The sequence below is a fragment of the Staphylococcus sp. HMSC061G12 genome, assembly GCF_001838465.1.
Taxonomy (GTDB): Bacteria; Bacillota; Bacilli; order Staphylococcales; family Staphylococcaceae; genus Staphylococcus; species Staphylococcus simulans.
Map to the genome: position 1 here is coordinate 1 of NZ_KV837036.1, position 47,367 is coordinate 47,367.

The following is a 47,367-nucleotide window of genomic DNA, read 5'->3' on the forward strand; positions in this document are numbered from 1 at the left end:
TATCTCATCAACCGAATTTATTATAGAGCCAAAATATAAAAAGATGCCTTCTATGCGAAGACATCTTTATCATAATTTTATCTATTCATTTATCTTTTATAGATATGCACATTTTGTTTTTTATCATCTTTACCTTTTGTGATTAAAGCACGTGCTTGGTTACCATCTTTAATATGAATTTCATAGGCATCAATATTGCTGAAGTATTTGTCAGCTTGTTGTGCAATAAATTGTGTAATACCAGTTAATTCAGCTTTGCCATAGTAATCAATCGGTACTTCAATAATAAGGTTTTTCGGTTTTTTGCCATCAAATTTCGTTTTACCTACTGCTTGTGTAAAGTTAGGGAAATATGACTGCAAATTATCATTGAACTGTTTGAAGTTATTGTTTAAATTCTCATTCAAATCAGCTGCTTCTGATGAAGGTAACAACACTGATTTCTCATTAATATCTTTCCAACTGTTGATACGTGTTTGACCATCATCTGCCGTTGCACCTGAAACAAATTCTCCTGGAATAATATCATTTTCTCCAGATTGAATATAAATCGCAAAGTGAATTGGAATGTTTTTCAATGCTTTATGTTCACGTAAACGTTGCAACATTTCATCGGCCATTTTTTTACCTTCTTTTTCGACTTTCGCACGGTCTAATTTCTTACTGAAGGTTGGTCCGTCTTTTTCTTTTTGGTAATAATATTCACTGTTCATCGCAAGACCAATAGTCATGCCTTTAATTTTTTTACCTTTGGTGTCACTATTGCCGTAGAAATCTTGTTCTAAGATGTTAGAAAGATAAGCAGGTGAATTTTCTGCGATTTTTTCTTCATCCTTTTCGCCATGACGAGATGGATTTAAACCAAGATTTTCATTCGCATTTTTCTCTTCTTTTTCATCTTTATCCATTTTTTCGATTTCAGATTTTGTGTATTTAGGTCCAAGATAAGCATTAATTGTTTTTTTATCTAAAAACTGACCATCTTGGTATAAGTATTCGTCAGTGGGAAAAACTTTCTTACTTTGTTCTAATAAACCATCTTCAAAGTCATCACCGTTATAGCCATTCGCCATCGTTTGCTGCAACATACCTCTTGCTTGACTTTCTTTAAATGGAAGAATCGTTCTATAGTCATCACCTTGAACATTCTTATCTGTCGCAATGTGCTTAACAGTACTTGAATCTGATTGACTTTCTTGTTCTTTTGTTGATTTTTGTTGCTCATCCTTATTGCCACACGCCGTGAGAATCAATAAGAGAGAGATGAGTAATACACTTGTTTTCTTCATGCCCTATCTCCTCTATTGTTTATTGGTCAACTTCATTTTGTTTTTGGATAAAGTCTGCTTCAGACCAAATTTCTGTGCCTAGTTTTTCTGCTTTCGTCAATTTAGATCCAGCATCTTCACCAGCGATGACTAAATCCGTATTCTTAGTCACACTGCTTGTCGTTTTTGCACCTTGTGCTTCCAACCATTTAGATGCTTCTGTACGTGTCATATTGTGCAGTTTACCTGTTAATACAACAGTCAGACCATTAAATTCTGAATCAGATTCTATCTCTGAAGTTCTGATACCTTTATACTTCATATTAACATTTTTTGCACGAAGTTTATCAATTAAAGTAATGATATCTTCATTATTTAAATAAGTAATTAATGAAGTCGCTAGCTTATCTCCGATATCATGGATTTCAAGCAATTCCTCTTCCGTTACTTCAAACAAACGCTCCATGTTGTCAAAACGTTCTGCGATTACTTGACTGGCTTTAACACCTAAATGTCTGATGCCTAAACCGAATAATAAATGTTCAAATGAATTTTCTTTTGACGCTTCAATCGCATTTAAAAGATTATCTGCTTTTTTCTCACCCATACGTTCTAACGGCAACAAATCATCTTTTGTAAGGTAATATAAATCTGCTACATCTTTAATAATTTCATTATCGTACAACTGCATAATCAGTTTCGTACCTAAACCATCGATATTCATCGCTTGGCGTGATACGAAGTGAATCATACCTTCGACAAGTTGTGCTGGGCATTTAGGATTAATACAACGTAATGCGACTTCTCCATCTAAACGAACTAATTCATGACCGCAACTTGGACAATGTGTCGGCATATGATAAGTTTCAGTTCCTTCTGGTCTGCGATCAGGTAAACTGCGCACAACTTCCGGAATAATATCGCCTGCTTTTTTAATCACTACACTGTCCCCGATACGAATATCTTTTTCATGAATTAAATCTTCATTGTGCAGCGAAGCACGAGAAACAGTCGTTCCAGCAACACGAACAGGTTCTAATACTGCTGTCGGTGTGACTACACCCGTACGTCCGACACTTAACTCGATATCATGTAAAGTCGTTACTACTTCTTCAGCTGGAAATTTATAGGCAATTGCCCATCTTGGTGATTTTTGTGTATACCCTAGCTCATCTTGCTCTTCAAGATCATTGACCTTAATCACAATACCATCAATATCATAGGATAAGTCTTGGCGTTTTTCAGTCCAATACTTGATGTATTCCAATACGCCTTCAATATCTGACTCACGTTTACGGTTTTGATTGGTTTTAAAACCTAACTCATCTAATTCATCTAAAGCTTCACTTTGTGATGTCGCATGGAAGTTTGTAAAGTCATTGACGCTGTATAAGAAAATACTTAAACGGCGTTTTGCAGCTAATTTTGAATCTAATTGACGTAATGAGCCAGCCGCTGCGTTTCGTGGGTTCGCAAAAGCTTGTTCGCCCGCTTCTTCCTTCTCTTTATTCAAACGCTCAAAAGAAGCTTTCGGCATAAACGCTTCCCCACGCACCTCAAAAGTTAACGGCTTTTTAATTTTTAATGGAATCGCTCGAATTGTACGCAAGTTCTCTGTAATATCCTCACCAATCGTTCCGTCACCACGCGTCAACCCTTGCACAAATCTGCCGTTTTCATATTTTAAAGATACCGCTAAACCATCAATTTTCAATTCACACATGTACTCAACTTTTCCCGCATGTTCACGTACACGGGCATCAAAACGACGTAAATCTTCTTCATTGAAAGCATTAGCTAAACTTAACATCGGTGTATCATGGCGCACTTTATTAAAAGTAGCTTGTGCTTCGCCGCCTACACGTACCGTCGGAGAATCTTCTGTTTTAAATTCAGGATGTTCTTCTTCGATATGAATCAATTCATGGAGTAATTTATCATACTCACTATCTGGTACAGATGGATTATCCATCACATAATATTCATGATTATATTGATTCAATAAGCGATGCAGTGTTTCAACTCTATTGGCTAAATCGTTCATCCCTTAGTCCTCCTTCTTTTTAATCGGCGCAAAGTTCGCAAGTAAACGTTTCGGTCCTTGAGATTTAAAGATAATATCGAGTTCAACCGTACCGTTTTTCTCATTCACATTGCTGACCATACCTTCTCCCCATGCTTTGTGAACCACTTTATCACCGACGTTCCATGTTCCAGATGCCACTTCTGAACGTTTCGTTGTACGTCTGCTTGGACCGCGTTTAACAGGTCTTTGACTGCTGGCAGCTCCTGCATAACGGCTTTCTGTTCTTGCAGGCTTATTCAATAAATCTTCAGGAATTTCTTTTAAGAATCTTGAAGCTGAGTTAGATTGTGTTTTACCAAATAACGTTCTGCTCGTCGCATGTGTTAAATACAACTCTTCTTCCGCACGTGTAATCGCCACATAACAAATTCTGCGTTCTTCTTCCATTTCGTGATCATCGTCACTCAAAATAGAACGGATATGAGGGAAGATTGATTCTTCCATACCCATAATAAAGACTACCGGGAATTCCAAACCTTTCGCAGAGTGCATCGTCATCAATGTCACACCGTTTTCAATATCCGCTTCATCGATATCTGCGACTAATGATAAATCTGTTAGGAAATTGATTAATGATTGTTCTTCAAGCGGTGTGTTTTTCTCATAATCCATAGGAACAGACATAAACTCTTCGATGTTTTCTAAACGGCTGCGTGCTTCTAAAGTCTGGTCACGTTCCAACATTTCTTTATACCCTGATTTATTTAAGACTTCTTCTACAATTTCACTGACTTCTAAGAATTCTTGTTCTTGGATTAAATTTGAAATCAATGTATAGAAATCTATCGCTTGTTTAGTCACTTTTTTGGTTAAACCGATAAAATCTGCTTCAGCTAAGGCATCAAACATACTTAAATCATTTTGTCTGGCATACGCTTGAATTTTTTCAACAGAAGATGGTCCGATACCACGTTTTGGTACGTTAATAATACGTTGTAAACTGATATCATCATTACTATTTGCGATTAAACGTAAATAACTTAATAAGTCCTTGATCTCTTTACGGTCATAGAACTTGTGACCGCCGACCATTGTATATGGAATATTCGATTTCATAAATGTTTCTTCAAGCACACGAGATTGTGCATTCGTACGATATAAAATCGCAATATCATTGAAGGATTTATTGTTTTCACGTTGCTGACGCATAATTTCTTTTACGACATATTGTGCTTCATCACTTTCGCTTTGTGCTTGGTAATAATTAATTTTTTTACCTTCTTGGTTCGCAGTCCATAGCCCTTTCGGCTTACGTTCTGTATTATTTTTAATTACTTCATTGGCCGCATTTAAAATGACTTTCGTTGAACGATAGTTTTGTTCAAGGAAAATCGTTCTCGCATTCGGATAATCTTCCTCGAATGACAAGATGTTTTGAATATCAGCACCACGCCAACCATAAATGGATTGGTCAGAGTCACCTACGACACATAAATTTTTAAATTTATCCGCTAATAGTTTCACAAGCGTATATTGTGCTCTGTTAGTATCTTGATACTCATCCACGTGGATATATTGGAATTTATTTTGATAGTATTCTAAAACGTCTGGTACTCGTTTAAAGAGATTGATTGTAGTCATAATCAAATCATCGAAATCGAGCGCTTCATTTCGAGAAAGCTGACGTTGATAACCTGCATACACACGTGCCACCATATCAGACATAAAGTCTGTTGCTTCAATTTCAGCGTCTTCAACTGTTTTAAGTTCATTTTTCATATTACTGATGGCAGATAAGAACATACGCGGATCATAACGTTTACTGTCGATATTTTCTGTTTTCAACACATCTTTAATGACTGACTTTTGATCTGTCGGATCTAAAATCGTAAAGTTACGCTCAATGCCGATACGATCTGCGTCTCTTCTTAAAATACGTACACACATAGAGTGGAACGTTGACATCCAAATAACTTGTGCTTCTTCTCCTACTAATTTTTCAACACGTTCTTTCATTTCTCGTGCTGCTTTGTTTGTGAAAGTAATTGCTAAGACGTTATAAGGAGAAACGCCTTTTTCATCTAATAAGTACGCGATACGATGCGTTAGAACACGCGTTTTCCCTGAGCCTGCTCCGGCCATAATCAGCAGTGGTCCTTCAGTTGTACGGACTGCTTCGCTTTGTTCAGTATTCATATTGTCTAATAACGCATTCATCTTAAGATAACTCCTTTATTTTAACTGTTTTCAATGCTTGTTTGATATCGGTATAGACTAAATTGCCGACGACAATCGTATCTGCTTCTTTCGCCACAACTTGCGCATCGCTTAATGAGCGGATACCGCCGCCATAAAACACATGTGCTTGTTCAACATTTTGTTTTGCGGTACGAACCATTTCCATATCTCCGAACGTGCCGCTATATTCTATGTACATGATTGGAAATTGATAGACTTTATCCGTCATCAATGCGTAAGCTTCAATATCTGATTCATCTAAATCTGTTTTGGCTTGTGTTTTCACCGCTGCTTTAGAATCAGGATTTAATATGATGTACCCTTGGAATTTGATTTCATCAAAATCCATCATATGACCGTAGTCTTTAAGTGCTTCTAGCAATAAGCCATTTTGGTATTGTACATCCGGGCTGTTTAAGACCATCGGGACAAAGTAGAAGTCAAAACCAGGCATGATGCTTTCTAAGTTGGAAATTTCAAGGACGAGTGGAAGCGGATAACGACGGACACGACTCATCAATTGAATGACATTGTCTTCAGTCACATTATCAGTTCCGCCAATCACAATTGCATCTGTATTTGACATACAGATTTTATCTAAATCTTCATCATTGATTGTCTTTGCAGGATCTAATTTAAATACATGTTGCCACTTTTTTATGTCGTACATTTTACCGTTTCCCTTCTTTTAAACATACATTTGATTATATCATTTTTACCACTTAGATTCTAAACGGATATGTCTAAACAAAGAAAAACAGAACCTCTCACATCATAAGATGTGCAGGCTCTGTTTTGAACTAGTCATTTGTTTCGATATTCATGCGATCTAATACGACAGTATAAGCGTCGTTACCCCATTGTAAGGAGCGTTTTACTCTGGAAATTGTCGCTGTAGAAGCACCTGTTTCTTTTTCAATCGTTGCATACGTATAGCCTTGTTTAATCATTTTAGCAACTTGAAGTCTTTGTGATAACGATTGAATTTCATTTACAGTACATAAGTCATCAAAAAACTGGTAACACTCTTCTCTATTTTCAAGCGTTAGAATCGCATCAAACAGCTCATCTAATGCTTTACCGCGTAACTTCTCAATTTGCATATCAAACAACTCCTGTTCTTTGTGTTCATCTTTATCCTATTTTAACGTACTAATACATTAAAGTGTAGTCATGACCCTTAAGAAATTGTTGCGATATACAAATTTATGGTAAACATTAGTCAGCTAAACCAGCACGTTCGAAAATTGTATCCACTTGATTTAAGTGGTGTTTTGGATCGAAGGCTTTGTCTAAGTCTTCTTTACTTAATACATCTGTAATTTGTGAATCTTGTTCAAGCAATTCTCTGAATGGTGTTTTAGTTTCCCAAGACTCCATCGCTTTTGGTTGAACTAAGTCATAAGCTTGTTCACGTACCATACCTTTGTTAATTAATGATAATAACACACGTTGTGAATAAATTAAACCGAATGTTTTGTCGATGTTAGCCATCATATTATCTTCAAAGACTGTTAAACGGTCGATGATGTTTGTGAAACGATTTAATGCATAATCTAATGCGATTGTCACATCTGGTAACATAATACGTTCTGCAGATGAGTGTGAAATATCACGTTCATGCCATAATGGAACGTTTTCGTATGCTGTTGTAATGTAACCACGGATGACACGTGAAATACCTGTAATATTTTCTGAACCGATCGGGTTACGTTTATGCGGCATTGCTGAAGAACCTTTTTGGCCTTTCGCGAATGCTTCTTCTACTTCTCGTGTTTCTGTTTTTTGCAAGTTACGTACTTCAACTGCAAATTTCTCCATAGAAGTTGCGATTAAAGCTAATGTTGCGATGTAATACGCATGACGGTCACGTTGTAATGTTTGTGTTGATACAGGTGCAAAATCAAGACCTAAGTGTTTTGTAACGTATGCTTCGATTTCAGGTGGGATATTTGCGAATGTTCCGACTGCACCACTCATTTTACCTACTTCGATTTCTTTACGTACTTCTTTAAAACGTTTAAAGTTACGTACCATTTCTTGATACCATAATGCCATTTTCACGCCGAATGTTGTCGGTTCAGCATGCACACCATGTGTACGACCCATCATTAATGTATATTTATATTTTTTCGCTTTCGCAGCTAATACTTCGATAAAACGTTCAATGTCTTTTTCCAAAATATCGTTTGCTTGTTTGATTTGGTAGCTTAACGCTGTATCTACAACGTCTGTTGAAGTTAAACCATAGTGCACCCACTTACGTTCTTCTCCTAAAGTTTCAGAAACTTGACGTGTGAAAGCAACAACGTCATGACGAGTTTCTAATTCAATTTCTTTCGCACGGTCTACATCTACACGTGCATTTTCACGGATTTTTTTAACGTCTTCTTTCGGGATAAAACCTAATTCACTCCAAGCTTCACATGCTAGGATTTCAACCTCCAACCATGCTTCATAACGATTTTGGTCTGTCCAGATTTGTGACATTTCTTCACGAGAATAACGTTCAATCATTTCATAAACTCCTATCTTAAAGTTTGATTTTAAATGTGGACGCTCACAGAACATGTACGTTCTTCAAAATATCCTGCAAAACGTTCGACTTTTTACTCTTATACTCTCTATTTTAACAGAATTTTTTCAAATGTATAAGGCTTTCCAAACTTTTATCTAAAAAGCCCAACTCGTATTTCATTTCAAAATACAAATTGGGCTTTCTGCACATTTATTGAATTTTCTTACCGACAAATTGTATATGTTGACGCTCAACTTCTATACTGCCGTCTTTATTTTCACGATAGACTGGTTTCTCAAACCGCTTCACTGGCATATAGCCCGCTTCACGCATACGTGCTAAACATTCATGAATCGTTTCGTTTTCTGCTACTTCAAATTTCATCTGTATCATACGCCTTCAATCGTTTACTTCTAATACCTTTTACCCAGAAGCCGCCATGTAATGTTCGTGCTTCATAGGCAATGACGAATGCTTTGTCATCAAGTTGTTTGATCGTATCCATCAACTTAAGTTCAAAGCGTCTTGGTGTCAGAATTTGCATGACTAAACGTTCGCCGTCTCGACCATAAGCTGGGAAGTGTGTGACACCGTAACCTAAATTTCTAAGTTGTGTCGGTAAATCTAATTCGTAATTGGCTGTTGTCACATTGACTACAGAATAACCTAATGCAAGTTTCTCTTCAATTTTCATACCGACAATAATGCCGACAGAGAAACCAAACGCATAAGCTACAATATTTTGGAATTTATCCAAGTTAGCCATCACTAAGCCTAATCCGATAATATAGATTAACACTTCAAGGAAACTAACCGCTGCTGCGACATAACGGTAACCTTTTAAGGTAAGAATCGTACGAACTGTGAGACATGTCACATAAGCAACGTTAATGATAAAAATTGAGAGCAGCATCAGCCATGGGTTTGCTGAAATTACTGACAAAATATATTACCTCTTTTCAAATTGAAATCTAGCTTATTTTATCAGTCGACTGATTATTTGTCACTCTTTTTCTTTCGATGATTCTGATTTTGGCCAAGTGTAGCGCGTGTATGCTAATTCTCGCTTATGCGCATTTCTTAAGTAGTGGCCTTCAATTACTTTTTGATCTTTTTCAGACACAGGTTTGCCTTCTAAATAATCATCAATCGCATCATAAGTCACGCCTAACGCTTCTTCATCTGGAAGTTGCGGTTTGTCATCTTCTAAATCAGCAGTCGGCACTTTTTCATAAAGATGTTTCGGTGCATTTAAGTATGCCAATAATTGACGCCCTTGTCGCTTATTTAAGCCGAATAAAGGCGCTATATCTGCAGCACCATCGCCATATTTTGTGAAGAAGCCTGTAATATTTTCTGCAGAATGATCAGTTCCGATGACAATACCGCTTTGGTTTGCCGCAATCGCAAATTGAACTTTCATACGTTCACGTGCTTTTTCATTACCGCGTTGAAAGTCTGTTAATTCAAATCCAGCTTCATTCAATGCATTAACACTTTGATCAACTGCCGGTTTAATATTAACCGTGACAGTTTCATCTGGTTGAATGAACTTCAAAGCATCTTCAACTTCATCTGCGTCTTTTTGTACACCATATGGTAACTTAACTGCGATAAAGCGTACATTTCTGCCTTCTTCTCGTAGCTGTTCTACCGCAATTTGACACAAACGACCAGCAAGTGTTGAATCTTGGCCGCCTGAAATCCCCAATACTAACGATTGGATAAAACCATGACTTTGAACATAGTGTTTAATAAAGTGAATGAGTTCATGGACTTCACTTTCACTATCGATGGATGGTTTAACTTTCATTTCTTTAACAATAATATCCTGCAATTCACTACTCATGTCGTTCCTCCATTTCTTTGACATCTTCTGCGACTTCAAAGATTTTTTGTTGTTTGTTATCCCAACATGCTTTACTTAAATCAACAGGGTACTCTTGAGGGTTCAAGAAACGTTTGTTTTCTTCCCATAGATGTTCTAAATTTGTTTTTAAGAAGGCTTGGGCTGTTTTTTCGTGTGGTAATTCATAAACTAATTTACCTTCAGTATAGATATCTTTATGCAAATCAATCGCTTCGAATGATTTTACTTTCTTACTTTTATACGTATGCACTGGGTGGAACAATTTCAATGGTTGTTCTGCATATGGATCTTCATGTGCAAGGGTAATATAATCCCCTTCTGCTTTTCCTGTTGCTTTATTAATAATACGATAAACATTTTTCTTACCAGGTGTTGTTACTTTCTCCGCATTGTTTGATAGTTTAATACGGTCTTGATACTCACCTGATTCATCTTCTACAGCAACAAGTTTATAAACTGCTCCTAATGCTGGTTGATCATAACCTGTGATTAACTTAGTACCTACACCCCATGAATCGACTTTCGCACCTTGTGCTTTCAAACTCATGATTGTTTCTTCGTCTAAATCGTTAGATGCAATGATTTTCGCATCAGTGAAACCTGCTTCATCTAACATTTTACGTGCTTCTTTAGATAAGTAAGCAATATCACCTGAATCTAAACGTATACCGATAAAGTTGATTTTATCGCCTAATTCTTGTGCCACTTTAATCGCTGTCGGCACACCTGATTTTAACGTATGGAAGGTATCTACTAAAAAGACACAGTCTTTATGACGCTCTGCATATTTTTTAAATGCAACATATTCATCACCATAAGTTTGTACAAAAGCATGCGCATGTGTACCAGATACAGGAATACCAAATAATTTACCCGCTCTGACATTACTTGTAGAATCAAAACCGCCGATAATAGCTGCTCTTGCTCCCCATAATGCTGCGTCTTCTTCTTGTGCACGTCTTGTACCAAATTCCATTAATAAGTCGTTAGGTGCGACTTGTTTAATTCTGCTTGCTTTTGTCGCAATCAACGTATGGAAGTTAACGATATTTAATAAAATCGTTTCAATTAATTGTGCTTGAATTAATGATGCCTCTACCCTTACTAAAGGCTCATTATTAAAACATACTTCGCCCTCTTCCATTGCTCGAATGTTTCCAGTAAAGCGCAAGTCTTTCAAATAATCTAAAAAGTCATCTTGGTAACCAATAGATTTTAAATATGTTAAATCCGTTTCAGTAAAATGGAAATTTTCGATAAATTGAATAATTCTGCGTAATCCATTAAATACAGCATAACCGCTGTCGAATGGCATCTTGCGGAAATATAAATCAAAGACCGCCTTTCTTTCATGAACATTATCATACCAATAACTTTCAGCCATATTAATTTGGTATAAGTCATTATGAAGCATTAAGCTGTCATCTCTAAATTGATACATAACTTTCTCCCCAATCAACCTTTTTTGTTTAGTTTATCACATTCTTATAGGCTTTTATACATTCCCCGTTAGGGGGTATGTCATTCTTCGTACAATTGTACCGAAATTGAAATTAAATCAATTAATTTTGTAAATACTTTTTTATTAATGTAATAATTTTGTCAGATTTAGTTGGATTTCTATATTTTGTGTGACATCTTTACTAGGGGTTTTCCCTTATTACTCCTATAATAAAGATGAGGTGAAGAAAATGTTATTAGAGAAAGCGACTGAACTTATTCACACAATGTATCGAGAGTTGAATTATGACGAAAATGTTATTCAAGAGAGATTAGAAGCAATCGAAAAGGAAATTAACGAAACTGGCACGTATCACCATACGACGGAAGAACTAACATATGGTGCACGTATGGCCTGGCGTAATTCCAATCGTTGTATCGGACGATTATTTTGGGAAACGTTAATCGTTCAAGATGCACGTGACGTCAAAGACAATGATGCCTTTATCGAATCTATCCACAAACATTTAGACGAAGCGACAAACGGTGGAAAAATTCAATCTTACATTACGATTTATGCGCAAGAAGAAGATCATCCGCCTATCATCTATAATAATCAATTAATTCGCTATGCAGGTTATGAAGATGCCGGGGATCCTGCGGAACGCGAGATGACTAAAACTGCACAACACTTAGGTTGGCAAGGTGCAGGTACAGATTTTGATGTCTTACCATTGATTTATAAATTGCCTGGTGAGCGCTTCCCGCGCCTGCATGATTTACCTGAAGAACTGGTCCTAGAAGTTCCAATCGAACACCGCCATTACCCTAAACTCGCTGACTTAGGATTGAAATGGTATGCGGTACCGATTATTTCTAGTATGGATTTAAAAATCGGCGGTATTACTTATCCAACAGTACCATTTAATGGCTGGTATATGGTAAATGAAATTGCTGTACGTAATTTTACTGACACATACCGCTATAATTTAATAGAAAAAGTTGCAGAAGCGTTTGAATTTGATACACTTAAAAATACTTCATTCAATAAAGATCGTATTATGGTAGAACTGAATGATGCAGTGTATCATTCGTTTAAAAAAGTAGGTGCATCGATTGTCGATCACCTAACAGCTGCTAAACAATTCGAACACTTTGAATCCAATGAAGCAAAAGCCAATCGTGAAGTTACTGGAAAATGGTCTTGGCTCGTACCATCACTGTCACCTACTCTGGTTTCGAACTATCATCATGGGTATAAAAATGTGATGAAAGAACCAAATTTCTTTTATAAGAAACCAGCAGAAACAACTGGGTGCCCTTTCCATTAACTGTGCGTCACATCAAAGGGGAAATGCAAAAATGAATTTATATTATTTAGGTCCAAGGGGTACATTTTCATATCTTGCTTCTAAAAAGTATCTAACAGAAACAGAAGCTGACTATCATCCAAAATCCAACTTATATGAAGTCGTTCAAGCAGTTCAAAATGACTCAGACAGCATTGGTATTGTACCGATTGAGAATTCAATTGAAGGCACAATCAACATCATCGCAGATGGCTTAGCACATCAAAATATATACGCTATTGGTGAAATCCATTTAAATATCCAATTCGGATTATATGCTTTAGCTGGTACACCAATCGAAGCGATTGATACAGTGTATTCTATCGCACCTGCAATCAGTCAAACTAACCAATTTATCCAGCGTCATCAATTTCAAATCGGCTATTCAGAAAGTACCGTTCAAAGTTTAGATTTTATTGATGAACATACGGGCGCGATTGCACCGCTAGGTATCAATGAAGATCATCGTCTAGAAGCAATTGAACAAAATATTGAAGATTTTCCACATAATGTGACCCGCTTCTTAATCATAGGTAATCACTTAACTATCGCTGAAGATGCGACAGACACTGTATTAATGATTACACCAGAACAAGATAGAGCCGGGTTGCTTGCGAATATTTTAAATACATTCGCAATTTTCAATATCAACTTATCTTGGATTGAATCACGTCCGCTTAAAACACAATTAGGCAGATATCGCTTCTTTGTCCAAGCCGATGCTACGCTTAATTCTGAATTAGACAAAGTGATTAAAATACTTGAAACCTTAGATTATCAAGTGAAAATCATCGGTTCTTTCAAGAAACAAACTAAATAAGATATATTCTAAATAAACTGGGTCGAACCTTGCTTTCAAAGTTCGACCCAGTTTTATTATTGTTATTCTACTTCAATCAGATAGTTCATTTTACTATTTGAATAAGTTTTTAATATAAGAGAATTTCCCTTTGTAAGGCGGGAATATTATTCCAGATTCTAAGCGTGTAGTTTTATAAATATATGATTTCTCGTGTGTGAATGTATAGAACGAATACTTACCATGATACTTACCGAAACCAGAAGCGCCTACACCGCCGAATGGCAGATTTGGATTCGCTAACTGCATTAACGTATCATTGATAGCACCGCCGCCAAAGGATAGTTCATTTAAGACACGATCCGTATTATTTTCATCTTCACTGAACAAATAGAGTGATAACGGACGTGTTCGTGCTTGAATAAATTCGACCGCTTCATCAAATGTTTGATACGTCAACAACGGTAAAATCGGTCCAAAGATTTCTTCTTCCATCACTGAATCTTGTGGAGTCACGTTATCTAATACCGTTGGCGCAATATAACGTGAAGGTTCATGTGTTTCACCGCCGATAACCACTTTATCTTGATTGTCATGAATCAATGCTTGTAAACGCTCAAAATGCTTATCATTCACAATGCGTCCGAAATCTTCACTTTTATCCGGTTCTTTGCCATAGAACTCTTTAATAGTACCTTGCAAGGCTTTGATCAAGTCTGCTTTGACCGACTCATGGACCAAGATATAGTCAGGAGCTACACATGTTTGACCCGCATTGATAAATTTTCCAAACGCAATACGTTCACTTGCGACTTTCAAATTCGCTGTCTCATCTACAATAACCGGTGACTTGCCGCCAAGTTCTAACGTCACAGGTGTCAAATGACGACTTGCTGCTTCATATACAATACGTCCGACACGTTCACTGCCTGTAAAGAAAATATAATCAAATGGTTGTTCTAACAAGACTTGTGTCTCTTCAACACCGCCTTCAACTGAAGTAATATAAGCTGATTCAAATGCTTCTTCAATGACTTTTGTAATCACAGAAGCTACATTCGGTGTCAGCTCTGAAGGTTTGATAATTGCTGTATTACCAGCTGCGATCGCACCAATTAAAGGTTCAAATACAAGTTGAACTGGATAGTTGAAAGGTCCGATAATCAAAACTGTGCCTAATGGTTCTTTTTTAATATAACTTTTACTCGGGAACAAATAGAGCGGCGTGTTCACTTGTTTCGTTTTCGCCCATTTATGTATATCTTTACGAGCGGCACTGATACTTTTTAATACGACACCGATTTCGGTCGCATACGCTTCTACTTTATTTTTTCCTAAGTCTAAATGCAATGCGGCTAAAAGTTGATTTTCATATTTATTAATCGCATGTTTCAAAGCTTTAAGTTGTTTTCTACGGTATTTAATATCTTTAGTAATATGCGTTTTAAAATACCCTTGGCAGTCTTTAAATTTTTCCTCGATTGATTTCAAAGGTTCTCTAACTCCTTTCGTACAATTATCCTTGTTACTCAATTTTACCCTAATTTTAATCTTTTATAATGATTTTATTACTTTTACCAACACTTCAATTACCAAAATTTATAATAAAAAACTGGAAAAAGCAAGATGACACAATGAATGCTTGTTTGTTTATCATCTTAGCCCATTCCAGTTTAATCTATATTCATGTATAAACAGCGTCTAACTGCTTATGATAATGTTTCAGTGATTGGCGGTACGATTTGTTTCTTACGAGATACTACACCTGGTAAGAATGCTGTGTTGTTATCTAACTCAACACCAAATGCTTGCGCAATTTTATCTTTGTCTTCACCTAATACTAAGATAGCTGAATCACTATTTAAAATATCTGTCGCAACTAATACGAAGATATCATATTCAGCATTATTTAATGTTTCAGTGATAGCTTGTTCTAACTCAGCTTGACGGCCTAAAATTTCATTTAAGTCTACTGTGTTAACTTGGCCGATACGTACTGTGTAATCACCCATGTTGAATGATTTTGCATCTGCATTGATTAATTCAACTGCTGTTTTATTCAATGTAGAAGCACCTGCTTTTAACATTTCTAAACCGTATTCTTGTGCATCTACACCAGCAATTTTTTCTAATGCTTTTGCTGCGTCTTTATCTTGCTCAGTGCAAGTTGGTGATTTGAATAATAAGCTGTCTGAAATGATGGCAGATAACATTAAACCAGCGATTTCCGGTTTGATATCAAAGCCTTTTTCATTGAACATTTTGTATAAAATTGTTGCTGTGCAACCTAGTGGTTCTGCACGGTAGCATAACGGACCAGCTGTGTGGAAGTTAGCGATTCTGTGGTGATCCACAACGTGGCGGATATTGGCACCTTCAATTGAATCTGCACTTTGTTGGAATTCGTTATGGTCTACTAAAATAACGTCTTTACCTGTTAAATCATCTGATAATAATTCTGGTGCTTCTACTTTAAAGTAATCTAAAGCATATTGCGTTTCAGGGCCCACTTCACCTAAGCGATATGCTTTCGCAGAAGTATTGCCGTTTAATTGTTCAAATTCAGCCATAATGATGGCAGAGTTAATTGCGTCTGTATCTGGACTTTTATGCCCGAAAATATAAGTACTTTCCATGTCCTGAGACACTCCTTGTCATTAATTATTGTAATTCATACCTATTTAATCCTATTTTATCACGAGTCTATTCTGTTATTCTACCTTCGCACCTAAGACATTTTTAAAATGTTCTAACGCAAAGTTATGACCTTCTGGATTAAACGATGCAACACCTTTTGTCGGTATAGTGATTGCATACCCTTTATTATAACCGGAAATAGCTGTATGCAGTACACAAATATCTGTACATACACCAACAATTTCGATTTCAGTAATACCGCGTTCACGTAATAAACTATCTAAAGGTGTACCAAAGAAAGAATCGTAGCGGCGTTTATCTAAATAATGCACATGTTCATGTGATTCAATTTTTTCATAAACATCTTTAACTTTACCGTATAAATCTCTTCCTGAAGTGCCTTCGATATTATGCGGCGGGAATAATTTACTTTCTGGATGATACGGATCGTTTTCATAATGCAGATCCATCATGACAAAGATTGCTTCCCCTTCTTTATCATACGCTTCCATACGTTCTGCGATAAAATTGTCTAGCGCCTGACCAGGTTCTCCACAAGTCAACTTGCCGTCCGGTGCGACAAAATCATATGAATAATCTACAACAATTAAAGCTTTTTTTGCCATAATGCGTTACCCCCAATTTTGTGATATCTTGTTAATTAATAGGATAACCTAAATTTGACAAATTATCGAGTTTACCCCGTTTTATACAAAGAATGAAATAAAGAAAGCAGGTCAAAACCATGTTGATATACCCAACTGAATTCGGATTAACAGGTCAAAATAAACATAAGGATACAAAAGCATTACAGCATGCATTAAATCTCGCAAAACAACATCCAGGCAGTATGATTTTTGTGCCGAAAGGAGAATTTCATGTCAAACGTGCCTTAACGATTTATGAAGGCACGACACTATTCTTACATGAAGAAGCAATTATTAAGCGTCAAGGCAAAGATGCATTACTTAAAAATGGGATGCGAAATGGACTTTATCATGGCTATACCGGCAATAGCCATATCACAATTATCGGCGGTACATTCGATATGAACGGAAGTCGTATTCCAGACAACAACACTGCGATGTGCTTAGGTCACGCACAAAGTATTGTATTATATAATATCCGCTTCAAAGACATCGTCGGCGGTCACGCAATTGATGCATGCGGTGTTGAAGATACGCTGATCACACACTGCAGTTTTGAAGGCTTTTTAGATATTGATGGTGATCGCAGCTTTTCTGAAGCAATACAACTTGATATTCAAGTACCAGGTGCTTTCCCTAAATTCGGAACGCGAGATGGTACAATTACTAGAAACACTATGGTTTCTGAATGCTATTTCGGTCCTTCAGAAACACCAGGCTTCAAGAGTTGGAATCGCGCAATCGGTTCACATGCAACACGTCACAATCAGTTTTATCACGATATTTTTATCTATCGCAACACGTTCCATCAAACACAAGATTTTGCGTTGACACCTTTTAAAGCACACAGCTTATATATCATGGACAATCATTTCTTAAATTGTGCTGGCGGCGTGCGTTTTTTAGGCACGAAAGATGATAAAAACACTGCAGATGTACTGACTGGACAACGTATGGGAGCTCAAGGCGGTCGTGAACTTTATATTATTAATAACCAGTTTGAAGGGCCTATGACCAAAGACGCGATTCATATTCGCGGTTACTATAATACGCAGCACAAAGATGTATTAATTGCTGAGAATCAGTTTGATACATCACAAACTTTAACATTGCATGATATTGATGGTCTGTATTTAGATCAACCACAACTAAAACCTGCACAAATCAAACGTCGCAACCTTTCACACATCTATCAATCACCAGCACTTAAATCATAATTAAAATCAACATAAAAGAAGGAGATAGGTTTAAAGTACAATACTTTAGCCTATCTCCTTTATTATTATTTAAGTGGTTTTAATGGTTCGCTAATATCTATTCCTAATGCATATGGCATTAAGAAATAAACTACTAATATAATGAGAACTGCACTGATTAAGTTGACCCAGAAGCCGACACTTGCCATTTTCTTAATAGAAATCAAACCTGTCCCGAAGACAATAGCGTTCGGTGGTGTACCGACTGGCATCATGTAAGCACAGTTTGAAGCCATTGCGGCTGGCACCATTAATAATAATGGGTGCACGCCGATTGCGACAGATAGTGTTGCTAAAATTGGTAAAATCATAGTCGCAGTCGCTGTATTGGATGTAACTTCTGTTAAGAATAACACAAACATAGTGATTACAATCACGATGAGTAAAGGACTGACACCATTTAATGCTGTCAATTGTGCACCTAACCATTTCGCTAAGCCGCTCTCTGAAATACCTTTTGCTAGAGCTAAACCGCCTCCGAATAAGATCAGTACGCCCCATGGCAATTCTTTCGCAACTTCCCAGTCAATAATGCGTTTGTATTTTTTATTATTTTTAGCTGGAATAATGAATAATAAAATTGATACGAACATCGCAATCGTACCATCTTGAACAAGTGAGGTCGGTCCCCATTGTTTGAGTAAAAACTCTCTGATAATCCATAAAATACTTGCTGTGGTAAAGACAGTGAAAACAACTTTCTCTTCAAATGTGACTTTGCCTAATTCTTTCAACTTGGTTTTGATTAAATCATCACCGCCAGGCAAATGTTTCAATTCTTGTTTAAAGGCAACAAAACGTAAGTAAACCCAAGCCAAGAATAATAAGATAATAACTGTCGGAATACCAATCAACATCCATTTCGCAAAGCTGATTTCTTCACCGAATGCTGTATGGTATTGCCCTTTCAAAATAATTAAAGGCGGTGTTCCAATCAATGTTCCCATACCGCCAATCGTTCCTGCATAACCGATCGCAAGGACTAATGACTTTTCAAATTTAGATAAATTGTGTTTATGATGTTCTTTATCGTTCAAAGCTTTCGCTTCTGCGATAATCGCTAAGCCGATTGGAATCATAATCATTACTGCTGCTGTATTAGATACAAACATTGATAAGCCGCCAGTTGCTAACATAAAGCCTAATAAAATTTTCCCAGTACTTGTTCCGATACTATTGATAATAATTAAAGCTACGCGTGTATGTAAGTTCCATCTTTCCATCGCAATCGCAAGCACGAAGCCGCCTAAGAATAAGAAAATAATATCATTACCATATTCAGAAGTAACTTGTGCAGGATCCATGACATGACCTATCGGCATCAGCACTAATGGCATTAAGCTGGTTGCCGGAATAGGAATCGCTTCTGTAATCCACCACACCGCAATCCATGCAGTACTTGCTAAAACGAAAACCCCTTGATGTGATAAACCTTCAGGATGTACAAACATTAAAATCAACGCAAAGAGTACAGGTCCTAAAATCAAACCTATTAATTGGCCTAAGTTATAAGATTTTTGTTTCTTTGGTTGAGAAAAGAATGTCAGACGTCCCGGTATGCGAAAAGTTGTTTGATGTGAATGACGCATAACCAATCCCCCCTTGAATTCAACATGTTTTACTTTAAATCAATCGAAAATTAAATCTGATACTGATTTAAAGCACCCCTGTACATGTTGTTTTTTTAATTTTATCACAAAAATCCGTATATTTAACCAAAATAATGCAAACGGTTACATAACCTTTTATAATTCATATGATAAATAATTCTTATAACATTTCCATAAAAAAACCAGCACCTATCAAAAGATGCTGGTTACTCTATAGCATTTACAACTGTTTTACTTTAATCAAAAATGACACAGACACCTTCTGCAGCATGTTGTTTGTCATCTGTTAATGTCAGTTGGCCTGTTTCTTTATTACGTTTTAAAACAGTCACTGGAGAATCCCCTTCTTGATGTGCACATACAATATATTGATCATCATCTGAAATATTGAAGTCACGTGGGAATTCACCGCCAGTTTTCACGATTTCAACTAATTTTAATGCGTCACCTTTGTCGCTGACTTCGAATACTGCAATACTGTCGTGACCACGGTTGCTGACATATAAGAAACGTTGGTCATGAGATAAATGTACTGCAGCTAGTTTCGTCGCTTCTCTGAAGTCATCTGGAATCGTTACATAAACGCCTACTTCTTCAAAATGGCCGTCATCATATTTAGTAACACTCACTTTATTTGAAAGTTCATGTACAACATATGCATAAGGTTGATTTTCATGGAATGCGATATGGCGTGGGCCATAACCTGCAGTAAATTCAGATACCGCTGCTTCATGATAGCCTTCTTCATCATATGTGTAGCTGACTACTCTGTCTGTACCTAAATCGCATGCAGCAACATATTTTTTATCTGGAGTTTGTTGCACATAATGGACATGTGCATGTTCTTGACGTTCATGCGGGCCTGTCGGATATTTATGTTCCAACTCTTCAATCAAACGTACAACTTCACCTGTTGCTGCATCTAATTCGTATAAACGTAAAAGTCCTGCACCATAGACCGCTTCAAATAAATAATTGCCATCTTCTGATACAGAAATATAACATCCTGTGCCTTCGACAGAGTCTAAGCATTTATTAAGTAAAGTCAATGTGCCGTCATTTTCAACTCTGAAACTTGCGACACCGCAGCGTTCGCCTTCTTTCGTAATCGCATATAAAAATTGATTGTGGCGTGCAATAAAAGTAGAAGCCTCAATTTCATAGGCAGTCGCAACTTCAGTGACTGCTGCTTTGTCTTCGTCTAGTACGAAGCGGTAAATCCCTTTACCCTCTTTCTTTGTGTAAGATCCAATATAACCTGATTTCGTCATATTATTACCTCCTCATCTTACCTCCTATTGTACGGGATTATTCTGAAAAATGATAATAGTTCAATTCTGAAACGGTTTTCTTCTGCTAAACTATTAATTACAGTTGAAAACACGAACAAGTGTTCGTATAATGAAATTATCAACTCTTACTCAAGCAGGTGATAGTGATGGAAACGTCTAAAGAAGAAACAGATTATCGAAAAATTCCACGGGAGGAGCTCGATGCGAATATCCCGATGGGCAGAGGCATGGTGAAATGGGCACCTTTTGCGACATTGCCCGAACAGTTTGAACGTCTGCATCAATATGCGGTAGATCAAACTAAGATAGAACGCCCTATTTTATCTGAAGATCAAATTCATGAATTGAACCAACAGATTCATATCGCATTTCAAGAACAATGTCCCATTCGTGTGCGCTACTTTAAAGGAGGTTGGATACAAACTATCAAAATGATGCCAGACAAAATCAATTACTTAGATCAAGTCTTAATCGGTATCAATCTGAAACAACAGCAGCAAATTAAACTTTCTTTGCTTGATATTGTCCAAATCACATTATGTCGTAACGCTTCTTAGCCTTTTAGGCTCATGAAAAAAGCACTTGCTGAATTCAACTCAGCAAGTGCTTTTACATTAATTCTATTACAATTAATTACTGTTGCCTGATTCAATATCAGCAACGATTTCTTTTGTTCTTCTTTCGATATCTTCAAAGTCTTTCTTGAAGATGAAAGCAAATACAGCCACACCTACGCCAACTACAACTGACACGATAAGTGCTAAACTGAAGAAGAATTTAAAAAAGCCTTTAATAAAGTCTAACATTTTGATTTCACCTCTATAAAAATAATCGCCTGCATGCTCTAATAATAGCATACTTAAATTGGTCATTAAAACATATACCCTATATTAAAAAAGCTAAAGCATGTCTAAAGCCATTATACTAAAAAGAGGCTAACCGAAAAAGGTTAACCTCTTAAAATCACAAGAATTACGAATTACGCGCCTCTCCACCATCTGTAAACAGCGGCATATGCTTTATTATAATAATCTTGTACCATATGAATCACCTCTAAACGTAATCTATCTTCGTTTCAAGTGACATTTACAAACCGTATTTACAGTTTTTTCTCTACAAATATATTATAATATGGTTTGATTTCCCAAGTCTATTAATAAATAATTACATTCTTGTAACATTATCAAGAGAAACATTAAGGGGTTATTTTGAATGCAAAAAGTACACTCAGATATTATGACATTTCGAGGATCACATTATGATTTAGGTGTTGAAACAGGCAAGTGGATGAAAACAACTAAACTCATGCAAAATAGAGAAAAAGAATGGAAGAAACGCTTACCACGCTTTGATATCGATGTTAATGAAACACATGCAATCTTCCAACAATATGCACCGCAAATTTGGGAAGAATTAATGGGTATGCGTGAAGTGCTTGAGTTACCGATTAGACAAATTGTTTTTAATTTTGCACACTATCGCTTTACACCTATTAAGAAAGACAGTGGCTGTACAGTCTTTCTTGGCGACAATTATTTAGTGCGCAATTATGACTATCACCCTGCCACATATGATGGTCGCTATTTATTATATGAACCAAATGACGGTGGATTAGCCCAAATTGGTCCTACTTCTCGCGTCACAGGCAGAATGGATGGGCTTAATTCTGCGGGTCTCGCTATGGGCTATAATTTTATGCATCGTAAACATCCACAAGACGGGTTTGTTTGTTATATGATTGGACGCTTAATTTTAGAACTTTGTCGTGATACAGATGAAGCCATTCGTTTATTAAAAGAAATTCCTCATCGTAGTTCATTCAGTTATATTATGATGGATAAACATAATCAACACGCGATTGTAGAAGTGACACCTAGAGGTCTAGATGTACGTTATGATCGTACGTGCACTAACCATTTCAAGTTGCTGACGCATGAAAATCGTAACTACACCAAAGAATCTAAAGCACGATTAGCTAAAACTTTAAAACAAACAGATATCCATATGGATAAAATGAAAGCTTTTGAAGTTTTTAATGATCCGCAATATGAAATTTACAGTAAGCTCTTCAGCAGCTGGTCTGGTACTATTCATACATCTATGTATCAACCAGAAACAATGAAAGCTTGGATCAGTTTAGGCGAAAATCAAACACCTGTATGTATTGATTTTAATCAATGGCTTAACCACAACGAACTAGACATTACCTCTCTTCATGGCGAAATCGATACAGACATTGCCTTCGCATCTGAATAATAGATTAAAAGCGGAAAGACACTGTGCTAAAGTCTTTTCGCTTTTATTTTTATCTGCTCTATTAGAAAAAGCAAGACTTTACTTGATTTAATAATATATTGAAATTCTTTATCCCAATCTAAATTAACTCCCAACTCACTTCTTTTATTAAAAGTATTCGCAAAAAAGTTTGATACATTTTGCTTTATTTTTCATATTTGAGTTATATAAGTTATAATTGATTAATTAAGTTGATAGTCTTCAATCATAATCAACTCAACATTCAAAATTAAATACTCGAGAGGAGTTCTCCTATGTTTTTAGCTTGGAACGAGATGAAACGAAATAAATTAAAATTCGGATTAATCATCGGTGTGCTGATTATGATCAGTTACCTGCTCTTTTTACTTTCAGGCCTTGCAAGCGGTTTAATCAATATGAACCGTGAAGGTATAGATAAATGGCATGCAGATGCGATTGTCTTAAATAAAGATGCGAATCAAACTGTCGCTCAATCTGTCTTCGATACAAAAGAAACAAAAAATACATTTAAAGAATCCGCATTACTCAAACAATCTGCCGTTATTGTTTCTAATGGTCAAAAAGAAGAAAATGCCCTCTTATTCGGCGTATCCAAACAATCATTCTTAATTCCTAAATTACTAGAAGGACATAAATTTAATAAAGATAATGAGGTCATCGCAGATGAAACTTTAAAAGATAAAGGCTTTAAAATCGGCGATAAATTATCTTTATCCCAATCAGATGAAAAGCTGAAAATTGTTGGATTTACGGAAAGCGCAAAATATAACGCATCACCTGTATTATTCGGTAATTATAATACAATTCAAAGTATCAATCCGAAATTAACCAAAGATAAAACGAATGCTGTTGTGGTTCGTGACAAAGATTGGAAAGATAAATCACTCAATTCTGATTTAGAAGCGGTCAGCATTGAAAACTTCGTTGAAAATTTACCTGGTTACACTGCACAAAATCTGACACTTAACTTTATGATTACTTTCTTATTTATTATTTCAGCAACAGTCATCGGTATTTTCTTATATGTCATTACACTTCAAAAAACAAACTTATTCGGTGTATTGAAAGCACAAGGTTTCACAAATGGTTACTTAGCTAAAGTCGTTTTAGCACAAACCTTTATGATTTCTTTAATCGGTACATTAATCGGGTTAGCACTGACACTAATCACAGGTGCCTTTTTACCGAATGCTGTGCCTGTCGCATTTAATCCTGTGACATTAATCATCTATGGACTTGTCTTGATTGTTGTATCACTCATTGGAAGTCTGTTCTCTATTTTAACGATCCGTAAAGTAGACCCATTAAAAGCCATTGGATAAAAAGGAGTGAAAATACTAATGTTAGAGTTTAAAGACGTCACGAAGCGTTTTAAAGATGGTAATAAAATTATCGAAGCTGTTAAACCAACGACAGTACAATTTAATAAGACCGAACTCGTCGGCATCATCGGCCCCTCTGGATCAGGAAAAAGTACGTTCTTGACGATGGCCGGAGCATTACAAACACCGACTGAAGGTGAAATTTATGTGAATGGCCAAGTCATTACACATCTTTCTCAAAAGCAATTAGCACATACGCGTATGAACGAAATCGGCTTTATCTTGCAAGCCACAAACTTGGTTCCTTTCTTAACAGTCAAACAGCAATTTACCTTGTTGAAAAAACAAAAGAAAGATGTGCTAAGTGATGAAGCATTGACTAACTTATTAGAACGATTAGGTTTAAGTGAAGTTCAAAATAAGCTGCCAAGCGAAATTTCTGGCGGCCAGAAACAACGTGTTGCGATTGTCAAAGCATTGTATACAAATCCATCTATTATCTTAGCCGATGAACCTACCGCTTCACTAGATACTGAAAATGCGATGGAAGTCATGAACATCTTAAAGAAAGAAACCAAGGAATTAAATAAAACCTGTCTTGTCGTAACACACGATGAACGTTTAATGAAATTCTGCGATAAAGTATACCAAATGGAAGACGGCGTTTTAGAACAACAACAAACAGAATCCAGCACATTATAATTGAATAGAAATATAGACAAAGAAAAACGATTTTCATCTAACATTTGATGAAAATCGTTTTTTTGTTGAAACGTTCATTATTCGATTGTGATATTACCTTTATTCGTATAGAATTCTAAAACATTTTCACCCTTACCGACTTTATCATTTTTAAAGTGAGGATTTTTTACCAACTTCTTACCTTCAGCAGGGTTTAATCTTAACAGTGTATCTTTCGGCGGGTGTAAATAGCTTAACGTAATATTGCCACTTTTCGTTGAGGCTTTAATATCACAAGAATTCGCCATCTTTGAGAAATTGATATGACCCGTACCTAATATAAAAATACTTTCTTTTACTAATGAATGATCTCCACTGATACCGCCAGAATGAATTTTGAAATTGCCGTTTTTTAACGTACTATTTTCAAATGCCAACTTACTGCTCTCTGATTTCATATCTACACTTTCCAACTTGGAATCTTTAATATGTACATCTGAAATGTTATTCCAAATTGTGGTTGTCGCAGCTTGTACACCATCCAATTTAATTGCGCCGATATCTGTTGAAATATTAATATCATTTAATTGTTTCTTTGGTACCTCGACAATCATTTCTTGTTTCGTTCTTTTGTATGGATTAATATTAGGCGCTATTTCATCCTTTTTATCTTCAGAAATTTTAAGGATATGATTATGTTCTGAGAAATTAATAGGACGTTGTCCTTTATATTTAAGCTTCAATTCCTTACCTTGTACAATTTTGATGTCTGCACGATTGCCGCTGATTGAAATATCTTGAATGTCTTTATTATGAAATGTTTTTTCAACACGCTCCTCTGGCAAATTACTTTGATCATGAACAAACCAGACTAAAGTGCCGAGTGAGAAGAAAGCAACAAACGTGATCATGCCAATTAATAAAAGTTTTCTCATGCGCTTATGCTCCCTCTAATCAATTTCAAATTCCAACGTAAATACTTCAGAATTAATTTATAAATCACTTCAACCAATTTGAAGATAAAGACAATAAAGATAATTCCAAGACCTGTGTAACTAAAGGCAAATAAGAAATCGCTGAAAACAAATTGTGAAAATCCGCTCATCACATTCGCTACAAATAAAATGATTGGAGATAATAAAAGTACGAGCGAAGCAAGCAATAATATAATCATAAATATAACCACAAAGAATAATGGAATCAATATGATAATTAAAGATAAAATGCCTAGACCTAACGTAGCGAGAACAGCTTTGGTGACATTTTGTGCGTTCGGCGCATATTCAGCATTCTTGATAGCTTTTTGCGCATAAATTTCTTTTGCTATTTTTTTCGGGCTTTCCATTTCATTTAGAATATCGTGTTCTGAGCGCCCTTCTCTTTCACCTTCGTAGAACACATCTTCGTATTCATACATAATTTTATCTTTTTCGTCTCTAGGCAACCATCTTAATTCACTTTCTAAATCATTTAAAAATGTAATTTTATTCACAATGGCCACCTCCAAAATCTACTTGAATTATACTTTAACTTGCAAAGCTTTTAAAATGTTTCCCCTTTGGCCTAAAGAAAATATTATCTTATGTAAAAAGATGGCCGCTTAAATTGCCTTTCAAGTACGCCATCTTTAATTAGAATTCTCATTTGAAATATTCAATTCGTTTAATTTCATCATCTTGATATAAGACTTTAAGTTTTAAATGATTTTCTTTATCAACATAATTCAACGTTTTATAACCATTCTTACCTTCTGTTAATTGGTAACTGCTGCCTAGTGCTTGAATGACATCGCTGATATCATCTCCTACTTTAAAGCCCATGTTCGTTTCAATTTGTTTATCCTTAATAACAACCATTCCATTAATTTTATGATGTGCCTTATCAACTTTCACCACAAAATTAGGATGCTTATCATTGTAATAAAACGCAAAGCGGTCGACTTGAATATTATGATTTTCATTAAAACCCTTTGGATTAAATGATTGATTCATCTTCATGTTGTTAATTGTCATTTCTGATAAATCAACTGATTTTGTACTACTCATATACCCTGAAATCAATAAAGTTATTACACTTATCGTTGAAAACATAAGTACTGCGACTAATTTATACTTCAAAAGAATCACTCCTTTTTACTGCTCTTTCGTATGTATTTTTCGCACATATTTATCATACTACTATTTTTAGAAATTGCACGGTGCTATTTCACTTATATATTACTTTTTCTTCAAAATATATTAACTACATTTGCAACACTATATAATCTTTAGAATTTTCACAACCTTTCCTTTTAATTCTGAATCATTTGTTGATATAATATTATCAATTAACAAAGGGGGTTTTATCGATGACAAAATTAGAAACATATTTTCAAAATGCTCAAGATTTAGATACGTATATCTCTGAGATGAAAGAAAATCAAGAAGGTCTGCTTAAGATTTATGAAAGTTTTACAGTACCTGAAGATGATTCACGTATCGAACAAGTCAAGCAAAAGTCATATCGTAAAGTACTCGCAATTTCTGAAGATTGGTGTGGGGATGCCATGATGAATATTGCGATCTTAAAACACATCAGCGAATTGTTAGACCTCGAAGTACGCGTCTTTCATAGAGACCAAGACACAGACTTGATTGATCAATATTTAACGAATGGTAAAGCACGTGCAATTCCAATTTTCGTATTCTTAAATGATCAATACGAACAAGAAAATGTATGGGGCCCACGCGCAAAAGCTGCACAAGTCTTCGTTGAAGAAACTAGAAAAAAATTACTTCCAGATAAAGATGATGAAAATTATGATGAAGCCGTACAACAAACTCATGTTGTCATCAGCAACCGCTTCAAAACAGATTCAAATCTTTGGAAAGAAGTTTACAACTCTATCATGAACAAATTACTGAACCCATAATAAAACTGCCGGAAGCTAGAGTACATGAACTAGCATTCCGGCTTTTTTGATTAAATATCTTTTTTTGTAATGTATAGCGTATTAGTAACAAATAAGACAACAATCGAAGCCGCTGAAATAAACCATTGCCAATTACTGAATTTGAAGTCCCCTGTCGTTGTTTTGTTCGTTAAATAACTGAACGGAATATACTTCAATGCTTTTTGGATATCATCTCCAATTTTCGGAATCATAGGTAGAAATGGTTCCGCAAATGGCACAATCAAGACTAAGAATATACCTAACGCATAAATCAATGCTGGTTTTGGCACGATTAACGCTACCAAGAATAACAACAGACCAAAGAATAATAAGAAAATAAAGTAGAACCATAAAATCTGCAACATCTTCTCATCTTTCACATCAGGTCCTTTTGTAACGGCTTGAATAATTAAAACAAGCACATCTAAAAGCACTGTGATTAAAATCGCGATAAATGCGATAGATAAGACTTTCGCAATGAAATACTTTATACGATTGCTCGTTTTGTTTAAATACAATTGAATCGTACCTTGAGAAATATCTCTTGTGATTGTTTTAATCATAAACAGTAATCCAACTATAGAGAAGAACCAGCTGCCCATGGCCATAATAATATCTCCATCTACTTTATGCATTTGTTGATTAATCAATGCTGTCATCCCGATAATTGGAAGTAATGTTAAAATAAGTGCTAAATACGTTAATGGACTTCTTAAGATACTGATAATGTCATGTTTTACGAGTTGGAATAGATTCACTTTTTCTCACCTCTTTGATTAATATTGAAGTACGTATCACGTAATGATTGTTTACGTGTTTCAATGTATTCTGGGAAGACGTCTAATCCTGCAAGTCCTTTTAATAATTCTTTGTAATCTTTGATTGATTTTAATGAAATTTCACCAGAATCTTTATGACTTTGTAAGATACTGAAATGAATCGTCAAATAATCTAAAACCTCTTTAAATTTCTCATCTGATAAGTCTTTTCCTAATTCCAAGACTGTCACATCTGTCGGTGTCCCTTTCGCCATATCCACATCTTGTACAAAATGGCCATCTCTTAAGAACACTGCACGGTCACAAATTAATTCAATGTCTTCTAATTTATGACTCGAAATCAAAATTTTCATATCTAACTCTTTAACTAATCGCTGAATGGTCTCAAGCACATCAATTGAACCATCTGGATCCATACCGTTTGTCGGTTCATCTAAAATTAAATATTTCGGTTTATTCATCAATGACACTGCAATCGCAAGTTTTTGTTTCATACCCATAGAGTATTTTTTGACTTTCTTTTTGATATAAGGCGCCATGCCGAATGCATCAATAATACTTTGTGCATAAGCTTTGTCGTAGCCTTTACCTAAGACTTGCGCAAAGATTTTCAAATTATATAAGCCTGATTTATTATCATAAAGTTTAGGGTGCTCAATTAAATAACCGACGCGTTCATCAGGACCTAAATTTACCTTTCCTGAGTAATTAATAATGTTGCCGTTCATGACTTTCATTAATGTCGTTTTACCTACACCGTTTTTCCCAATCAAACCGACAATGCGGCTTTGTTCAAATTTAAAATCAATATTATCTAATACCTTGTTAGAACCGTATTGTTTTGTAATATGTTCAAGTTTCATCAAAAGACCTCCTTTTAAATGACTATTGATTTGAATTAATTTTTTTAAGCTGATAAAAATATGTTCCCACAAAAATTACGATACATAATAAGCCAGACCAAAGCACAAACCTATTGATATAAACTTCCACCATTTTGTCTGACATCATATCAAAACGTTCTGTCACAACTGCGATCAACAAGAAACCAATTGCGATTAAAATCGGTACAACAATATTCGCAACAACGATATAGCCCCAATAAGGAATAAAATCCCTTCTGACTTCAGAACTTTTGGGGAAAGCGAGTGCGTGACCCAAAAGGTTAATTGCGATAAATGTCAAAGGCGTCATCAGTTCAATACTATTAATCTCTGCACCTTGCGGCACGTCATTATACACAATCAACACGATTGCACCTGCTAATGCTAACAATAGTGTTGTTAAATAATGTGTATTTAACTGCTGACGTGCTGAAAAAGGTAAGCTGTGATTGAAGTAATAAGCTTTATTACCGCCTAATTTAAATTGCAATCTGAAGACTTGTCCGCTATCAAAAATAATGATAAACATAACAAGCGCCGCAAAGATATTTTTAATAATAAAACTCCATACCGAATCACCTTTAATCAATGGCAATACAACTGGCGCAAGTATAATCATCAATGCATAAACAATTAAAGTATATTTTCTTAATAGTAAGTTTCTTTTGAGCAATGTCTTCATAACACTTCACCAAGCTTTGCTTCATCTAAGCCACCCTTTTCTACATTAACCATCAATTCTTCAATGGTCGGTTTAGAAATTTCTACTCGGTCACCAAAGATTTCTTTGAAAGCATCCGCTTCTTTCGTTAATCCTACATAACCCGTTTGTTTAATTTTCAAATTGATAATGTAACTTTTTAATTCCTCATCCAAATCTTCGACACTACCACGTATTAATTGGTAATCATCCAACAATACATATTTCGGTTCATTGAAGATAATTTGCCCATCTTTAAGATAAACAAGATGATCTGCGATTTTCTCAATATCTGAAATTATATGTGTTGAAAAGAAAACTGAAACATCTTCATTAATGAGTTCTTCTTGGATAATTTCTAGTACTTCATTTCTTGCGATAGGGTCTAATCCTGCTGTCGGTTCATCTAAAATGAACAACTTCGCATGATGACTGAATGCAATCGCAAAGGAAAGTTTCATCTTCATTCCTGTTGAAAACGTCTTAATCTTCTTCTTAAGCGGAAGTTTAAATCGTTCTATGTAGTGGTGAAAAATATCATGATTCCAATTGCGATACATCGGTCCAATACATCGCTCTACTTTTTCGATTGTCCATTTTTCATTCAAGTATAATTCCGAATAAATAAAACCGATTTGTTCTTTGATTTCTCTTTCTTGTTTCGGCATTTCATGTCCAAGCATTTCAATATATCCAGATTCTCGATGAATCAAGTTCATCAATAAACGAATAATGGTTGTTTTACCTGCACCATTAGCGCCAATGAAACCTGTCACATAACCTTTTGGAACATGAAATGAAATATCTTTAAGCTCGAAGTTTTTATGATGATACGAAAGTGACTGTACATCGATAGCTTTTTCTATCATTCATTTTCCTCCTCATAGATTAATGCTAAGATTTCATTCAACTCTTCAAGCGGCATACCGATTGTTTTTGCTTCTTTTACTAATGATTTCGTTAAATCTTCGATGACTATAAATTGCTTTTCTTTCAATATCGCATTGTCTTGCTCTTTAACGTAAGTACCCTTTCCCCTGATTGTGGTCACAAACCCATCTTTCTCCAAATCTTCATAAGCACGTTTGGTCGTAATTAAACTTACGCGTAAGTCTTTCGCAAGTTCTCTCATAGAGGGAAGATGATCACCGGGAGAAATATAACCTTTGAGTATATTTTCTTTAATCTGCTGCTTGATTTGTTCATATATCGGATATTCACTATTATTCTTAAGCAGTATTTTCATCTAACTTCCTCCCTAACTGTATATACACAGTATACACAGATATAACAGTTATGTCTATGATTTTTACGTAATCTTTACATAATCACTCAAAAATAAGTCTTTTCTGTATATATTGTATATACACAGAAGCAATAAAAAAGTAACTGCACAATGCACTTGTACAGTTACTTTTTACGTTTATACTGTTCTCTTTTCTTCCGATCATTATTACGACTGATAAAAGCACAAATCATGAACATGATGGCCGCTAAAAACATTTTAATACTTGCGCCTTCATCTTCAATAAATTGAAAATAAGCACCAGCTAAAAACGCTAGAATTGCGATAATCACAAAAATTTTAGTCAAATGTTTCAATATTTTCACCTCAAATATAATCAGTATATCAAATAATTATTGGGTATTCATGGTTAGTTTTTCTATTTTTAAGGATACATTTAGAATAATCGACCATATTTTCTGAAAATCGTCGTTCTCTACTTTCTATTTAAGCTCATTCAAGATAATATAGTAATGTATGAAGACTTTAAAAAGTGAGGCGGAATTATTATGAATCCATTAGCGCTTGATTTAAATGAGCAACTTACACAATCTAACCCTGTGATATTGGACATGCTGTCTGACTTAGGTAAACACATGTTTTATCCTAAAGGCATTTTATCTCAATCAGCAGAAGCTAAAGCAACAAAGTATAACGCAACAATTGGTATGGCGACAGATGATAATGGAAAATTATACTCTGATACAATCTACGGTTTATACCAACATCTAGATCCAGATGAAATTTTCCCTTATGCGCCACCGCAAGGATTAGAAACATTACGTGCGTTATGGGAAGAAAAAATTCTAAAAGAAAATCCTGATCTAGAACAAAAACAAATTTCTAGACCTATCGTGACAAACGCATTAACACATGGCTTATCTATTTTAGCTGACTTATTTGTTAATGCTGGTGATACGTTATTATTACCTGTACAGAACTGGGGCAACTATAAATTAATTTTTAATACGCGTCATGGTGCTGATATTCAAACATATTCTATCTTTGATGAACAAAATCGCTACACAACTGATGGTTTTGTTGAAGCTTTAGAAAATTATGATCAAGACAAAGTCATCTTATTGTTGAATTACCCAAATAACCCAACAGGCTATACACCAACTGCAGATCAAGTTGATGTTATCGCTAAAGCAATTAAAGACTTAGCTGATCGCGGTACTAAAGTAATTACAATTGTTGATGATGCGTATTATGGTCTATTCTATGAAGATGTTTATACGCAATCATTATTCTCAGCATTAACACAGCTTGAATCAGAAAATATCTTACCGGTGAGATTAGACGGTGCAACTAAAGAATTCTTTGCTTGGGGCTTACGTGTCGGCTTTATTACTTTCGGTATTAATGATGAAATTACTAAAGCTGTCTTAGAAGCTAAAGTTAAAGGTTTAATCCGTAGTAATATCTCAAGTGGTCCTATGCCTTCACAAAGTGCAGTTCAATATGTATTGCAACCTGAACATCGTGAAGCGTTTGAAGCGGATGTGCAACGTCACATCGATACTTTACGCGAACGTTATGAAGTCACAAAATCAGTGGTATATGATGAGCAATTTAAAGCTTACTGGACACCTTATGATTTCAACTCTGGTTATTTCATGGCAATTCAAGTTAAAGATGTTGATGCGGAAGCATTACGTAAACACTTAATCGAAGCATATTCTATCGGTACAATTGCTTTGAACAAAACTGATATCCGTGTTGCTTTCAGCTGTATCGAAAAAGACGATATCCCTCATGTGTTCGAATCTATCGCAAAAGGTATCGCTGACTTACAACAATAATAAATAATTAGTTAAACTCTGATCGACCGCTTAGTCCATCAGAGTTTTTTTATGTATGATCACTTAAAAAAGCGTCTGTTTTACTACCATAATATGAATTGTCAAAAAATCGCTATAATTTATATAACTCCTCTATTTTACAGTATTAACAGCCAAAGCTTTGCAAGATTAAAATATAAAAGTATTATCTTGTAGTTGACACAATCAACTAACCGCATTATTATTAAAACATTCTCTAACTGTATAAGACTTTTGAAAAGATGTGATTTTGGTACATTAGTTCTTGAATTCTAAATAATGTTTTCAGAATATTGGTACTACTTATGCCTCTTTTGCTTTGCAGCTAGAATTGCATTATAAAAAATACTATGAATTGGAGGAAGGACCCATGATATCTTTTGAAAATGACTATCTAGAAGGTGCACATGAAAAAGTTTTAGAAAAATTAGTTCAAACTAATTACGTACAGGAGTCTGGATACGGCAATGATACATTTACTTCTGATGCAATTAGTAAAATCAGACAAGCTATCGATATGCCAGAAGCTGCTATTTATTTTCTAGTCGGTGGAACACAAACGAATCAAGTTGTAATTAACGCAATGCTAAACAAATACGAAGGTGTCATTGCCGGGGACACTGGTCACATCAGTGTACATGAATCCGGTGCGATTGAATTCAGTGGTCATAAAGTATTAACGGTACCTTCTGACAATGGTAAAATCACTGCTGATCAAGTAAAAAATTATATTGATGACTTCTATGAAGACTCAAACTATAAACATATGGTTTATCCAGGTATGGTTTATATTTCTTATCCTACTGAATACGGAACCTTATACACAAAATCAGAATTAGAAAGCATCTCAAACATGTGTAAAACATATGAGATCCCATTATACATTGATGGTGCGCGTTTAGGTTATGGTTTAGTCAGTGATGAAGCTGATTTAGATATTAAGGATATTGCCAAATATGCAGATGTCTTTTACATAGGTGGTACTAAAATCGGAGCTTTATGTGGTGAAGCTATTGTCTTCACAAGCAACAATGAGCCGAGGCACTTTACATCTATTGTTAAACAACACGGTGCCTTACTTGCGAAAAGCCGCTTAATCGGTGTTCAGTTTGCTGAATTATTTACAAATAACTTATATTTAGATATCAGTCGACATGCAGTGGATATGGCAATGCAATTAAAACAAGCATTTGTTGAAAAAGGCTACCAACTCTATTTAGATTCACCAACCAATCAGCAATTCTTTATTATGAACAATGAAACAATTGAAAGATTGAGTGAATATATAAAATTCACTTGTTGGGAGAAGTATAACGAGACGCATAAAATCGTACGCTTTGCGACCAGCTGGGCAACACGTGAAGAACATATCGCCTACCTTAAAGCACATATTTAAGTAAAATTTATCAAAAAAGACGCTTCATTAGCTATACATACTAATGAAGCGCCTTTTCTATTGATAGCAGTTTATGAATTAAACTGCTTTATTTATGATATCTCTTACATCATGCCTGGCATGCCCATTCCTGGGTTGCCTGCATCATTATTTTCTTCAGGAATTTTAGCTACTACAGCTTCTGTTGTTAAGAACATTGCTGCTACACTTGCAGCATTTTGTAATGCTGAACGTGTTACTTTTGTAGGGTCTACGATACCTGCATCTAACATATTCACCCATTCACCAGTAGCTGCGTTGTAACCAACACCTGGATCTGCATGTTTTAATTTTTCAACGATAATTGAACCTTCTAAACCAGCATTTTCAGCAATTTGACGTACAGGTGCTTCTAATGCTTTTAAGACGATATTAATACCTGTTTCAACATCACCTTCAGCTTCAATTTCGCTGACACGTTTGTATACATTCACTAATGCAGTACCGCCACCAGCAACAATACCTTCTTCTACTGCTGCACGTGTAGAGTTCAATGCGTCTTCGATACGCAATTTACGTTCTTTTAATTCTGTTTCACTTGCAGCACCGACTTTAATTACTGCTACGCCGCCAGTTAATTTAGCTAAACGTTCTTGTAATTTTTCACGGTCGAAATCTGAGTTAGTTTCTTCAATTTGTGATTTGATTTGTGATACACGTGCATCGATAGAATTTTTATCTCCGTCACCGTTAACAATTGTTGTATTGTCTTTAGTAACTTCCACTTTATTCGCTGTACCTAACATATCAATAGATGCATCTTTCAAGTCATAACCTAAGTCATCAGTGATGAACTGTGCACCTGTTAAAATTGAAATGTCTTCTAACATTGATTTACGACGATCACCGAAACCTGGTGCTTTAACTGCGACTGCAGTAAATGTTCCACGCATACGGTTTAATACGATGTTTGTTAAAGCATCACCTTCTACTTCGTCAGCAATGATTAAAATCGGGCGATTAGATTGAACAATTTGTTCTAATAATGGAAGGATATCTTGGAATGAGCTGATTTTTTTATCAGTCACTAAGATATATGGACGTTCTAATACAGCTTCCATTTTTTCAGAGTCAGTTACCATATATGGAGATTGGTAACCTCTATCAAATTGCATACCTTCAACTACGTCTAATTCTGTGTTGAAGCCGTTTGATTCTTCAATACTGATAACACCGTCATTACCAACTTTATCCATTGCTTCTGAAATGTATCGGCCGATTTCTTCATCAGCTGCTGAAATAGCACCAACTTGTGCAATTTCATTTTTATTTTCAACTTTTTGAGATTGATCATGTAAAGCTTGTACCGCTTCGCCTACTGCTAAATCAATACCTTTACGTAAACCAACAGGGTTCGCACCGCTTGTTACGTTTTTTAATCCTTCTTGAATCATTGCTTGTGCAAGTACTGTAGCTGTTGTTGTACCGTCCCCAGCAATTTCATTTGTTTTATTCGCAACTTCTTGCACTAATTTTGCACCCATATTTTCATATGGATCTTCAAGTTCAATTTCTTTCGCAATCGTTACCCCGTCATTTGTAATTAAAGGTGCAGTAAATTCTTTGTCTAGCACCACGTTACGACCTTTAGGTCCGATTGTTACTTTGACTGCATTCGCAAGTTGATCTACACCGCGAAGCATTGATTGACGTGCATCTTCAGAAAATTTTATTTCTTTAGCCATATGTTTATAGCCTCCTGTTATTTGTTATGATTGATGTATTATTGTACGATAGCTAGAATTTCCTCTTCACTGATAACAAGGTATTTGTCTTCACCGACTTGTACTTCACTTCCGGCATATTGTTCAAATACCACAGTGTCGCCTTCTTTAACTTCAGGCGTAATAACAGTACCATTATCTAAAGTTCTGCCTGGTCCGACTGCGATAACTTTACCTTCATTAGATTTTTCTTTCGCTTTATCAGTTAATACAATTCCGCTCTTAGTTGTTTGTTCACTTTCAACTCTTTGAATTATCACGCGATTCCCTAATGGTTTAAGCATGGTCGTTCCTCCTCTAATCTGTTGCAATTGTTTATTTCATATTTGATTTATTTACATATCAAGTTTTGTTTAGCACTCTCATATCCTGAGTGCTAATCCACTTTCTATATTAATCAAAATTGGTCAATACATCAAGCAATTAGAATTTTATTTTCCTCGCACAAACTTTTAGTTTAAAATGAATATAGCAACTAGATAGTATGGAGGAGTTACATTATGTCACGACTATGGTTTTCAATCCTAACCTTGATCGTTTATGGACTTGCATTGTTCGGTCCACAGATGTTGTATCGTGCTGGTTTGTTTGATCATTTTAAAGGCAAACAACTTATGCTTACGACATCATACACACAAGTCATTTTAATGATTTTAGCAGCATTGGTAATTTTGTGGATGAATTATAAAATCAAAAACAAAACACGTTTAGAATTACAACCGAAAGTCCAAAAACGTTATGTCATTCTTTGGGCCATTGTAGGGCTCATTGTCGTACTGTTATATCAAATTATTGCTTCTCTATTAAATCATTTTGTATTTAAAATCGATCAGCCAAGCCCGAATACAACCGGCATTATGAAAATTATTCAAGAAGCACCTATTTTTATTGTACTCGTGGCAATTGCTGGACCTTTCTTAGAAGAATTCGTATTCAGAAAGGTTATCTTCGGTGAGATTTTCAATATTCTTAGAGGTAATAAAGTCATACGTTTTATCATTGCTGGCACAGTCAGCTCAGCATTATTCGCTATGGCACATAACGACCCAAACTTTATTTTAATTTATTTTGGTATGGGCTTTATTTTAGCTGGTTTTTATATTTACACCAAGCGTATTGCCGTACCCATTTTAATTCATATCTTCATGAATAGTTACGTGGTCGTCATTCAATTATTATTCGCAGACGATCTTAAAAAAATGCAAGAATCTGTATCATTTATTTTTCATATGATTGGATATTAAAAAATCACGCAACAGGTTACTCTCGAACTTGTTGCGTGATTTTTTTGAATTAGGTTCTATTAATATAGTTACTAATCTAAATACTATATTATTGCTTCTTTCGTTTCATAATCATTAATACAATAAACCAGATAAATGCAACCCCGAATACAATTAACAAAGTGTTGAGTAAGCGTGGGTATTTCTGATTATCAGTTGTTTTTTCTTCTTGTTTCTTCTTCGCTTTATCTGCATTTTGTTTTGTATCTTCTGAAGGTTTAGTTGTCTGTTTAGCTTCAGCATGCTTATCTCGTTTTACTTCTTTTAAATCTGGCATTGAGCCTAAGTCACTTGTTACTAATCCTAAAATTTGCAAGTCTAGATTTGCATAATATTGTTGCGCTCTCATAGGACTGAAATACTGATATTTGAAGTAGCCCGTACTTTGCTGTAAATTATTTAAATTACTATTATTACTAAAATTTTGCGGTTGCAACACTGCATGAACATCATCTTCAGTAGACTGCGTATCATCACTAATCATACCTACTTGATGCACGATGAATGGATTATATCTAAATGATCCTGTAATCAAATGTCCATAACGGTCACCAATTAAACCTAAATTTGAAAAAGGCATTACTTCATCCGAAGCTTGCTGTTCATTTAAGCCTCCATTTAAAGAAGGTGTTGCCGAAGCGAAATTAGAACTGTTCGGTATATAGTCAGCTGATGGATGATAGCTTGAAGTTGGCGTGACTTGTTGATTCGGTTGATATGAATTTTGTCCAGATTTATTGTTGCTTGGTAAATTATTGTCTGATGGACCTTGTTCTGGTGTTTCTGGTGTAGTGGGTCCATCTGGCATTGATGGTTCTCCTGGTTCAGGCTCCTCTGGTGTTGGTTCGTCTGGCACAGGTTTTTCAGGTGATGGTTCAACTGGATGTGAACCGCCCTCTCCTCTTTGTGGAATCGTACCGCCACCTTGTCCTTTATCATTTTCACTATTATCTTCAGGTTTTTCTGTATTATCGCCTGAAGATGGTTTTTCTTCTGGATTTGTTTCTTCAGGTTTTGGTTCCTCTGGATTTGGTTCTTCTGGATTTGTAGGTTCGGGTTGGGTTTCAGTATTATTACTGCTGTCATTTGGGTTGTCCGAACTTTCTGCACCTGTTGAACTGCCTCCAGGTTGATCGTTTGGTTGAGGTTTTGTCGTATCTTGTGAAGTGTCTTCTTGTGTTGTATTTGTCTCCTCATTTGTCGATGTATTATTTGATTGTGTTGTTGTTTGGTCTTCTTTTTGTGTTGTAGTATCACTCTGTTGGTTTGGCTGAACACTAGATGAAGTACTTTCATTTGAAGTGTCACTCGGACTTTGAGTTAACGTTTCTTCTTCAGGCGCGCTTTGATTATTTAAACCATCTGATTGTGTTTTAGTTGTTTCTGTTTGTTTTGAAACAGGTATTTGTTGATTATTTTGTGCTTGTTCTGCGGCATGTGTTACTGTACTTGGTAATAGCAGCCCAGTTGCAGCGATGGTCAATGTTAATTTTTTGTATACTTTCTTTTTCATTTTAACGCACCTCCTTTTATCAAATATAGCAATCAACTTAAGTATATAAGAACTTATCTTTAAATTCTATATGTATATTAGAATGAAAAGAAGTGTTAATATACTTAATAATTTGTAATAATCCAAATAAAGCACTTAAATATCAGATTATTATCAATATTGGAAATTCATAACGTACTTTAGTACAGTAATATTAATAAAAGAATGGAGAGGATTATCAATGAAAGTTCAACTATTTCAATTCAATCTTGCGCATGGGAACGCGAAGGCCAACCAAGATAAGATTGAATCACTATTTTCAAAACACCTTGAACCTGATACAGACGTCGCTGTTTTACCTGAAATGTGGAATAACAGTTACGCACTAGAACAATTATCTACTTTATCAGATGATGATTTAAAAGAGAGTCTATCATTCATTCAAAAGCTAAGCCGTGCTTATAACGTTACAATTGTTGCTGGATCAGTTTCTAATAAGAAAAAAGGCAATACTTTCAATACTGCATTCACAGTTAACGCACAAGGCGAATTGATTTATCAATATGATAAAGTACATCTCGTTCCTATGTTAGATGAGCATTTATACTTAACTGGCGGTGAAACTGTTCCTTATGTCTTTAACCTCAATGAACAAGTGCGTGCGTCACAAATCATTTGCTATGACTTACGATTCCCTGAAATTGCACGACACCCTTCTATTGAAGGTGCAGATATTTTATTCTATGTAGCTGAATGGCCAATGGCACGTTTAAATCATTGGCGTACTTTGCTCCAAAGCCGAGCGATTGAAAATGATATCTTCGTTATAGCTTGTAATACTTGCGGTTTTGAAAAAGATGGTGGCACAGAATACGCTGGTCATTCTCTTGTGATTAATCCGAATGGAGAAATCTTAGCTGAAGCAGGAACTGAAGAAGAAGTCTTAACTGTAGATATTAATCTTGATGAAGTTAAGCAGCAACGACAAAATATTCCTGTCTTTGATAATAGACGTCCTCATCTTTATAAATATGATCAATAAAAATAACCCATGAGTTTGGGAGGAACTCATGGGTTTTACTTATTATTAAGGGAATGTTTACAGTTATTTTCTATCTATTTTTGGGGATGTTATTAATTATGAAAAAAATTTAGTGAATTTACCGATATTTGATAAATTTAATGTTACTCACGATAATTTAACTACAATGATATGCATACCGAACGCTTCATTTCCGATATGCATATATGAGAGATGCAGGAATCAATGCAAGGACAAACACCAATTCCTGCTTTAAGGATTAAACAATTTAGTGCTTATACTCAAAGGACAATAAATAAGGAATTATTTTTGAGTGAATTTTTGAACTGTTTCGATGATTAATTTTACGAATTCACCGATAGTGCCTACGATATCGCCTGCCATGTGTATTGCCTCCTTTCTTTTCAATATAGGATGATCAGTTAGTCTAAGGCATGTTAGACCTACGAAGAATATTAACGATGCCATAAACCAATTTCTTTGAAATATTAAGATGAAGTAAGGTAACCACATTGACTTCAAACACGATATGTTTATGTAATGTGTTACCTGAATTCTTATCACATCTCTGTGATACATCTTCATTAAAACATCATTTCTAAATTTAATGTTAAATAATCCCTAACTTATGATATTTCAATCATAACTGTCTATAAATATATGTTAAAATGACGATAATAGTAGATTTTCTACAGTTTGGAATAAAAAACGAACAGTTAGGCAATGAATCAATAAAATATCCTTTTTAGTTGTATAATGTCAGTGAGGAGAGTGAGGCTATGCAAAAGGCTTTTTATAGGCAGGTTGATCGTTGGGCTCAAGCCCTTCAAAAAAGAAACAATCTAGACCGTATCGCTTATTTAAAAATAAAGCTTGGCCTAGAAGTCTTTTTCAATAACCTTTTCAAAACGATTGTCGTTTATGGACTTGCTCTTCTATTCCATGTTTTCTTATACACACTAACTGTTCATTTAAGCTATTTTATTATCCGACACTTTGCACACGGTGCGCATGCCAAATCAACACTTGCATGCTATATAGAAAGTATTGTTTTATTCGTAATGTTGCCATGGCTCTTAGCAACGTATCATGTACCAATCAACATTATGATTACACTTGCAGCAATCGCAGTCATTTTACTTTGTATTTATGCACCTGCTGCTACAGTTAAGCAACCAATTCCCACACGACTGATTAAGAAAAAGAAAATCACGGCAATCATTCTTGCAACATTAATGTTTGCAATTTCATTCCTTGTTCCTAATGCTTACCAACAAATGATTTTGCTAGGTATCACATTACAAGGCGGTTCACAATTGCCAATATTTTTCCCTAAAAACAGAAAGGATGTATTGTAATGGACTTATTAAATGGTATCTTTAAATTATTCGCTTTTATCTTTGAGAAAATTGGAAACTTAGCTAAGTATAACCCATGCCTAGGGTTTTTAGATGAACCAACTGTACCGAAAGAATTATTAGAAGAAGACAAATAAGAACTTCAAATTTCATCGTTATAGAGAGTGTGTTTAAACATGGAATTATTAAGCGGCATTTTAATATCGTCCTATCAAGGATTGATGTTATTTATTATCTCTAAAGTCATACTAAACTTTAAATATACACCAAAAGAAAAGATGACAATTGGCTTTATTACTATTATTAGCGGTCTAATTTATATTGTTTTAAACAGATTTACGTTGTTCATTATCATTCTTATTGACACTATATATCTTTATCGAAAAACAAAATTATATTCTATTTTAACAATGGTAGGAAGTGTTCTCATTATTTATTTAGGGAACCTTTCTGCCATCTCTTCATTCTTAATACTTGATCAAGAAAAAACTAATATTATTATTGTTTATGCAGTATACTTATTTTTATTTACTGTTACATCACTTATATTAGCTTACTTGGTCCGTTTTATAATACAAAAATTAAAGAAGTCTTATTTATCAACCAATAAGCTTTATTTGTCAGTTGTCTCTATTTTTTTAGCTAGTATCTTCATTTCCTTGTTTACATTTATGCCAAAAAATATTAGTACTTTTAAAAACTTACAGTTGATGGTCATATTATACATTTCATTCATTCTTGCCGTAGTTGTTTTAGTGTTAGTAATCAGCTTCACGGTATTACGAGAAATGAAGTATAAGAGACAAGTTGAAGAAATAGAGAATTATTATAAATACACCTTACGTATTGAAAAGATTAATAACGACATGCGCAAGTTCAGACATGATTATGTGAATATATTACTTTCCATGTCTGAGTTTATTCGTGATGACGATATGCCTGGTTTAAGAGCTTATTTTGAGGAGCATATTGTTCCACTTAAAGATAATATGCAGACGAATTCTTTTAAAATCAATGGACTTGAACGTTTACAAATTCGAGAGTTAAAAGGTTTGTTGACGACTAAAATTATTCAAGCACAAGAAAATAATATCAGAGTAAGTGTTGAAGTACCTGATGAGATACATCATATTTCATTAGACATGATTGACTTATCGAGAGTAATGGGGATTATTTTGGATAATGCAATTGAAGCTTCCACTGAAATCGATGATCCTTTAATTCAAATCGGCTTTATGAAAAATAAGGATGCCGTGATGATTATTGTGATGAATAAGTGTGCTAAAGATATCCCTAAAGTTCATGAACTATTTAAAGAGAACTTCTCTACTAAAGGTCCAAATCGAGGTTTAGGGCTATCAACTTTAAGAGAAATTATTGATCAAACGGATAATGTCTTATTAGATACTGTGATTGAAAACCATTACTTTATACAAAAACTTGAAATCATGAATACAGAGCACGAGGATGTGAAATAAACGTGAAGATTATTATATGCGAAGATGATGTACAACAGCGTGAACACATTGAATCCATCATTGAAAATTATATTATGATTGAAGAAAAACCTTTAGAAGTGGCGCTCTCAACGGGTGATCCTTATGAGGTATTAGAATTCGCTAAAGCTACAAATGAGATTTGTTGTTACTTCTTAGATATTCAGTTAGATTCTGATATTAACGGTATTAAGCTTGGCAGCGAACTTAGAAACTATGATTCTGTCGGCAGTATTATCTTTATTACTAGCCACAGTGAACTCACTTATCTTACTTTCGTTTATAAAGTAGCAGCCATGGACTTTATTTTTAAAGATGACCCTTCAGAAATGAAATCTCGAATTATTGATTGTATCGAAACTGCATTGACGAGACTACAGTTGCTTTCAAAAGAATCTAGTCTCGAAACAATTGAGTTAAAACGTGGTAGTAACTCAGTCTATGTTAATTACGATGATGTCATGTTCTTTGAATCCTCGGCAAAATCACATCGCTTAATTGCGCATTTAGACAATCGTCAAATCGAATTTTATGGCAACTTAAAAGATTTAAGCCAATTAGATGACCGCTTCTTCCGTTGTCACAATAGTTACGTCATTAATCGCAATAACATCGAAGAAGTAATATCTAAAGAACGTGAGGTCTACTTTAAAAATGGTGAACACTGTTATATCTCAGTAAGAAATTTAAAGAAAATCTAATCAAACAGGGCTGAAATCGCAATTGATTTCAGCCCTTCTTTTCTACTTATTCTTTTTATATTTCCACTTATAATTTATTGCTCCGAGTTATCTTCTACTTCATATATACCATGCAAATCATATTTCGTGAATTTTAAATATGCTTGACCTGATTCTGTACCTACACGTATTCCTTTACTATTCTCTGGAGGGAAAATGCGTGAAGACATAACACGCTCACCATGATTACAGAAAACTTCAATACTAGACTGGTCTACAAAAATTTGTAAATGCTCTAAATCTCGACTCAATTGTACTGAACATTTCGTTTCAACATTTGCAAGCGGTACTTCCCCACTTTCACTGCAATCTAATGTCACTAAACGTGAATGTGTGTTATACGTCACTTTTGTCGAATTCCATTTTGAGACTTTTACTTCAAAATAGATTTCAGTCGCATCATTTTCCAAAATTTCAATCTGCAGTTCAAAGTTGTCGCCTTCATAAGGGTGGAGCTGTTTCGCAAATTTATTGGCATAACCTAATGCTGTTTCTTCGTTATATCTTAATTGTTTTAAGCTGGAGTGCGGTGTTTGATATATCTTTCCGTTGCGCATAGTAAGTTGTCTTGGAATAGAAAGACAAGGAACTTGTGCAATTTCAGGCAAATGTTCATATTCGCCTTCTGTTTTTAATAAACCGATTAAGACACGCGAACCTTCAGCATCTTCGAACGTTTGAGGGAAGACAAAACCAAAGCCGTCATCCCACAATTTGAAATCGCCATGATTCATCTTAAAGTTATGGAAATGTAAATGCCCCATTAAGTAACCTGCTTTAAATGCGTGTTCCGTATTTTCAGCTGTAAAAGTTAAAATGTCATAACCGTTCATAGTGAAATAATCAGATGCATGCCAAAAATCACCAAAGTGAGAAAGGTTTGTATGGACGGGTGCGATCAATTGCCATTGGTTGAGATCGTCGGCATGATAAGCTAATAACCTTCCTTGTCCTTTTTCTGTTTGTGCACTTAACAATGCAAAACGTGCTCCATCTTTTTCAAACACTTTTGGGTCTTGTACATTTTGAATATAGCCTTCAGGCACTTCAAAATTGATAGGTTGCTCATATTTTTCGATTTCACCTGTATGATTTTTCACTGCATGCAGTTGCGTGAAAGGTGCTTCAATAACAGCATCTTTACTTTTTGCTGAGTATATAAAATGTGTCTGCTGATTGATCTCTATCGCACTGCCGCCTTTAATCCCCTCATCATCAAATAATCCGTCTGGTTTTAACATAATCTGTTCTGTAGGATTTTGTATTAAATCAGGAGTTTGATATGCGTAACTATAGCTTAATCCATTATTAATCGTAAATGGATACCATACATGACTTATTAAATAATGCTTGCCATCAAATAATAGACCATTCGGTTTACCCGCTGAACCAAATGGCGGCTGTAAATGGAATGTTTGTTTATACGGTGAAGAAGCGAACTTGTCTTTGAGTTCAGCAATTCTTTCAGCTGGTAGTTGTTCTATTCGTTGCGTTTCTACTTCATTTATCCAATCTTGCATCAACCATGTCCTCCTAATTAAACGTTTATCATCATTTCTTTTATTTTAGCATATTTATATACGCCCACCTATCCTCTTTTTCATACGGATTTCTATCTATGACATTTATATCAATTTTATAAGATAACACTTGTGCTTAATCAATTAATAATTTAGGGTAAAATTATACCCTTGCAATTTGGTCAATTGTATATTAGGATAAACCTTATCAACATTATCGGAAAAGAGGGATTAAATGATTTGGATGATTATCAGCGGTCTAATTGTGGGGAGTTTACTAGGATTTGTAATGCAGCGGACACGATTTTGTTTAGCCGGCGGATTTAGAGATATGTATGTTCAAAAAAATAATAAAATGTTTTACGCTTTACTCATTGCAATTTCTGTTCAAGCAATTGGCTTATTAGCTTTCACAGCGATAATTGGCAAACCTTTAGATAACGGAACATTCCCAATTATCGGAACAATTGTTGGATCATTTGTTTTCGGTGTTGGAATTGTATTAGCTGGCGGTTGTGCCACTGGTACTTACTACCGTGCTGGTGAAGGTCTTATCGGCAGCTGGTTAGCTTTAGTTGCTTATGCAGTATTCTCAGCTATTACTAAAGCAGGATTGTTAAAACCAGTGATGGAAGGTCTTAATTCAAAAACTAATGTTAATGCAGATATGTCAACAAGTACAGGTATTCCTGCTTGGGTTTGGGTCATTGTCATTACAGCAATTACAGTGTTCTTTGTGGTTAAAACAGTACGTAAACCTAAACCGAAAATTGCAGTCCCTAAATTAAAACAAAAATTCACAGGTGTACGTCACTTCTTCTTTGAAAAGAAATTCCACCCATTCGTAGCAGCAATTGTTGTTGGATTAATTGCGTTACTTGCTTGGCCAATGAGTTATTCAGCAGGCCGTGAAGGTGGTTTAGGTATCACTACACCTTCTTCAAATTTAGTACAATTTATCATTACAGGTAAAACATCATTCTTAGACTGGGGTGTATTCTTAGTCTTAGGTATTTTCATCGGATCTTATATTGCAGCTAAAGGTTCACGTGAATTTGCTTGGAGATTACCAGATAAAAAGACTTTAAGAAATAGTGTTATCGGCGGTGCATTAATGGGATTCGGCGCTTCAGTTGCCGGCGGTTGCTCAATTGGTAACGGCTTAGTTGCAACAGCAGCATTATCTTGGCAAGGATGGATTGCTCTTGCATCAATGATTTTAGGTACTTGGTTAATGAGTTACTTTATCTTTATTAAACCAATGAAAGCATTACGTAAAGCACCTGCTAAAACAACTGCTTCAAGACCTGCAACACAATCATAATTAAGTTAAAATAGCCATAACGAATAAAAAGTTTTAAACAAAGGAGAATGAATCTATGGTATACGAACTAGGAACAGTCGGAATGGTTTGTCCTTTCCCTCTTATCGAAGCACAGAAGAAAATGGAAGAATTAGAAGTCGGAGACGAATTGAAAATCGACTTTGACTGCACACAAGCGACAGAAGCTATCCCAAACTGGGCAGCTGAAAAATCTTACCCTGTAACAAATTACGAACAATTAGGAGACGCTTCTTGGACAATTACAGTTCAAAAAGCCTAAACTAAAAAAGGGGTCGGGACATAAATGTTCTGACTCCTAA

48 protein-coding genes are annotated in these 47,367 nt (G+C 35.2%); 18 read left to right on the forward strand and 30 right to left on the reverse strand.

Features of this window, described 5'->3' with window-relative positions:
* Positions 1 to 89: 89 nt before the first annotated feature.
* The 10 genes from HMPREF2937_RS03415 to HMPREF2937_RS03460 form a co-directional block, all read right to left on the reverse strand.
* Positions 90 to 1,289: a CamS family sex pheromone protein gene (locus HMPREF2937_RS03415; protein ID WP_070864037.1), complete on the reverse strand. Its 1,200-nt coding sequence runs from the start codon at positions 1,287 to 1,289 to the stop codon at positions 90 to 92.
* 19 nt (positions 1,290 to 1,308) lie between these two features.
* The gene (gene ligA / locus HMPREF2937_RS03420; protein WP_070864038.1) at positions 1,309 to 3,312 is read right to left on the reverse strand and encodes an NAD-dependent DNA ligase LigA; all 2,004 of its coding nucleotides are present in this window, start codon (positions 3,310 to 3,312) and stop codon (positions 1,309 to 1,311) included.
* 3 nt (positions 3,313 to 3,315) lie between these two features.
* Complete coding sequence (gene pcrA, locus HMPREF2937_RS03425; RefSeq protein WP_070864039.1) at positions 3,316 to 5,511, reverse strand: DNA helicase PcrA; 2,196 nt, start codon at positions 5,509 to 5,511, stop codon at positions 3,316 to 3,318.
* Position 5,512: 1 nt separating this feature from the next.
* Complete coding sequence (locus HMPREF2937_RS03430) at positions 5,513 to 6,202, reverse strand: heptaprenylglyceryl phosphate synthase (RefSeq protein ID WP_070864040.1); 690 nt, start codon at positions 6,200 to 6,202, stop codon at positions 5,513 to 5,515.
* A gap of 130 nt (positions 6,203 to 6,332) precedes the next feature.
* Positions 6,333 to 6,635, reverse strand: coding sequence for a YerC/YecD family TrpR-related protein (locus HMPREF2937_RS03435; RefSeq protein ID WP_023015874.1), 303 nt, complete (start codon positions 6,633 to 6,635; stop codon positions 6,333 to 6,335).
* 115 nt (positions 6,636 to 6,750) lie between these two features.
* On the reverse strand, positions 6,751 to 8,049 hold the full coding sequence (purB, locus tag HMPREF2937_RS03440) for an adenylosuccinate lyase (protein WP_070864041.1): 1,299 nt from the start codon (positions 8,047 to 8,049) through the stop codon (positions 6,751 to 6,753).
* A 211-nt stretch (positions 8,050 to 8,260) separates the two neighbouring features.
* Entirely contained in the window at positions 8,261 to 8,434 is a 174-nt protein-coding gene (locus HMPREF2937_RS03445; protein ID WP_070864042.1) for an NETI motif-containing protein, read from the reverse strand.
* Positions 8,424 to 8,963 (reverse strand): DUF2179 domain-containing protein, encoded by a 540-nt coding sequence (locus HMPREF2937_RS03450; protein WP_371099748.1) that lies wholly within the window; start codon positions 8,961 to 8,963, stop codon positions 8,424 to 8,426. The genes HMPREF2937_RS03445 and HMPREF2937_RS03450 overlap by 11 nt, the downstream gene beginning before the upstream one ends.
* Positions 8,964 to 9,053: 90 nt before the next feature.
* A complete protein-coding gene (gene nadE, locus HMPREF2937_RS03455) occupies positions 9,054 to 9,899 on the reverse strand; it encodes an ammonia-dependent NAD(+) synthetase (RefSeq protein ID WP_002481688.1) in 846 nt (281 codons plus the stop codon).
* On the reverse strand, positions 9,892 to 11,361 hold the full coding sequence (locus HMPREF2937_RS03460) for a nicotinate phosphoribosyltransferase (RefSeq protein ID WP_070864043.1): 1,470 nt from the start codon (positions 11,359 to 11,361) through the stop codon (positions 9,892 to 9,894). The genes nadE and HMPREF2937_RS03460 overlap by 8 nt, the downstream gene beginning before the upstream one ends.
* A gap of 250 nt (positions 11,362 to 11,611) precedes the next feature.
* On the opposite strand from HMPREF2937_RS03460, the gene HMPREF2937_RS03465 reads away from it, so the two are divergent.
* On the forward strand, positions 11,612 to 12,691 hold the full coding sequence (locus tag HMPREF2937_RS03465; protein ID WP_070864044.1) for a nitric oxide synthase oxygenase: 1,080 nt from the start codon (positions 11,612 to 11,614) through the stop codon (positions 12,689 to 12,691).
* Positions 12,692 to 12,722: 31 nt separating this feature from the next.
* Positions 12,723 to 13,529 carry a prephenate dehydratase gene (locus HMPREF2937_RS03470; protein ID WP_002481691.1) on the forward strand — a complete coding sequence of 269 codons (807 nt, stop codon included), beginning with the start codon at positions 12,723 to 12,725 and terminating at the stop codon, positions 13,527 to 13,529.
* Positions 13,530 to 13,622: 93 nt separating this feature from the next.
* Here HMPREF2937_RS03470 and HMPREF2937_RS03475 read toward each other — a convergent pair whose 3' ends face one another.
* The 3 genes from HMPREF2937_RS03475 to HMPREF2937_RS03485 form a co-directional block, all read right to left on the reverse strand.
* The gene (locus HMPREF2937_RS03475) at positions 13,623 to 14,999 is read right to left on the reverse strand and encodes an aldehyde dehydrogenase (RefSeq protein WP_070864045.1); all 1,377 of its coding nucleotides are present in this window, start codon (positions 14,997 to 14,999) and stop codon (positions 13,623 to 13,625) included.
* A 218-nt stretch (positions 15,000 to 15,217) separates the two neighbouring features.
* Positions 15,218 to 16,144, reverse strand: a complete 927-nt coding sequence (locus HMPREF2937_RS03480) for a manganese-dependent inorganic pyrophosphatase (RefSeq protein WP_002481693.1) — start codon at positions 16,142 to 16,144, stop codon at positions 15,218 to 15,220.
* Between the two features lie 75 nt (positions 16,145 to 16,219).
* Positions 16,220 to 16,771, reverse strand: a complete 552-nt coding sequence (locus HMPREF2937_RS03485; RefSeq protein ID WP_002481694.1) for a cysteine hydrolase family protein — start codon at positions 16,769 to 16,771, stop codon at positions 16,220 to 16,222.
* 119 nt (positions 16,772 to 16,890) lie between these two features.
* Here HMPREF2937_RS03485 and HMPREF2937_RS03490 point away from each other — a divergent pair, with 119 nt between their 5' ends.
* A complete protein-coding gene (locus tag HMPREF2937_RS03490; RefSeq protein ID WP_070864046.1) occupies positions 16,891 to 18,009 on the forward strand; it encodes a glycosyl hydrolase family 28-related protein in 1,119 nt (372 codons plus the stop codon).
* 65 nt (positions 18,010 to 18,074) lie between these two features.
* On the opposite strand, the gene HMPREF2937_RS03495 is transcribed toward HMPREF2937_RS03490, so the two are convergent.
* Together HMPREF2937_RS03495 and HMPREF2937_RS03500 are read right to left on the reverse strand one after the other, a co-directional pair.
* Positions 18,075 to 19,637 carry an SLC13 family permease gene (locus HMPREF2937_RS03495; protein WP_023015880.1) on the reverse strand — a complete coding sequence of 521 codons (1,563 nt, stop codon included), beginning with the start codon at positions 19,635 to 19,637 and terminating at the stop codon, positions 18,075 to 18,077.
* Positions 19,638 to 19,894: 257 nt separating this feature from the next.
* Positions 19,895 to 20,929: a 6-phosphogluconolactonase gene (locus HMPREF2937_RS03500; protein ID WP_070848224.1), complete on the reverse strand. Its 1,035-nt coding sequence runs from the start codon at positions 20,927 to 20,929 to the stop codon at positions 19,895 to 19,897.
* Between the two features lie 167 nt (positions 20,930 to 21,096).
* On the opposite strand from HMPREF2937_RS03500, the gene HMPREF2937_RS03505 reads away from it, so the two are divergent.
* On the forward strand, positions 21,097 to 21,507 hold the full coding sequence (locus HMPREF2937_RS03505) for a YolD-like family protein (protein WP_023015882.1): 411 nt from the start codon (positions 21,097 to 21,099) through the stop codon (positions 21,505 to 21,507).
* 72 nt (positions 21,508 to 21,579) lie between these two features.
* On the opposite strand, the gene HMPREF2937_RS03510 is transcribed toward HMPREF2937_RS03505, so the two are convergent.
* A complete protein-coding gene (locus HMPREF2937_RS03510; protein ID WP_096754678.1) occupies positions 21,580 to 21,756 on the reverse strand; it encodes a hypothetical protein in 177 nt (58 codons plus the stop codon).
* Between the two features lie 406 nt (positions 21,757 to 22,162).
* On the opposite strand from HMPREF2937_RS03510, the gene HMPREF2937_RS03515 reads away from it, so the two are divergent.
* From HMPREF2937_RS03515 to HMPREF2937_RS03525, 3 genes are all read left to right on the forward strand, one after another.
* Positions 22,163 to 23,206: a C45 family autoproteolytic acyltransferase/hydrolase gene (locus tag HMPREF2937_RS03515; protein WP_002481700.1), complete on the forward strand. Its 1,044-nt coding sequence runs from the start codon at positions 22,163 to 22,165 to the stop codon at positions 23,204 to 23,206.
* 293 nt (positions 23,207 to 23,499) lie between these two features.
* Positions 23,500 to 24,549, forward strand: a complete 1,050-nt coding sequence (locus tag HMPREF2937_RS03520) for an ABC transporter permease (RefSeq protein ID WP_023015883.1) — start codon at positions 23,500 to 23,502, stop codon at positions 24,547 to 24,549.
* A gap of 18 nt (positions 24,550 to 24,567) precedes the next feature.
* On the forward strand, positions 24,568 to 25,251 hold the full coding sequence (locus tag HMPREF2937_RS03525; RefSeq protein WP_070864047.1) for an ABC transporter ATP-binding protein: 684 nt from the start codon (positions 24,568 to 24,570) through the stop codon (positions 25,249 to 25,251).
* Positions 25,252 to 25,328: 77 nt separating this feature from the next.
* On the opposite strand, the gene HMPREF2937_RS03530 is transcribed toward HMPREF2937_RS03525, so the two are convergent.
* The 3 genes from HMPREF2937_RS03530 to HMPREF2937_RS03540 form a co-directional block, all read right to left on the reverse strand.
* Positions 25,329 to 26,165 carry a DUF4097 family beta strand repeat-containing protein gene (locus HMPREF2937_RS03530; protein WP_057510881.1) on the reverse strand — a complete coding sequence of 279 codons (837 nt, stop codon included), beginning with the start codon at positions 26,163 to 26,165 and terminating at the stop codon, positions 25,329 to 25,331.
* Positions 26,162 to 26,722 (reverse strand): HAAS signaling domain-containing protein, encoded by a 561-nt coding sequence (locus HMPREF2937_RS03535; protein WP_002481704.1) that lies wholly within the window; start codon positions 26,720 to 26,722, stop codon positions 26,162 to 26,164. Before HMPREF2937_RS03535 ends, HMPREF2937_RS03530 begins: the two co-directional genes overlap by 4 nt.
* Positions 26,723 to 26,870: 148 nt before the next feature.
* Positions 26,871 to 27,356, reverse strand: coding sequence for a hypothetical protein (locus HMPREF2937_RS03540; protein WP_226956295.1), 486 nt, complete (start codon positions 27,354 to 27,356; stop codon positions 26,871 to 26,873).
* 221 nt (positions 27,357 to 27,577) lie between these two features.
* Here HMPREF2937_RS03540 and HMPREF2937_RS03545 point away from each other — a divergent pair, with 221 nt between their 5' ends.
* Complete coding sequence (locus HMPREF2937_RS03545) at positions 27,578 to 28,141, forward strand: thioredoxin family protein (protein WP_002481706.1); 564 nt, start codon at positions 27,578 to 27,580, stop codon at positions 28,139 to 28,141.
* Positions 28,142 to 28,191: 50 nt separating this feature from the next.
* On the opposite strand, the gene HMPREF2937_RS03550 is transcribed toward HMPREF2937_RS03545, so the two are convergent.
* The 6 genes from HMPREF2937_RS03550 to HMPREF2937_RS03575 all read right to left on the reverse strand — a co-directional run bounded on the left by HMPREF2937_RS03550 (position 28,192) and on the right by HMPREF2937_RS03575 (position 32,127).
* Positions 28,192 to 28,920, reverse strand: a complete 729-nt coding sequence (locus HMPREF2937_RS03550; RefSeq protein ID WP_070864048.1) for a phenol-soluble modulin export ABC transporter permease subunit PmtD — start codon at positions 28,918 to 28,920, stop codon at positions 28,192 to 28,194.
* Positions 28,917 to 29,804, reverse strand: coding sequence for a phenol-soluble modulin export ABC transporter ATP-binding protein PmtC (locus HMPREF2937_RS03555; protein WP_070864049.1), 888 nt, complete (start codon positions 29,802 to 29,804; stop codon positions 28,917 to 28,919). Before HMPREF2937_RS03555 ends, HMPREF2937_RS03550 begins: the two co-directional genes overlap by 4 nt.
* 22 nt (positions 29,805 to 29,826) lie before the next feature.
* Positions 29,827 to 30,507: a phenol-soluble modulin export ABC transporter permease subunit PmtB gene (locus HMPREF2937_RS03560; protein WP_057510885.1), complete on the reverse strand. Its 681-nt coding sequence runs from the start codon at positions 30,505 to 30,507 to the stop codon at positions 29,827 to 29,829.
* A complete protein-coding gene (locus HMPREF2937_RS03565; protein WP_070864050.1) occupies positions 30,504 to 31,394 on the reverse strand; it encodes a phenol-soluble modulin export ABC transporter ATP-binding protein PmtA in 891 nt (296 codons plus the stop codon). Before HMPREF2937_RS03565 ends, HMPREF2937_RS03560 begins: the two co-directional genes overlap by 4 nt.
* Complete coding sequence (locus HMPREF2937_RS03570; protein ID WP_002481711.1) at positions 31,391 to 31,771, reverse strand: PSM export ABC transporter transcriptional regulator PmtR; 381 nt, start codon at positions 31,769 to 31,771, stop codon at positions 31,391 to 31,393. The genes HMPREF2937_RS03565 and HMPREF2937_RS03570 overlap by 4 nt, the downstream gene beginning before the upstream one ends.
* 164 nt (positions 31,772 to 31,935) lie before the next feature.
* The gene (locus HMPREF2937_RS03575) at positions 31,936 to 32,127 is read right to left on the reverse strand and encodes an SE1626 family protein (RefSeq protein ID WP_002481712.1); all 192 of its coding nucleotides are present in this window, start codon (positions 32,125 to 32,127) and stop codon (positions 31,936 to 31,938) included.
* Between the two features lie 192 nt (positions 32,128 to 32,319).
* Here HMPREF2937_RS03575 and HMPREF2937_RS03580 point away from each other — a divergent pair, with 192 nt between their 5' ends.
* Entirely contained in the window at positions 32,320 to 33,615 is a 1,296-nt protein-coding gene (locus HMPREF2937_RS03580) for an aminotransferase class I/II-fold pyridoxal phosphate-dependent enzyme (RefSeq protein ID WP_070864051.1), read from the forward strand.
* Between the two features lie 388 nt (positions 33,616 to 34,003).
* Positions 34,004 to 35,029 carry a threonine aldolase family protein gene (locus tag HMPREF2937_RS03585; protein WP_070864052.1) on the forward strand — a complete coding sequence of 342 codons (1,026 nt, stop codon included), beginning with the start codon at positions 34,004 to 34,006 and terminating at the stop codon, positions 35,027 to 35,029.
* A 104-nt stretch (positions 35,030 to 35,133) separates the two neighbouring features.
* Here the strand turns inward: HMPREF2937_RS03585 and groL are convergent, their stop codons facing one another.
* Together groL and groES are read right to left on the reverse strand one after the other, a co-directional pair.
* Positions 35,134 to 36,753, reverse strand: a complete 1,620-nt coding sequence (gene groL, locus HMPREF2937_RS03590; protein ID WP_002481715.1) for a chaperonin GroEL — start codon at positions 36,751 to 36,753, stop codon at positions 35,134 to 35,136.
* A 38-nt stretch (positions 36,754 to 36,791) separates the two neighbouring features.
* Positions 36,792 to 37,076 carry a co-chaperone GroES gene (groES, locus tag HMPREF2937_RS03595; protein ID WP_002481716.1) on the reverse strand — a complete coding sequence of 95 codons (285 nt, stop codon included), beginning with the start codon at positions 37,074 to 37,076 and terminating at the stop codon, positions 36,792 to 36,794.
* 216 nt (positions 37,077 to 37,292) lie between these two features.
* Here groES and mroQ point away from each other — a divergent pair, with 216 nt between their 5' ends.
* On the forward strand, positions 37,293 to 38,036 hold the full coding sequence (gene mroQ / locus HMPREF2937_RS03600) for an intramembrane glutamic endopeptidase MroQ (RefSeq protein WP_070626462.1): 744 nt from the start codon (positions 37,293 to 37,295) through the stop codon (positions 38,034 to 38,036).
* An 88-nt stretch (positions 38,037 to 38,124) separates the two neighbouring features.
* Here the strand turns inward: mroQ and HMPREF2937_RS03605 are convergent, their stop codons facing one another.
* Entirely contained in the window at positions 38,125 to 39,588 is a 1,464-nt protein-coding gene (locus tag HMPREF2937_RS03605; RefSeq protein WP_070864053.1) for an SdrH family protein, read from the reverse strand.
* Positions 39,589 to 39,808: 220 nt separating this feature from the next.
* Here HMPREF2937_RS03605 and HMPREF2937_RS03610 point away from each other — a divergent pair, with 220 nt between their 5' ends.
* A complete protein-coding gene (locus tag HMPREF2937_RS03610) occupies positions 39,809 to 40,609 on the forward strand; it encodes a carbon-nitrogen family hydrolase (RefSeq protein WP_070864054.1) in 801 nt (266 codons plus the stop codon).
* Positions 40,610 to 40,912: 303 nt separating this feature from the next.
* Here the strand turns inward: HMPREF2937_RS03610 and HMPREF2937_RS13630 are convergent, their stop codons facing one another.
* The gene (locus tag HMPREF2937_RS13630; protein ID WP_180364613.1) at positions 40,913 to 41,077 is read right to left on the reverse strand and encodes a delta-lysin family phenol-soluble modulin; all 165 of its coding nucleotides are present in this window, start codon (positions 41,075 to 41,077) and stop codon (positions 40,913 to 40,915) included.
* 311 nt (positions 41,078 to 41,388) lie between these two features.
* On the opposite strand from HMPREF2937_RS13630, the gene HMPREF2937_RS03615 reads away from it, so the two are divergent.
* From HMPREF2937_RS03615 to agrA, 4 genes are read left to right on the forward strand one after another with little or no spacing between them, the layout of a single operon-like run.
* Positions 41,389 to 41,967, forward strand: coding sequence for an accessory gene regulator AgrB (locus tag HMPREF2937_RS03615; RefSeq protein WP_002481720.1), 579 nt, complete (start codon positions 41,389 to 41,391; stop codon positions 41,965 to 41,967).
* Positions 41,967 to 42,104, forward strand: a complete 138-nt coding sequence (gene agrD, locus HMPREF2937_RS03620; protein ID WP_023015908.1) for a cyclic lactone autoinducer peptide AgrD — start codon at positions 41,967 to 41,969, stop codon at positions 42,102 to 42,104. Before HMPREF2937_RS03615 ends, agrD begins: the two co-directional genes overlap by 1 nt.
* A 39-nt stretch (positions 42,105 to 42,143) precedes the next feature.
* Positions 42,144 to 43,445, forward strand: a complete 1,302-nt coding sequence (gene agrC / locus HMPREF2937_RS14225) for a quorum-sensing sensor histidine kinase AgrC (RefSeq protein ID WP_070463420.1) — start codon at positions 42,144 to 42,146, stop codon at positions 43,443 to 43,445.
* A 2-nt stretch (positions 43,446 to 43,447) separates the two neighbouring features.
* A complete protein-coding gene (gene agrA, locus HMPREF2937_RS03630; protein WP_002481723.1) occupies positions 43,448 to 44,164 on the forward strand; it encodes a quorum-sensing response regulator AgrA in 717 nt (238 codons plus the stop codon).
* Positions 44,165 to 44,238: 74 nt separating this feature from the next.
* On the opposite strand, the gene HMPREF2937_RS03635 is transcribed toward agrA, so the two are convergent.
* Entirely contained in the window at positions 44,239 to 45,723 is a 1,485-nt protein-coding gene (locus HMPREF2937_RS03635; RefSeq protein WP_070864055.1) for a GH32 C-terminal domain-containing protein, read from the reverse strand.
* A 235-nt stretch (positions 45,724 to 45,958) separates the two neighbouring features.
* On the opposite strand from HMPREF2937_RS03635, the gene HMPREF2937_RS03640 reads away from it, so the two are divergent.
* Positions 45,959 to 47,047, forward strand: coding sequence for a YeeE/YedE family protein (locus HMPREF2937_RS03640; protein WP_070463416.1), 1,089 nt, complete (start codon positions 45,959 to 45,961; stop codon positions 47,045 to 47,047).
* A gap of 55 nt (positions 47,048 to 47,102) precedes the next feature.
* A complete protein-coding gene (locus HMPREF2937_RS03645) occupies positions 47,103 to 47,327 on the forward strand; it encodes a sulfurtransferase TusA family protein (protein ID WP_002481726.1) in 225 nt (74 codons plus the stop codon).
* The last annotated feature ends 40 nt before the right edge of the window (positions 47,328 to 47,367 follow it).

What these genes read in the sequence shown, in the direction of transcription:
- HMPREF2937_RS03415 (WP_070864037.1), bottom strand. Translation starts at nt 1,289, where the DNA reads ATGAAGAAAACAAGTGTATTACTCATCTCTCTCTTATTGATTCTCACG.
- ligA (WP_070864038.1), bottom strand. Translation starts at nt 3,312, where the DNA reads ATGAACGATTTAGCCAATAGAGTTGAAACACTGCATCGCTTATTGAAT.
- pcrA (WP_070864039.1), bottom strand. Translation starts at nt 5,511, where the DNA reads ATGAATGCGTTATTAGACAATATGAATACTGAACAAAGCGAAGCAGTC.
- HMPREF2937_RS03430 (WP_070864040.1), bottom strand. Translation starts at nt 6,202, where the DNA reads ATGTACGACATAAAAAAGTGGCAACATGTATTTAAATTAGATCCTGCA.
- HMPREF2937_RS03435 (WP_023015874.1), bottom strand. Translation starts at nt 6,635, where the DNA reads ATGCAAATTGAGAAGTTACGCGGTAAAGCATTAGATGAGCTGTTTGAT.
- purB (WP_070864041.1), bottom strand. Translation starts at nt 8,049, where the DNA reads ATGATTGAACGTTATTCTCGTGAAGAAATGTCACAAATCTGGACAGAC.
- HMPREF2937_RS03445 (WP_070864042.1), bottom strand. Translation starts at nt 8,434, where the DNA reads ATGAAATTTGAAGTAGCAGAAAACGAAACGATTCATGAATGTTTAGCA.
- HMPREF2937_RS03450 (WP_371099748.1), bottom strand. Translation starts at nt 8,963, where the DNA reads ATGCTGCTCTCAATTTTTATCATTAACGTTGCTTATGTGACATGTCTC.
- nadE (WP_002481688.1), bottom strand. Translation starts at nt 9,899, where the DNA reads ATGAGTAGTGAATTGCAGGATATTATTGTTAAAGAAATGAAAGTTAAA.
- HMPREF2937_RS03460 (WP_070864043.1), bottom strand. Translation starts at nt 11,361, where the DNA reads ATGTATCAATTTAGAGATGACAGCTTAATGCTTCATAATGACTTATAC.
- HMPREF2937_RS03465 (WP_070864044.1), top strand. Translation starts at nt 11,612, where the DNA reads ATGTTATTAGAGAAAGCGACTGAACTTATTCACACAATGTATCGAGAG.
- HMPREF2937_RS03470 (WP_002481691.1), top strand. Translation starts at nt 12,723, where the DNA reads ATGAATTTATATTATTTAGGTCCAAGGGGTACATTTTCATATCTTGCT.
- HMPREF2937_RS03480 (WP_002481693.1), bottom strand. Translation starts at nt 16,144, where the DNA reads ATGGAAAGTACTTATATTTTCGGGCATAAAAGTCCAGATACAGACGCA.
- HMPREF2937_RS03485 (WP_002481694.1), bottom strand. Translation starts at nt 16,771, where the DNA reads ATGGCAAAAAAAGCTTTAATTGTTGTAGATTATTCATATGATTTTGTC.
- HMPREF2937_RS03490 (WP_070864046.1), top strand. Translation starts at nt 16,891, where the DNA reads ATGTTGATATACCCAACTGAATTCGGATTAACAGGTCAAAATAAACAT.
- HMPREF2937_RS03495 (WP_023015880.1), bottom strand. Translation starts at nt 19,637, where the DNA reads ATGCGTCATTCACATCAAACAACTTTTCGCATACCGGGACGTCTGACA.
- HMPREF2937_RS03500 (WP_070848224.1), bottom strand. Translation starts at nt 20,929, where the DNA reads ATGACGAAATCAGGTTATATTGGATCTTACACAAAGAAAGAGGGTAAA.
- HMPREF2937_RS03505 (WP_023015882.1), top strand. Translation starts at nt 21,097, where the DNA reads ATGGAAACGTCTAAAGAAGAAACAGATTATCGAAAAATTCCACGGGAG.
- HMPREF2937_RS03510 (WP_096754678.1), bottom strand. Translation starts at nt 21,756, where the DNA reads ATGTTAGACTTTATTAAAGGCTTTTTTAAATTCTTCTTCAGTTTAGCA.
- HMPREF2937_RS03515 (WP_002481700.1), top strand. Translation starts at nt 22,163, where the DNA reads ATGCAAAAAGTACACTCAGATATTATGACATTTCGAGGATCACATTAT.
- HMPREF2937_RS03520 (WP_023015883.1), top strand. Translation starts at nt 23,500, where the DNA reads ATGTTTTTAGCTTGGAACGAGATGAAACGAAATAAATTAAAATTCGGA.
- HMPREF2937_RS03525 (WP_070864047.1), top strand. Translation starts at nt 24,568, where the DNA reads ATGTTAGAGTTTAAAGACGTCACGAAGCGTTTTAAAGATGGTAATAAA.
- HMPREF2937_RS03530 (WP_057510881.1), bottom strand. Translation starts at nt 26,165, where the DNA reads ATGAGAAAACTTTTATTAATTGGCATGATCACGTTTGTTGCTTTCTTC.
- HMPREF2937_RS03545 (WP_002481706.1), top strand. Translation starts at nt 27,578, where the DNA reads ATGACAAAATTAGAAACATATTTTCAAAATGCTCAAGATTTAGATACG.
- HMPREF2937_RS03555 (WP_070864049.1), bottom strand. Translation starts at nt 29,804, where the DNA reads ATGAAACTTGAACATATTACAAAACAATACGGTTCTAACAAGGTATTA.
- HMPREF2937_RS03560 (WP_057510885.1), bottom strand. Translation starts at nt 30,507, where the DNA reads ATGAAGACATTGCTCAAAAGAAACTTACTATTAAGAAAATATACTTTA.
- HMPREF2937_RS03565 (WP_070864050.1), bottom strand. Translation starts at nt 31,394, where the DNA reads ATGATAGAAAAAGCTATCGATGTACAGTCACTTTCGTATCATCATAAA.
- HMPREF2937_RS03570 (WP_002481711.1), bottom strand. Translation starts at nt 31,771, where the DNA reads ATGAAAATACTGCTTAAGAATAATAGTGAATATCCGATATATGAACAA.
- HMPREF2937_RS03580 (WP_070864051.1), top strand. Translation starts at nt 32,320, where the DNA reads ATGAATCCATTAGCGCTTGATTTAAATGAGCAACTTACACAATCTAAC.
- HMPREF2937_RS03585 (WP_070864052.1), top strand. Translation starts at nt 34,004, where the DNA reads ATGATATCTTTTGAAAATGACTATCTAGAAGGTGCACATGAAAAAGTT.
- groL (WP_002481715.1), bottom strand. Translation starts at nt 36,753, where the DNA reads ATGGCTAAAGAAATAAAATTTTCTGAAGATGCACGTCAATCAATGCTT.
- groES (WP_002481716.1), bottom strand. Translation starts at nt 37,076, where the DNA reads ATGCTTAAACCATTAGGGAATCGCGTGATAATTCAAAGAGTTGAAAGT.
- mroQ (WP_070626462.1), top strand. Translation starts at nt 37,293, where the DNA reads ATGTCACGACTATGGTTTTCAATCCTAACCTTGATCGTTTATGGACTT.
- HMPREF2937_RS03605 (WP_070864053.1), bottom strand. Translation starts at nt 39,588, where the DNA reads ATGAAAAAGAAAGTATACAAAAAATTAACATTGACCATCGCTGCAACT.
- HMPREF2937_RS03610 (WP_070864054.1), top strand. Translation starts at nt 39,809, where the DNA reads ATGAAAGTTCAACTATTTCAATTCAATCTTGCGCATGGGAACGCGAAG.
- HMPREF2937_RS13630 (WP_180364613.1), bottom strand. Translation starts at nt 41,077, where the DNA reads ATGGCATCGTTAATATTCTTCGTAGGTCTAACATGCCTTAGACTAACT.
- HMPREF2937_RS03615 (WP_002481720.1), top strand. Translation starts at nt 41,389, where the DNA reads ATGCAAAAGGCTTTTTATAGGCAGGTTGATCGTTGGGCTCAAGCCCTT.
- agrD (WP_023015908.1), top strand. Translation starts at nt 41,967, where the DNA reads ATGGACTTATTAAATGGTATCTTTAAATTATTCGCTTTTATCTTTGAG.
- agrC (WP_070463420.1), top strand. Translation starts at nt 42,144, where the DNA reads ATGGAATTATTAAGCGGCATTTTAATATCGTCCTATCAAGGATTGATG.
- HMPREF2937_RS03635 (WP_070864055.1), bottom strand. Translation starts at nt 45,723, where the DNA reads ATGCAAGATTGGATAAATGAAGTAGAAACGCAACGAATAGAACAACTA.
- HMPREF2937_RS03640 (WP_070463416.1), top strand. Translation starts at nt 45,959, where the DNA reads ATGATTTGGATGATTATCAGCGGTCTAATTGTGGGGAGTTTACTAGGA.
- HMPREF2937_RS03645 (WP_002481726.1), top strand. Translation starts at nt 47,103, where the DNA reads ATGGTATACGAACTAGGAACAGTCGGAATGGTTTGTCCTTTCCCTCTT.